Genomic DNA, 57,671 nt, shown 5'->3' with positions numbered 1-57,671 from the left:
CGGCGACCGGTACTCTCTACTGTATTGACACTGATTATCCTGCTCTTCGGTTTCATCGGATACAACTACCTCGGTGTACGCGAGTATCCATCGGTGGACAATCCCATTATTTCCGTATCGTGCTCTTATCCCGGAGCAAACGCCGACGTTATTGAAAACCAGATTACAGAACCGCTGGAACAGAATATCAACGGTATCCCGGGCATTCGTTCTCTTTCCAGTGTCAGCCAACAAGGCTCATCACGCATTACGGTGGAGTTCGAACTTTCCGTCGATTTGGAAACGGCCGCTAATGACGTACGCGACAAAGTTTCACGTGCCCAGCGTTATTTACCTCGCGACTGTGACCCGCCAACCGTATCCAAAGCAGACGCCGATGCCACACCCATCCTCATGGTTGCCCTGCAAAGTGACAAACGTTCCCTATTGGAGCTGAGTGAAATAGCCGACCTTACTGTAAAAGAACAACTTCAAACAATCTCCGATGTAAGTAGCGTAAGTATCTGGGGAGAGAAACGTTACTCCATGCGCTTGTGGCTCGACCCTATCAAAATGTCCGGTTATGGCATTACCCCTATCGACGTAAAGAACGCTGTAGACAGCGAAAATGTGGAACTTCCATCGGGTAGTATCGAAGGAAATACCATTGAGCTCACCATCCGCACGCTCGGATTGATGCATACGGCAGAAGAGTTCAACAACCTCATTCTGAAAGAGGACGGCAACCGTATTGTCCGATTCAGTGACATAGGCCGCGCCGAACTTGGTCCGGCAGACATCAAAAGTTATATGAAGATGAACGGCGTCCCTATGGTGGGTATTGTAGTAATCCCTCAGCCGGGTGCCAACCACATTCAGATTGCCGATGCCGTATACGAGCGTATGGAGAAAATGAAGAAAGACCTGCCGGAGGACGTACACTATTCCTATGGGTTTGATAACACCAAATTTATCCGTGCTTCTATCAACGAAGTAAAACAAACCGTGTACGAAGCTTTCATCCTCGTAATTATCATCATCTTCCTGTTCCTCCGCGATTGGCGTGTCACGCTGGTTCCTTGCATCGTAATCCCTGTTTCGCTCATCGGGGCCTTCTTCGTTATGTATCTGGCGGGATTCTCCATCAACGTACTTTCCATGCTTGCCATTGTGCTTGCCGTAGGACTTGTGGTTGACGATGCCATTGTAATGACGGAGAATATTTATGTTCGTATCGAAAAAGGGATGCCTCCGAAGGAGGCGGGTATCGAGGGAGCGAAGGAGATATTCTTTGCTGTAATCTCTACTACCATCACACTGGTAGCAGTATTCTTCCCCATCGTTTTTATGGATGGTACGACAGGTCGCTTATTCCGCGAATTCAGTATCGTGGTATCCGGTTCTGTTATTATCTCCTCCTTTGCCGCACTGACTTTTACTCCGATGCTGGCTACCAAATTACTGATAAAAAGAGAAAAGCAAAGTTGGTTCTATCGCAAGACCGAACCTTTCTTTGAAGGGATGAACAACTTATACAGCCGCTCTTTAGCGGTTTTCCTGCACAAACGCTGGATTGCGCTGCCTTTCACGGTGGCAACCATTATCATTATCGGATTTCTTTGGAACTATATCCCCGCAGAAATGTCACCATTGGAGGACCGTTCGCAAATCAGCATCAACACACGTGGTGCCGAAGGCGTCACCTACGAATATATCCGTGACTATACAGAGGACATCAACCAACTTGTCGACTCCATCACGCCCGATGCTGAAGCGGTAACCGCCCGTGTATCCAGCGGTAGCGGTAACGTGCGTATCACCCTGAAAGATATGAAGGAGCGTGACTACACACAAATGGAAGTAGCGGAAAAGTTGTCGAAAGCGGTGCAAAGAAAAACAATGGCGCGTTCTTTCGTACAACAATCCTCTTCGTTCGGCGGGCGGCGTGGCGGTATGCCCGTACAATATGTGCTGCAAGCCACTAATATCGAGAAGCTGCAGGAAGTATTGCCTAAGTTCATGGCAAAAGTATATGAGAACCCCATATTCCAAATGGCTGACGTAGACTTGAAATTCAGTAAGCCGGAAGCACGCATCAACATCAACCGCGACAAGGCAAGTATCATGGGAGTCAGTACCCGCAACATCGCCCAAACCCTGCAATACGGGCTGAGCGGCCAGCGTATGGGTTACTTCTACATGAACGGAAAACAGTACGAGATATTAGGAGAAATCAACCGCCAGCAACGTAATAAGCCTGCCGACCTGAAAGGTATCTATATTCGTAGCGATAAAGGGGACATGGTACAGCTTGACAACCTGATAGAGCTGACTAACGGCATTGCACCGCCCAAACTATATCGATACAACCGATTCGTATCCGCCACTGTCTCTGCCGGACTTGCCGATGGCAAGACTATCGGCCAAGGCTTGGACGAAATGGACAAGATAGCCAAAGAGACATTAGACGACACTTTCCGTACTGCCCTCACCGGAGACTCAAAGGAATACCGCGAAAGTTCTTCCAGTCTGATGTTCGCTTTCATCTTGGCAATCCTGCTTATCTACCTGATTCTTGCCGCACAGTTCGAGAGCTTCAAAGACCCGTTGATTATCATGCTGACAGTACCCCTCGCCATTGCCGGTGCACTCGTATTCATGTATTTCGGAGACATCACGATGAATATCTTCAGCCAAATCGGTATCATCATGCTAATTGGTCTGGTGGCAAAGAACGGTATTCTGATTGTAGAATTTGCCAATCAGAAGCAGGAAACCGGCGAGGACAAGATACAAGCTATTAAGGATGCCGCCCTACAACGCCTGCGCCCTATCCTGATGACAAGCGCCTCTACCATACTGGGCTTGATACCGTTGGCATTCGCTACTGGCGAAGGTTGCAACCAGCGTATCGCCATGGGTACGGCCGTAGTAGGCGGCATGCTCGTATCTACCTTACTCACGATGTATATCGTCCCCGCCATTTATAGTTATGTATCTACCAACCGAAGTAAACTAAAGAACGAATGAGACGTACGATTTTATTTTTCTTAATCATTCTGTGCACTATACCCGCCATTCAGGCACAGCCTGCACCTATCTATACTCTGAAATCTTGTTTGGAACAGGGACTACTAAATAACTATTCCCTACGCATCACACGCAACGAACAGCAAATAAGCAAAAACAACGCTACCGTTGCCAATGCCGGTTATCTGCCTACCCTCGACCTGTCCGCAGGCTACAGGGGTACGTTGGATAATACCGAAACAAAGCTGCGTGCCACTGGCGAAACGACCAAAGAGAACAGAATATTCGACCAAACCGTTGACGCAGGCATCAATCTGAGCTGGACTATATTCGACGGCTTCAACATCACCGCCAACTACCAAAAGTTGAAGGAACTGGAACGGCAAGGTGAAACCAACACCCGCATCGCCATCGAAGACCTGATAGCCAACATCGCCGCTGAATACTACAACTATGTGCAACACAAGATACGTTTGAAAAATTTCCGCTATGCTGTATCGCTCTCCAAAGAGCGTCTGCGTATCGTAGAGGAGCGTTATCACATCGGAAACTTCTCCCGTCTGGACTACCAGCAGGCCAAAGTAGACTTCAATGCCGACAGTGCACAGTACATGAAGCAGCAAGAATTGCTGCACACCTCACGCATCCAACTGAACGAACTAATGGCTAACGAAGATGTAGACTGCCCCTTCATCATCCAAGACAGCCTCATCAACGTCAGTGCCAAATTGAACTTTGAAGAACTTTGGAACGCCACTCTGGAAGCCAACTCTTCCTTACTGAAAGCGGAACAGAACAATACCCTCGCACGTTTGGACTACAAGAAAGTCAGTTCCCGCGACTACCCATACGTAAAAATGAATGGAGGTTACGGCTATACTCTCAACAAATATGATATTTCCGCCAACAGCCGTCGCAGCAATCTCGGGCTGAACGTAGGGGTCACCGTAGGCTTCAACCTTTTCGATGGCAATCGCCGCCGTGAACGACGCAATGCCCGCATCGCGGTGCAAAACACCCGCTTGGAACGCGAGCAGCTTGAACAAGCCCTACGTGCTGACCTGAGCAACCTGTGGCAGGCCTATCAAAACAATCTCCAAATGTTGAACTTGGAACGTCAAAACCTCGTTGCAGCCAAAGAGAACCATGAGATTGCCATGGAACGCTATATGCTCGGTAACCTTTCCGGTATCGAAATGCGTGAAGCGCAAAAAAGTTTGTTGGATGCTGAAGAACGCATTCTGTCGGCAGAATACGACACTAAACTGTGCGAAATATCCTTGCTACAAATTAGCGGAAAAGTAGAACAATACTTGGAATAGGTACATCCATATATATCACAATATTTACCCCCTTAAAAACAAATATTACCATCCTTTCTTTAGAGTTTTCTCTACTTTTGTTCGCAAATAAACTAAAAGCAGTAATATTATGAAACGAACAATCCTTTTCTGTGCATTGCTCACCCTTACCATTGGAGCCAATGCACAGGAAGCAACCCACTACAAAGAGAAGCATCCCTATAAGGAATGGGTCAAAATGGCTCCCAAATTGGATGACGCTTTCTTCACCACTCCTGAAGCTATCCGTATTGCCGACAACGTACTGCTCTATCAGCAAACCACCGGCGGCTGGCCTAAAAACATCTATATGCCCGCCGAACTGACAACCGATGAATTCCAGAAGGTTCTCGCCGCCAAAGGTAACGTCAACGAAAGCACTATTGATAACAGTGCCACAAGTACGGAAATCCGCTATCTCTCCCGTATCTACTTAGCCACCAACATAGAAAAATATAAGAATGCCGCCTTAGAAGGCATATGCTACATCCTGAAAGCACAATATCCCAATGGCGGTTGGCCCCAGTTTTGGCCGCGCCCCAAAGGCTATTACACCCATATCACCTACAATGACAATGCAATGGTAAACGTCATGAACCTGCTACGTGACGTATACACCAAGAAAGCCCCATATACTTACGTACCGGATAGTATTTGCCAACGCGCACGTACCGCCTTCGATAAAGGTGTAGAGTGCATCCTCAACACCCAAGTAAAGCAAAACGGAAAACTGACCGTATGGTGCGCCCAGCATGATGAGTACACCCTTGCCCCCGCCAAAGCCCGTGCTTACGAACTTCCCTCACTCAGCGGCGCCGAATCGGACAACATTGTCCTGTTGCTAATGTCCATTCCCGATCCCTCACCTGAGATTATCGCCTCTGTAGAAGCTGCCATCGCATGGTTCAAAGCAAGTAAAATTACAGGCATCACCCGTGAGGAATTCACCAACAGCGAAGGTAAGAAAGATTTCCGGATGATTCCCTGCCCGCAGGACGATTATCCCTGTCCCACGCTTTGGGCCCGTTTCTACACCCTCGAAGATAACCGTCCCTTCTTCTGCGACCGCGACGGAGTGAAGAAGTATAATATTTCCGACATAGGCTATGAACGCCGCAACGGCTATAGCTGGTACAACAATACAGGCCTAAAAGTATTGAAGAAGTACGAACAATGGAAGAAAAAACTAAGTAAATAAGAACGAGATAGTTGCAATGCAGTGCAAACATCACAAAAAAGACCGCTTGGAAAATATCATCCACAAGCGGTCTTTTTCTTTATTACGTGATTAGCTGCTCTTACTTACTACAGTTCCAAGGCTTTAATTGTTTGAAGAAGTCATTACCTTTGTCATCTACCAAAATGAATGCAGGGAAGTCTTCCACCTCAATTTTCCAAATAGCTTCCATACCGAGTTCGGGATATTCCACACACTCGATGCTCTTAATATTGTTCTGTGCCAAAATAGCTGCAGGGCCACCGATAGAGCCGAGATAGAAACCACCGTATTTCTTGCAAGCATCCGTAACTTGCTGGCTACGGTTACCTTTAGCAAGCATAATCATGCTTCCGCCGTGACTTTGGAAGAGAGCAACATACGGATCCATACGTCCGGCAGTTGTCGGTCCCATCGAACCGCAAGCCATACCCTGCGGAGTCTTGGCAGGACCGGCATAATAAATAGGATGGTCTTTGATATATTGCGGCAGATCTTCACCACGGTCCAAACGTTCTTTCAATTTGGCATGGGCAATGTCACGACCCACAATGATAGTACCGTTCAGAGATAAGCGGGTGGAAACCGGATACTTGGTCAACTCTTTCAGGATATTCTCCATCGGTTGGTTCAAATCAATCTTCACAACATCGCCTTCACCGGCTTTACGAAGTTCGGCAGGGATAAGTTCACCCGGATTGCTGTCGAGCTTCTCAATCCAAATACCCTCCTTATTGATTTTACATTTGATGTTACGGTCGGCCGAGCAGGAAACTCCCAAACCGACAGGACAAGAAGCGCCATGACGCGGCAAACGAATAATGCGTACATCGTGGGCCAAATACTTGCCGCCGAACTGTGCACCAAGACCTATTTTATGAGCTTCCGCCAATACTTGTTTCTCCAGTTCCACGTCACGGAAAGCACGACCAAATTCGTTACCGGTAGTAGGCAGGTTGTCGTAAAAGTGAGTGGAAGCCAGCTTCACTGTCAGCAGGTTCTTCTCGGCAGAAGTACCGCCGATAACGAATGCGATGTGATAGGGAGGACAAGCAGCAGTACCCAGTGTCTTTATCTTTTCAATGAGGAACGGAACCAATGTTTCGGGATTCAAGATAGCTTTTGTCTCCTGATAGAGATAAGTCTTGTTGGCAGAACCACCGCCCTTAGTAACACAAAGAAATTCATACTCCATGCCTTCGGTAGCTTCGATGTCAATCTGCGCCGGAAGATTACACTTCGTATTCACTTCATCGTACATATTGAGAGGAGCATTCTGGGAATAACGCAAGTTCTCTTCCGTATATGTCTTGTAAACACCGAGTGAAAGAGCCTCTTCATCGCAGTAGCCCGTCCACACTTGCTGTCCTTTTTCACCGTGGATAATGGCCGTACCCGTATCCTGGCAGAAAGGCAATACGCCCTTAGAGGCAACTTCGGCATTGCGCAGGAAAGTCAAAGCCACGTACTTGTCGTTATCACTTGCTTCAGGGTCACTCAAAATCTTAGCAACTTGTTCGTTATGCGAACGACGCAACATAAAGGAGACGTCACGGAAAGCCGCATTAGCCATTGCGGTCAGACCTTCTTTCTCAATCTTCAGGATAGGTTTTCCTTCAAACTCGCTTACGGACACGTAGTCCTTTGTAAGCAGATAATACTCAGTTGTATCCTTACCCTTCTCAAACATGGGCTGATACTTGAACGGAGGTGTTGTTGCCATAATTACTTGTTCATTTAATGTTTAAAAATGATTCGTGACACAAAGGTAGCAACTATTATTGAAATATTTCTTTAATTAGGGTGAAAACTTACAGGCAGATGCAGTACTACTCACCGTATGCATTGCATACGTCCTATCAGTTCATCACCCAGCGCCGTCTTCACCTCAATGTGCTTCAGTACGGCGGTTACAAACGGATTGCTTTCAAAGTCACCACGCACCTGCTCGAAGTCGAGTTCCTTCTCAAGACGAGAACCATCGGCACCAAAGCCGGTCATGGAAGCCAAGGAGAACTCTTTCTTGGCATCTTCATAAACCATGCGGTCCAAACCGACAACAGCCTCTTTCCACTTTTCAACAATATGGATAATGTCTTCCGCAGTAATGTTTTCGGGATTGATTCCATAAAACTCTTCCAGTTTGTCATATGCCCATGTCCACTCGTAAGTATAATAGTTCCGGTGCATCCGCTCAAACTCGGCATTAATATACTTCAGACGGTTCACCGCACCGGATTCAATCCCGTCTATCAAAGTATCAATCTCACTCTTCGGAGCTATCAGTCCGGAAATATCCACCCACTCACCACTGCCAATAGAAATATCAGGCTTCAGACGAGCACGTATTTCTTCATTGCTCCGGAAATTGATGCCTTCCAGACGTTTGATTACAGAGTTGCCAAGAAACTTGTGGATAGCGATTTCATAGAAACCGATACCCTTTACCAACGCTGAATTACGAATCTTGGCGCTATGGAAAGAATAGATATCGGACAGTTCACCCGAAGCATAACGCAAGTTTTTCAACGTATCCCGTCCCTTAAACATCTTCTGTACAGTATAGGGACTGAGAAGATTGTAGTTAATGAAATCCAGCTTATTGGTATCGGTACGTTGGTCGCGCTTGGGCCATTTCTGAGCATCGCGGATAGTACCCACACTGCGCAAGTTGACGCCCGGTACGAGGTAAGTTGTATTATTCTGCTCTATCAAGTAGGAGAACGGCAGATTGGAAGTATCTGAGTGATTGACATGACGCCCCATAACAAGGGAGAATGCCCCTACCCTTGCAGGCCATAGGATATAAGAATCGGAGGTAGTCTTGGCACCACGTTCCAACGTACCCTGATGAATAGGACCGAGCTTATACATATGGTTACTCTGATTGGAACCGGAACCGGCATTCATAAAGGAAAACATACCGGCTATAAGCAAGGTAGATTTATGATGTGTCACCGTATAAGGTCCGGCAAAGATAGCACACGCTTCACCATTCTCTCCCTGGCAGTTACTGAAAAACAAGGAGTCCGAAGCGGAGTAGTTATGCCCTAGTTTACAAGCCTGCCCCACAAAGCATCGAGTAAGCATGGCCCCATCGTCCACGTGCGAACCGGATGATATGATAAAATTGTCGCAAATAACACCGTGACCGATGTGTACAGGCGCCAGTTCATTACTGTTTATGCTTCCGTTATACAAACGGCACGTACCACATATGTGACAATAATCACCTATACGCACATTCTTGATAGAACCGGTATTGAGTATCATTACATGGCTACCAATAAAACCTACCGCTGAGGCATGTTTATTGGAATAGAAATCTGTGATTTCCTTCATTCGTGCAATCAACTCCGGACGATGACGGTAAAGTGCCATAATATAGGCCTGATGGGCGGAGAGTTTGTCACTGATAAGTACCTCACGCCCGCCCGTTTCATTCAGGACAGATACCTCTACGCCGTTACCGAACTTGGACAGCCCGTCTACAAGAATGATGTCTACATTCTCGATAAAAGTATCATGTCCTATTTCATAATTTGCAATATAGTTCTGGATATTCTCAATGCAGCAGTCATCGCCCACCGTCACATTATGAAGCGTCACGTGTCGCAAACCGGAGTGTTTCTTTATTCCGCCCGGCAAGGTAAACTCCGAGTGGAATATACCCAAACGCACTTCACCCGAGAAACGGGTATGATGTACAAATTCCGTTGAAAAGCCCTCTGCAACGGTCACTTTCCCCCAATCATCCGCCAGACACGACTGGCTTTTCAACCGAAGTACTTCGTCTTCGGTCAAGTTTCTGTAAGTCATAACACTTAAATTAAGAATGAAGAATGAAGAATGAAGAATGAAGAAACTGACTGCACCGTATCATGCAAACAATATACCGCACGGCAATTCTTCATTCTTCGCTCTTAATTCTTCATTAAATTAAACTTCCTCTTCTTCGTAGGTCTGATAAAGAAAATCATTATAGGGGTACTTCTGCACGTGCAGTTCTTTCACACGCCGGTAAACCACACTCTTCAGTTCCTCTACATTGATTCGTTCGCGGGCGGAGATAAAGAGACAATTGTCTTCCATCTTTGCCATCCACGTCTTCATCAGTTCCTCAAGTGTTAAGTTTTCTTTAGTCCTGGGGGTAAGGTCGTCTTCCGCTTTCTCCACATAGGTGTAAGCGTCTATTTTATTAAATACAAGTATCATGGGCTTACCGGAAGCTCCAATGTCCGCCAATGTCTTGTTTACCACTTCTATCTGTTCTTCAAAATCGGGATGAGAAATATCCACGATATGCAACAGCAAGTCGGCTTCGCGCACTTCGTCCAAAGTAGATTTGAAAGAATCTACCAAATCGGTGGGTAACTTACGGATAAAGCCAACCGTATCGGATAAAAGGAACGGCAGGTTCTCAATAATAACTTTACGTACCGTAGTATCCAATGTAGCGAACAGCTTATTTTCCGCAAAGACTTCACTCTTGGACAGCAATGTCATCAAAGTGGACTTTCCAACATTGGTGTATCCGACCAGTGCCACACGTATAAGACGACCGCGATTCTTACGCTGAGTAGCCTTTTGCTTGTCAATCTCTGCCAAACGTTCTTTCAACAACGCCATACGATTCAGGATGATACGGCGGTCCATTTCCAACTGCGTTTCACCCGGACCACGCAAACCTACAGAACCTTTACCGCCACCGGCTCCTGAGCCACCGCCCTGACGCTCCAAGTGAGTCCACAAACGCTGCAAGCGGGGAAGCATATATTTATATTGCGCCAATTCCACTTGGGTCTTTGCATTAGCAGTCTGTGCACGCATGGCAAAGATGTCGAGAATAAGTGAGGTACGGTCCAGTATCTTGATTTTCAACTCACCCTCAATGTTACGTATCTGTTTTGCCGAGAGTTCGTCATCAAAGATTACCATACCGATTTCACGCTCGGCTTCCTCTTCATTACGGATATATTCTTTTATTTCCTCCAGCTTACCCTTGCCAACATACGTCACAGAGTTTGCCGCATCCAACTTCTGAGTAAATCTTTTCACGACTTCCGCCCCGGCTGTCTCAGCCAAGAATGCCAGTTCATCAAGGTATTCGTTCGTCTTACGCTCATCCTGAGTTTTTGTGATAAGACCTACCAATACCGCCGTTTCAACCTGTGCTTCGGAAATTACAAATTCTTTCATTCTATTTTATACCTTATTATATATAATATACCTTTATGGTATACGGCAGCAAATATAACGATTTTCACAAGAATCTTCATCTATATAATACAGATTATTAAAAACTAGAGTAGCGATAAAGAAAAAGAGTGGTCACCTTTTCAGGTAACCACTCCTAAATCTATATAGATCTAAGGTCTATTAATATTCATCGTCAGTCCAGCCTGTCCGCTTATGTCCCTCCACTTTATAAACTAACTGTTCAGAGTCATCAGAGAACTTGACTTTAAAACAAATACTATCTGTTACAATACCTGTCTTTGACTTAGCCACATTAAACATTACCTTTCCTTCGGTAATCACCACATTACAATCCTCATAACTCAAATTAGGCAATTCTGCATCAGATCCAAAACTTAATGCACCTGGATTAGCAAAAGCCTTTACCTTAAAGTCCCAAAACTCCCCTAGATCATCTACAAACAATTCATCAGCTTTGTTTGCTGCAGAGTTGTAAGTATATAAAGGCAAATTCTTATAATCACCGATAACTTCCCATTTATCCGGAGCTGTTTCTTGATAGTAAGTAACCCACCATTCACCAGCCAAAATGCCAGGCGCTGTATAGTCTATCTTGTCATCATCGTTGCATGAGCAAAACACAAACAACGCACAAATAAATAAGTATATTAATTTACGATTCATCATATTCTTTATTTTTTAGATTGTTACTCCTTAACCCATTTTGTACTAAAAGTAACGCCAGCATTTACACCACCAGTAAACGTTGCGTCAAATTGAATAGTCTTAGTTACCGCATCTATTGTTCCTACTACTGATATAGGACCGTATGCACAACTGTTAGTAAGAACCAATAGTTCCGTCCCTCCCATATCCAAGAAGTACAAAGGAATAGCAGTTGTCTGCCACCAACAGTCACTTGCTTTATAATATCCCAACTCACCGGTAACCAAATCAACTGAAATTTGCTTCTTTCTAGTAGCATGCACCAAAGTATAAGTACCAGAATAATCATTCTGTACTAACTCCGGAGTAACAAGCACCATACGACTCGTAGTCACAGGAAAACCTTCTTTGGACACAGTTTCATAATTCAAGGTATACAAGCCTTTTTCCTGAATATTAACGGAGCCCGTAACTTTCACAGGATACTCTTCATCACCGACAAAAGCCTTTACCCCCGGATCTGTAAATGTACCGGTAGGATCCAATTTTACATTCATAAAAGCAGCACCTTCCATTTGGAATTCCGGGAAAGCAGTCAATTTAGATATCCCCTCAGTTTCCTTATCGCATGAAACTAAAGTAATGCTACACAGAGCTATAATGATTGATATTATTTTCTTCATATTTTTCGTTCTTTATTAATTAATCATTTAACAGCCCACCACAGAGGTACATCTGGTTCTACACGCTGAGGAACATTTTCCTTATTAGAGGTTAACTCATATTCCGGAAATACCAGTCTCTGTATAAAAGCTGTCTTATCTACTAAAATTGAGTTCTTAGATACGGTAAAATGATCTGGATAACCAGTACGATTAAACTCAAAGAACGCCTCAAGTCCTTGAGACAAGAACATTGATAACCATTTCTGAGTAATAATACTTTTTAACGGATTAGCTGAATCATATTCATAGGCAGCACCCGTTTGTAATAAAGCATCAGCTTCAGATGCAATTCCATAACGATTAAAAGCAGCACGTACCCCTTCTTCATACTTATCTTGGGCACCTGCCCCACCTTTACATTTCACTAACGCTTCTGCTTGCAGAAAAGCACTTTCTGCTGCAGAGAGAAAAATGACAGGATCAGAAGCCGAGATTTTACCTTTTGATAACGAGCCAGTAGGTTGCTCAGCAGCAGGTTTAGAATAATCACCTTGATCCAGACCTTCATATTCTCCTCTATTACCTTTCTCATACATATAAGATAAACGAGGGTCATTGTTAGCCCGTACAAAGTTTAAAGTTGTATTGGAAGCTTTCAAATTAGCATTACCCAAACCATAAACTTCTGAATCATAAAAAGGATTATAATTACCCGGAGCATCTTTGTACCCATTAATAGAAGCATCTACCGAAAGAAACTTAACGCCAGAATTAAGCATAGAGTTAATTATCTGCTCCGACTCACTCTGTTTTGCCTTATATTGGCGAATGGCAAGTTTTAATTTCAATGTATTGGCAAACTCTTTCCAATGTTCTATATTGCCACCAAATATTAAATCGGCATTCCCCGGATCTGTGCATGTGGTAGCTTTAAAGTCCTTACTCAAAGCATCATCTAGTCTAGCAAATAAATCAGAGTAGATTTCTTCACCGGAATCAAACTTTGGTGTGGTAACTCCCTCATCAGCTTTACATGCTTCAAAATAAGGAACAGTTCCATACAAATCGACCAATACTTGAAAAACATAAGCTTCCATTACAGTACCAATCAAATAATTATTCCAATCTTCAACTTCTGCCGAACGTTTAATTGCCTTTTTAAAGTCTGTTAATGAATACGCATATAATTTCAAATACTCGGAATTCATCACGCTGGAAGTTACATTATAAGAGTCCCAAGCTTTATACTGATTAGCTGTGTTATCTTGGGTAAAATGCTGGGCCCAAAGTGCTCCCAATATTGCATACTGTCCACCAATTACAGTAGCTGCAGATCCCATACCCGAAGTAATTGGCATTGCTGTAGGTATTTCAGACGGATAGTTGGGATCCGTATTTATATCCAACCATTGATCGCAAGAGCTAAATGTTACAGCCGCGATAGCAACTAGAAATATTTTAAGTCTATTCATAATTTACTTGTTTAAGAATTAAAATGATGCTTTGATACTAAATCCAAAACTCTTAATGGAAGGTGATGCACTAAACTCACCAAACTCACTTTCCAAGTCCAAGCCCATATTAGAGACAGTAGGATCAACAAAATTATTAGAGCTTGGAGTCCACACCCATAAATTATGAGCATAAGCGCTCAAAACCAAACTATTGAGATAAGCCTTTGCAATCCATTGTTTCGGGAAAGAGTATGATAAATGAATATCTTTCAGCTTCACATACGTCTTGTCAATCAAGTCACCTCTGTCAAACTCTCCACCATTATTATTCCAATAACTATCATAATAGCTATGGTTAATAGGAGTCGTATTTTCTACATAAGAAATATTGTTTGCCGCATCTTTTACTTCAATCACAGATCCTGGAACAATGAACGGTTGGCGGTCGTTGAATAATGTTTGAGGAGAGTTTCCTACAAAGTAAGTAGTACCTTTGGTTCTTGAATACATCAAACCGCCAACACGTATATCAAAATTGAACCCAAGAGTAAAGCTCTTATAGGACAATTCACTGCCAACACCCATCATGTACTTATACTCTGAAGAACCAAAAATCTCACGAGTCGACGACTGCTTCGGAAGACCGGTTTGACTATCTACCACAATATTACCATTTTCATCCTTCTGCGTACCATAGCCAACAAATACTCCCAAAGGCTCTCCCGGCATTGCTAATAAACTTACACCGTTTGTGAAACCAAAAATATTAAATTCTTCCAAGCCATTGCCTAAGCGCACAACTTTACTTCTATTCAAAGTCCAGTTTACATTTACATTCCATTCAAAATCTTTAGTGCGAACAGGTACAACATTAGCCATCAATTCAATACCTCTATTACGAATACATCCCAAGTTCATATATTGAGTTGTATAACCACTTGACGGACTAATCGTAACCGGCATAATTTGATCTGTTGTTTCACGATTATAGAACGTTACATCTAACCCCAATCTGTTCTGCAAGAAACGCAAGTCCAAACCAACTTCATATTCTTTTGTCATTTCCGGCTTCAGGTTAGGATTACCAATGATGTTACCATATGAATATGCATTTACACCCGAAAATGGATATTTCAAGCCATCACCAAAAGGATTACTTACAGTTCCTTCCGAATAATAACCATTAATCATATAAGGTTCCACATCATTACCTGTCTGACCATAGCTAACACGTACCTTACCATAGGTCATAAAATTCTTCAGCACTTCAAAAGCATCAGTAAATATAAAGCTCAAACCTACTGTTGGATAGAAGAAAGAATTATTATTTTTAGGTAATGTAGATGACCAGTCATTTCTAGCCCCCACATTCAAGTACAAATAATTTTTAAAGCCTAAATCCGCTTGCCCATAAACACCCATCAAACGACGTAAAGAGGAAGCAGACGATTTCACTGCAGGATTAGGGCTATTGGATATATTATAAAAGTTTTCCAAATCCAGGCCTTGAACTGAAACATTTAATGTCTTTTTATATCTTTCATTCACATTATATCCCAACAGTACATTCAAATGGAAATCTTCCGATATCTGCTTGTTGAAATTTGCAAATACATCACTATTCAATTCCCTTCTTTGCCCTGTACGTTCACCTACATAACCAGTTTCTACACTTTCTGTATCATTTGCTCCTTCAGGAATCATAATAGCACGCCAACTTTTACTGCGATAGTTACTCAAGTCGCCACCAACGCGCCAAGTAAGAGTCAAAAAATCAAAGAGTTTAGCACTCAATTCCAAACTACCATAAATACGATCCTCAATATATTTATTGCCATCCTCATTTAAATTGAAATAAGGGTTAATGACACCATACGGAGTATACCAGTTGTCCGGACTATAAAATTTATTCTTATAATCTTTCATATCCACGATACTAAAATCTCTCGGTATCTGAATTAGATTATTAAACACGGAATATCCCTGACCGGAAGAAGCCGTACTTACATTTCTATTAATATAGTTAAGGCTTGCAGATGAAGTTAACCATTTTCCTTCGTAAGATCCCTTCAAAGAAACAGCGTTTCGTCTGTAACGGTCCGAATTACCAGGTAAAATACCATTATCTGTTATATTAGAGTAAGACATATAATACGTAGTTTTCCCTTTACCACCACTGATTGCCAATGAGTTATCAGTTTGAACACCTGTCTCATAAAAATCTTTCATATTATTTTTCTGAGCCGAATATGGTTTATAAAGTTGTTCTCCGTCTACAATATGTCCCCACAAGCGTTCCACGCCATCAAGTTTAGGTCCCCAACTACCATTTTCCAATAATGAATTGGCAAATCCCCATCCTTGTCCATACCTGTTTTGGAACTCAGGCAGTACACCTGCTCTAGAGAAAGTGGTATTACTAACAAAGTCAATTTTCATCTTGTCATTACTCTTTCCCTTTTTAGTGGTAATCATTATAGCACCATTGGCAGCACGCGATCCGTAAAGTGCAGCAGCAGAAGCACCCTTCAGTACAGTCATTGATTCTATATCATTAGGATTAATATCATTAATACCATTACCAAAGTCTGTATTATTAGCTAATTGATTATCACTTGAATTCTGTAGTGTTTCATTATTTACGGGAACGCCATCTATTACAAATAAGGGTTGATTACTTCCATTCAAAGAAGAAAAGCCTCTCAATAAAACTCGCGTAGAAGCACCGGCCGCACCAGAAGAACTAGATATACTAACACCGGCAATCTTGCCAGACAAAGCATCAAGCATACTTCTATCACCAGTTTGCGTAATTTGCTCACTCTTTACTTGACTAGCACTATAAGCCAATGATTTCTCAGCTCTTTTTATACCAACAGCCGTCACTACGACCTCATCAAGCACTTCTGTATCAGACTTTAACACCACCCTCAAATTAGGTTTTATCGCAACTTCCTGTGCCTGCATACCCACGAACGAAACCTGCAAAGTCTTCGCAGGACTACAGGTTTTATAAGTGGTTGAAAATAAGACTCTTGTAATTCTTTTAAAAGTCTGGAACTCACATAAAATCTCACTACAAGATACTCTGACATATATTGACAATATAACTAAACTACCTATATGTTACCTATGTTTTATGGCAAACATCTGGTATTTAGTATTTTAAATATAGTGATATACTTCTTGCTATCGCAAATTAGAATGTACTCATAGTTTTATTGCACTATTCTTGTAAATAAAAAGATATATATGTTAGTAGAAAAACACACAGTTTAAATATTGTATAAAAAGTAGGAGATATAATTTCAATGTTAAAATAAAACACAATTTCCTATAAGAGAAGATTACAAATAAAGGATAAGGTTTTTTATTCCTAAGTAATTAAGAAAAGTAGTAACAAGTAAGCGAAGAAAAGGGCAAACGATGTATCAATACGTTACTAAAGGACAAATCCCATAGCTAATATATGAACCTATCACATTATAGAGACTCATACGGGTAGAAATAGTAAAGGCTGCCTTCAAAAGCAAGGCAGCCCAAAACAATACTGTATATAATTCTATAAATTACCCTTTAGGTATTGCTACTATTTCATTATTATCTTCCGGAGTTATACCTTTATTATTATTAATCTCATCTTCTGGTATGATCCACAAAAGTATTTGAGATTCGGCTGGAATATTGAATGCACAGCCGGCTGCAAAGTTAGCTCCGGTTCTATCCAACGGTTTCTTTAATCTCATCATATCGAAGAATGAGAAACCTTCACCCCATAGTTCAATACGACGTTGAAACCAAACATCATCAACTGTTACGGAAGATTTATTCCAAGATTCGTCACGATTCTTCATCAAATCTTTTAACGCTATGGCTGCATCTCCTCCCAAACCTTGTTGAGCCAAAGCTTCAGCCTTAATTAAAATCATTTCCTCTACACGCATTAACGGGAAATCACATGCATTAGTAGCATTGTTGTAAATATTTTGATAAGGACCGAATTTAATATTCAAGTAAGGAGCCTGCCAACCTAACCATTCAGCAATATTATAATCATTACCACGATAGTTTATTTTCCAGTTCCAATCTACTTGAGGAGCTGTCTCTGTGAAATCATATCCCCAAAATTCCTTAGGATTTTCCGGGTTATAAACAGCTTCACCAAGCACCCACCAAAGTTTACGAACATCGTTTTCCGGTATTTCATTATATAATTTACTGTTAATATAGCGTCCTGCATAACCCGGAGCATAGCCATTACCAGTAAAAGAACACATATGTGACGGGAAATTCAAAATGCCACTTTGTACAACATCACTAGTTTCACCGATAATATTTGCCCACATCCAAGATTGAACATCAGCACTGTTGAAAGAAGGCTTGGACACTTGTTCACGTGTATAAGGTACAAATCCTTTCATAGCCTCTGTTGCATCCTTAGCCGCATCTTCCCAATTTTGCATCAACAAGTTGGCACGGGCGCGAAGACCGTAAGCTACATTTATATTAATTTGGCTTTTGTCCTGGCGTTCTGTTGTCAGTAGAGAGATGGCTTCGTCTAAATCCGTCATTATGGTTTCATATACTTTCGCTACAGTGGCACGAGGATTATTGGCAGCCTCTTCTTGGGTCATGAATTCTGTTTGAATAGGTACACCGGGTGCATCTTCATGACCTTTGTAAGTGAATTGATAAATTTGTATCAAGTTCAAATATGCCCATGCACGGAATCCAAGTGCTTGCCCGCGGTATTTTTTCATTGTAGGATCTTCTGCATCAGCTTTTGCCACTTTCAAGATATCGTTAGCCATCTTGATTTCATTATAGAACAAGTTCCAAAAGAAATAAGTATTTTCACCTGTATCCGTACGGTCAGTCAGTCGTAACCCATCCCTGTACCAGTTATATCCTGTATCTTCGGAAGGCATATCCATACCACTAGCATCTAGCATCATGCAAGCAGAAGCAAAACCATAGTCAAAATGCAATGTACCACCTGCCCATTCAGAAATTGCTTCCAATTTAATCAGTGCCGATGCCAATCCCACTACATCCGCATTCAGCTTGGCCGGATCACTCAACTGTATTTGGTCTTTTTGTTCAGTCGTTATTGTGCCGCCTTCAGGCAATTGGTCCAATTCGCATGAGGTGTTGCAACACAACAACGCCATTGCGGGCACAAGATAGAAATATTTATATTTTTTCATATTTGTCTTATGTTTTTAGTTTAAAAAGTGAGTTTAATACCACCGGAAATTGTACGTACCGGAGAATATCTCATGGCATCTACACTGCTACTGGACTGACGCGGATCAAGTCCTTTGCGTTTTGTCAATAAGGCAACATTGTCTGCTGCAAAGAACACACGTAAGTTGGCAATATTCAACTGGGCAAGCCAAGCTTTAGGTACTGTATAACCAAGTGTAATATTAGTAAGATCCAAATAGTTAGAACTGATAAGGAAGCGATCTGAAGATGCATTAGTGTACTTATCAGCACTGTTTACGCGAGGTACATTAGTATTGGTATTGGCAGTACTCCAAGAGCTGAGAATATCCTTATGCCAGTTCTGACCGGCACGAGATGCTGTACCACCATGCATTAATGAAGCATAACCGCTATCATATACACGACCGCCAAGCTGATAAGCACAAGAAATAGAGAAGTCAAAACCGTAGGCAGTAAGAGTGGTACCAAAACCTCCGTATACCGTAGGTAGCATATCGCCAGTTTCGTACTTAGTGGCTAAATTCCAATTTGTCGTAGTTTCCTGTGTAACATTGCCTTTCTCGTCTTTTGTCTCCATATAATAAAGAGCCTCACCCTCATCGTTTACTCCGGCGTATTTGCGCAGATAGTATTGGTACATTGATTTTCCCTCTTTATAAATAGTAGCACCGGAAATCAGTTCTCCATTAAGTTCAGGTGCCAGTTCCAATATTTTATTTTTCACGAAAGTGGCGTTGGCAAACACATTCCATTGGATATTTCTATTGTTGATAATGTCTGAGTTCAAATCTATTTCGACACCATTATTCCGTATAGAACCTATGTTTTTAGGATATACTGAATAACCATTTGAAGGAGATACCGGCATATAGTATAACATGTCAGTTGTCTTGCGGCTGAAATACTCAATGCTACCATTCAGCTTATTTCCAAACAGGTTGAAGTCAAAGCCTGCATTGAAAGAATAAGACGTTTCCCAAGTAATGTCTTCGTTTCCTTTATAAGACATGCTTACAGCAAAATCTCCATTATTTTCCAACACATTGAATTGATCCTGATACGGGTAGTAGTTCTTTGTACCGTATACATCATTATACAGCAAGTCATCATTACCTTGAATACCATAACTCATCTTGAATTTCAGAAAGTCAATCCATTTCTGGTTAGCAAGAAAATCTTCCTTACTTATAACCCAAGCAGCACCTACAGAACCAAAATTACCCCAGCGATGATTTTTAGCAAAGCGTGAAGAGGCATCACGACGATACGATGCGCTAGCTATGTATTTGCCGTCATAATCGTACTGTGCACGTGCCAACCAGCCTTCTGTTGCATAGTTATCTGTGTACGAACTGATAGACGGATTTTTGATTGCATTGTCTATCTCTACGATACCGGGATTGAAAAGTTTTTCTTTACTGCCATTCAAATATTGATACTTGTAATCATAATTTTCATGTCCAACAAGCAAATCAATACTATGATCTCCAAATTGTTTCGTATATGACAGCAATTCTTGCTGGTTGACACTCATTGTACGGGTAGAACCGGCATATACGATACCACCTACTTTTGAATACTGACCGTAATATGCATTATACAAACGACTGTAACGAGTGTTGTCTACATCCACACCTATATTATAAGTGAACTTCAGCCCATCCCAAATATTGACGGTTGCATACCATCTTCCGCTAAACACATCAGCTATATATTGGCGTTTGTCCAAAGCTACCATTGCGGCAGGATTGGAACCACTCATCCAAGTTCTTTTAGAAGCACCCGTTCCGCTTGTTCCATCACCGAAGTCGTATACAGTAAAGCCATTGCTATCTATCATAATTGATTTATCAGCATTGCGGGTATACATGGGGTAGATAGGTGCAATGTAGTTAGCTATATAGAATAAGTTGGCAGAAGAAGTACCTGCATAGCTATCCTGCCCAGCGGGAGATTGCATATCATAATTAGTATATGCCATATTAGCACCTACTTTTAACCATTCCTTTGCTTGATAATCCGCTTTGGCACGAGCCGAATAACGGGTAAAACCGGAACCTGCAATAATACCGGAATCATCTAAATAACCAGCAGACATATAATAGTTCAGTTTATCAGTCGCTCCTGATATATTTATATTATATTCTTGGCGTAAATTCCCCTTCCCAAATAATTCATCGTACCAATCATCAGGTTGATAATAATAAGTCCCATCAGAATATCCTAAAGTTGCATTGGGATTTAACTTACCATCAGTACCTATTAAAGCTTCCCCCTGTGGCACGGTATATATTTGATATCCAACACCGCCAGACTTGTTTGTACTAAGTAAGCTGTTAGCGCCAGCATGCGCCAGTTCGGGAGTTGAGTAATCAAAATCATCTCCCTTAGTGCCCAACACACCGTTGTAGATAGCTTCATAAGCTTTTTCCAGATAAGTACCCGGATTCTTTAATACATCATAATTGGGTACTGCACGTGAATTAGTACCCCATTTAGCATCCACATTTACCGTAGCTTTTCCCACAATACCTTTCTTTGTGGTAATCAAGACAACTCCATTTGCTCCACGAGCACCATAAAGCGCGTTAGAAGCGGCATCCTTTAAAACAGTGGTAGATTCAATATCAGCTGTATTGATGGAAGATAAATCACCATCATAAGGTACGCCATCTACTACATATAAAGGGGTATTGCCGGCTGCCATAGAACCAGTACCGCGTACTCTGATTTTTGCGGTAGAACCAGGTTGACCACCATTGGCACTACTCATTACTTGTACACCTGCCACTGTTCCTGAAAGTGCATTGGTGATATTGGATACTTGTCTTTTTTCAATCTTCTTGCTGTCCACCACAGCGGCAGATCCTGTAAAAGATGATTTTTTTGCAGTACCATAAGCCACTACCATAACTTCATCAAGTACATGTGCATCTGTTTTTAGAATTACTCTTAAGTTAGGTTTAATAGCTACTTCTTGCGTTTGCATACCAACAAACGAAACCTGCAAAGTTTTCGCAGAACTATAAGATGTATAAGTGCTTTTAAATAAGCCGCTTGCAAATAATGATGTTTTTTTAGTATCCAACTATTATTTTGATAGAATGTACTTTACCGCATATCAACAATCTTGTAAAGTTACCCATATGCTACCTATGCCACAAGTAATATTCTAATTATCAATGTGCTACGCATAAATCCATAACTCGCTATATAACTGATAAATATACCTTGAGTTTCCATTGAACTACTTTTGTAAATAAAAAGTAATATGAATAGTCGCTGCTAATGAAAAGAGAAGCATACTATGAGGAAAATCGGGAAATTAATATTATATGTAAGAATAAATACGCTGTCTCCCCAATATATACTCCAATGATGTATGCCGAAACAATATAAACTTATATTCACAAGAAGTGCCTTTTTTAATGAATGTTCTCAATAAAAAAACAATGCACAAAGATAATTATGATAAAATTATAATTATCTTTGTGTAAAAGATATGATTTATGACAAAAAGTAATCCGTTTATAACGAGTGGGTATGTTTCAGCAGAGTACTTTTGTGATCGTATAGCCGAAACAGCTACCTTGACACGCTACATAACCAATGGGAATAATGTAGCTCTGATATCCCCTCGCCGTTTAGGCAAAACAGGTCTGATAGAACATTGTTTTCATCAGAAACAAATAAAGGAAGAATATCACACGTTCCTAATCGATATATATGCAACAAAGAACTTGCAGGAATTTGTGTTCGAATTTGGGAAAGGTATTCTGAACGGACTAAAACCTCGTGGAAGAAAGGCATGGGAGTTATTTCTCAAATGTCTGTCTTCTCTTCGTACCAGTATTTCTTTTGACTTTAGCGGTAATCCCAGCTGGAACTTGGAAATGGGGGATATAAAGAGCCCTACTATAACTCTTGATGAAATATTTTATTACTTGGAACAAGCTGATAAACCTTGTTTAATCTCCATTGATGAATTCCAAGTTATTGCAAAATATCCAGAGAGTGATGTTGAGGCTACGCTACGGACACATATCCAACACTGCTCTAATGCAAGATTCATTTATGCTGGTTCGCAGCGTCATATGATGGGGGAAATATTTACGAGCCCGTCACGCCCGTTTTATCAGAGTACGGCTATTATGGAGTTGTCTTCTATTGCCATAGATATTTATACGAAATTTATTAAAAGGCATTTTACGGAAAATAAAAAAGAAATTACAGAAGAAACAGTCCAAGAGGTTTATAAGTGTTTTGAAGGAATAACTTGGTATATTCAATTTATGGCAAACTCACTTTATGCAATGACTACTGAGGGTGAAGAATGTACGATTGATAAAGTGCATATCGCGATTGAGAATATTTTATCGCAATTGAATTTTACCTATTCTTCCCTTCTATTTCAGCTCCCACCCAAGCAAAAAGAGGTTCTCATTGCGATTTGCAAAGAAGGAAAGGCTCGGGAAATCACTTCTTCCAGGTTTCTGAAAACTTATAAGCTGACCGCCAGTTCTGTACAAGGAGCGATAAAAGGTCTATTGGATAAAGATTTTGTGACTAATGAATTAGGGGTATATAGCGTATATGATAAATTCTTTGATATTTGGTTAAAGAAACAAGTAAGTTAAGATGTTTATAATTCCTATAAATAAAAAATAAAGCCAAACGATGAATTTAAATCATTTGGCTTTATTTTATGAAAAAAGGGTTCTACGAGTTATTTAGTTCTTAATTACCCAATTAGCATTGCTATCGTATGTACCTTGATCAACCCCTACAGTTCCGGAAAATGTAATTATTCCATTACATGCATCCACTGTACCTGAGCCAACCACATAGAAGTTAGTATAGCTTCCAAACGTCGGATATAAGATTTGTTTTTCTACAGTTACAGTATGGAGAGTAGGATCAATGGTCAGCCGTAATTTAGAATCTTCAAAGAAGCCATCAAGTTCTATTTCCGTATCAGATATTTTAGTTCCTTGTACCTGATAACTTGCGCCTTTATAAAATACAGTGTTGTCAGTTACCATTAAGTTACCCGTAAAGTCGTCCAATGCCAATGGGCATACAACGGCATATCTTACGTTATAAGAATATGCTCTGCCATCAACTTCCCAACCTGTAAACACTTTGTTGTTAAATCCGGAATATTCATTCCAGCCATATACAACATAGCCATCTTTTAGTACTGCATTAGCTGTAAAATATACAGTTTCTCCTAAAGAAGGTGCAGATAAATTAAATTGCTTATATACTTCTGCAAAATCAACTGTGATTTCTTTGGGGAATTCCTTGATATTATCAACTACAACTTTAGATGTTGTTTTGCCGGAAGCGTCAGTAAATACGCACAGCAATTGTGCGTAATCCAACATAGAATAATCACCTTGTTGTTTTGGAATTGTCAATTTGATTTTATAATTCCCTTCTACCATTCCTGCTGAAAGAACCCCGTCTGTCCCTTCTACTCGTGCGACATCGATAACGACACCATTCTTTACATCATCCAATGGATAAGGAAGATCCTGATCACAGCTAACGGTCAGCAATGCCATAAGGACAGTTGCCATGAATAATTGTATATATTTCATATTTCTGCTAAGTTTCATAATTCAACAATTTATTTATCCCAAAAAATAATAGGAGTACTTAAGTTTCTTCCGCTATTAGTGATATTAGGATTGCGAGTAACTTCACTTGTCGGATACCACATAGCTCTTGGATATGCATTGATACCCTTTAATGGGATATCTATCGGACCAAGCTCCGGCGTCTTACTATTCTTATAAGGTGATTGTGCATAATCAGTGCTCGAATCTAATAAAGTAGGATACCCGGTACGACGGATATCATTATAAGCTTCTACAGGATTGAAGAAGTTCGCAATCCATTTCTGAGTCATCACAATACGAAGTTTCTCTTCGTTATTTGCTGCAGCATCATATTTTGCAAGAATTCTTCCAATGAATGCAGTAGTTGCATCTTCTGTAATCGTAGGAACTGTAACACCTTCAGCTTTTGCATTCTGAGAAACAGTATTTACGTGTGTTATAGAACGCTTAATTCCATTTTCCAAAGCAGCTTTTGCATCTCCGGCGACCTCACCTGTCAAATAAAGTTCAGCCAATAAGAAAGGAACTGAATAAGCTTGTAGCATTTTTTCTGGTGCAACACCAGTACCTACATTTTTGTCACATTTTCCACCTTGTCCGTTATCATATTTTCCACCGCATGGATAAATACCAATAAAAGAAGATGTTGAGCGCTGGTCATTTCCAGCTGAGGATGAATTGGATGCAAAGAATATAGAAACAAATGCACCATGACGATAGTCTGTAGTATTTTGTGCATCTTCATCCGCTTTTATTTGATTTACCCAATAATAAGGAATACGAGGGTCGGTAATTCCTACAAAAGGATTGTTTTTTACGTTAAGGTCAAGTCCTGACATAGTTTCGTAAATCCATGGACTAATGTAATATGTACTTTGTCCTCCAAGATATTCATCCACATATGCAGGATGTCTTTCATCCGGGTTATCCTTCTTTGTATGCTTAAACTCAAAATCTTCACCAACTTTCATGAAATTATTTTCTGTAAGTAATGCTGCTAATTTCTCATTCCAACCGGTAATTTCTCCTTTAGCTTTGCGAGACTGTACCAGTAATTTCAATTTTAACGTATTTCCCATTCTAATCCATTTAGCTTTATCGCCATTATAAATAAGGTCATCAGCTGCCGGTCTTAACAGGTTAGCTGCTTCTTCATTATTTAAGTTTCCAATGGCTTCATCAATTAGAGCAAATAGTGAGTTATAAATATCCTGGCTCTTATCCGCAATAGGGGCATAATTACCTTCAATATTAAATTCGCTAAACGGAACATCTCCCCAAAGGTCTACTATACAGGCAAAAGCATAAGCCTTCAATAATTTGCCAATACCTGCATATATTAAATTATCTCCTTCTTCTGCTGCGGTTATTACAGCATCTGTATTTTTCAATCCATATGTATAACTTTGAAGCCAAGAATTCCCAAGAGATGCGGTAGAGGCTGTAATACCAAAGTTGTCAACCTCGCGAGAAGTTAAATGAAATACATATGAAGGTAACGAAGAGCCAATATAGTTACCCGAAGCAAAAGACATTGCTATATCATATTCCGCTCCGGTCAATACTTTACTGAGTTCAGCGGTAGTTGGTTTATTAGGATCATCATTGATATCAAGATAATCAGAACAACCAGTGTTGACAAATAGCGCTGATACCAATATAATTATAAAACTTTTAATTTTCATACGTTTGGTTTTTAGAATGTAAGTTTAAGATTGAATCCATAACGTCTGGTGTTTGGTGCTGAGGTGTAGTCAATACCTTGAACATTACCTCCGCCATAACTACTTGCTGTTGGATCATAATTAGTATGTTTAGGTACATTTGGCGCCCAGAACCATAAGTTACGAGCTACAAAAGAGACACTGGCTGAACCAATGAATGTTTTTGCCAACCAAGATTTTGGTAATTGATAACCAAGGGTCAACTCACGCAGACGGAAAGTTGTTGCATCATATACCGCAGCTTCACTCACCCCGTTGATAGCGAAAGAAGACACGCTTGAACTACCAGTAAACCATAGGTCATTCTCGCGTAATTGAACATTATTAGGAATTTTATTGCCATTGCTATCCAATAACGGCTGTTTTGTCGAAGGATCTGCTAAGTAACCTGGCATAATACGAGAACCATAGCGGTTTTCTGTGTCTTTTGTTACACCACGTCCAAGCAAATCCGTAATATATGATGTCCAAACACATCCGCCAATTTGAGCGTCCAATAAGAAAGAAAGTGAAAATCCTTTATAAGTAAAGGTATTATTTAAACTAAGTTTGCAATCAGGAGCTGGATTACCCAAGTATCCTTCTTCATCTGCCACTAAATAGAAACCTGAATTTGGATCTACCAGTAAATTTCCCTCTTCATCACGTGCAAACACAGTTCCAACTAATGTACCATACGGTTTCCCTACTTCTAAAACAGCTCCCGGAGTAGTAAAACCGGTATTCAAAGATACTCGTTCAACTCCCTCTGCCAATTCTTTTACTTCACTGTCATTTTGTGTATATGTAAAATACATATCCCATTTGAAATTGTTGTTCAATACAGGCACCAAGTTTAAGCCTATCTCAATACCACGATTGTTCATCTTTCCAAAGTTTGTATAGTAACTACCATATCCGGTGGAGTAAGGGAGACTCAATGGTGCAATTTGATTGGTAGAATTACGATTATACCAAGTAAAATCTAAATTAACTCTACTTTTAAGGAACTGTAACTCTGCTCCGAATTCAACCTCTGAAGTAAATTCCGGTTTCAACTCAGGGTCAAACATAGAGCTAGGCAACGATAGGATAGGTTGACCGTTATATGGTTGACCTAATAAGAATGTTCCGTTTTTGTAATAAGCACTGGCATCATTACCAACTTTGGCCCAGCTCAAACGTATTTTACCGAATTTAATAATATCTTCGTCAATGTGGAAAGCATCAGTAAACACAAATGATCCTGCAACAGAAGGATAGAAGAAACTACGGTTGTTTTTAGGCAAAGTAGAAGAGAAGTCGTTACGTCCTGTTATATTCAAGAAAGCAAAGTTCTTATAATCAAGAGTTACATCTCCAAATAGCGCCCATAAACGAGTTCTCGTATAATATTCTGCAGAGGTCTGTGATTCTGTATTATCAATATTATAAACACCCGGTGACATGATGTTAAGGCCGGTAGTTTGTGTGTTGTTAGATGTAAACTGATTCACATTATGACCTACAGTTGCTTTCAGTCCCCAGTCATTGTGAATAGGAACATCAAAACGAAGTAATAAAGTTGATTCTATTTCTTGTGTATCGTATGATTCCACACGAATACGACCTTTACCTCCTACAGCTCTAGAACCGATATTTAAGACTTCTTTACGATCCATTTTGAAGTCATTAATACCTACTCTATAATCTACAGAGAACCATTTAGTGAAATCATACCCAACATTAAAATTGGCTACAGTTCTATCCATGGTAGTTTTAATTTTATTGTATTTCCAAGACCATAGAGGGTTGTCAGCTTGATCTCCAACAAAGAATAGAGATTTGTGATCCGGTGTTTCATAAGGAAGTGACATATCCCAGTTACGGCCTAAGATTAAAGCACGAGCAAATGAAGAAGCACCAATATTGCTAGACTGATTATTACCAAACATTGGACCATTTTGCTGTGTTCTTGAGTAAGAAACATTTCCACCGACACGCACACCATTGGCTAAAGTCTGATTTCCACCAACACTCATCGAATAACGTCCAAAATCAGCGTAAGGTATATAACTGTCTTGGTTCATACGTGAGAGCGTTGCCGTAAAATTCCCACTTTCTGTATAGCGGTTGATATTCAAAGATAAATCATAAATTCCGCCAAGTTCAAAGAGATCTTTTACGTTATTTTTATAAGCTTTATAAGGAATCATCTCTGGCAAATCAGGATAGGCATTCCCATAAATATTAGCAGAAAACATACTTAAGGGAACCTCTGTTAAGTCATCAAAAGATGCCCCCCATGAACCGTTCACACCTTGGGCGATGAAATTATCACCTGTACCAAACTTGTTTTGATAATCAGGCAAACCTGCAATCTGCTCAATAGTATATGAAGCATTAAGTGTTATTTCGGTACCCTTACCGGCCTTTTTACTATTTTTTGAACCACTTTTTGTAGTAATCAGAACCACACCATTTGCAGCTCGTGAACCATACAATGCTGCAGCAGCTGCTCCTTTTAATACATTCATTGATTCAATGTCATTCGGGTCAAGAGTTGAAATACCACTACCATAGGCCCCCCCAGCTTCGGTAGCCTGGTTAGACGAAGCCACTTCCGGATTGCTGTAAGGCACACCGTCTACAACATAAAGTGGTTGATTATTTCCAAGAAATGACGAATTACCACGAATTGTCATACGCGTCGCAGATCCAGCTGCACCTGAGGGCGAATTTATCGTCACTCCTGGAATCTTTCCATCTAAAGAACGAATTAAATCTGGTTCAGCTTTTTGAATGGTCTCATCTGCATCAACTTTTGAAACAGAGTAACCTAAAGAACGCTCTGCACGTTGAATACCGACAGCTGTCACCACTACTTCATCCAATAATTTAGAATCAGACTTCATTATCACTCTAATATTGGGCCTGATAGCAACTTCTTGGGTTTGCATACCAATATACGAAACCTGCAAAGTTTTCGCAGAACTTGGTACGTTCAGTAATGTAAAATCACCATCTACATTGGTAATAGCACCAATTTGTGTACCTTTTACCAATACAGAGGCTCCAATAACTGGCTGCCCGTCTTCTTCAGAAATCACAACACCTGTGACCTTCTGTGTTTGGGCAGTTACTAAGCCTATTCCTACAAAAAGGCAGGCTAATAACAGCATTAATTTTCTTTTCATAAATTCTCTCTTAAAGTTTAACTTTACATTAATTGTTTCTTTACTCTAACAAAATGCAAATATATTAATAAATATGAAACGGACAACTATTTTATTGAAAAAACCTTGTAAATCTATCAATCTGTTATTGAATACTGCCGTTTTATGCTGGATAGCAGTTTTTTTACAATTAAAGAACCTCAAAAAAGCTACATTAACTAACACTATGATTTAATCATTTTGGCTGATTATTAATCCAGATACATATATTTTAAAACAAAATGGTTAAAAAAGTTCTCGTGTAGATGTGATTTTACTGGATTATAAGAAACTTTTTGTGTCGTTTTTAAGCTTCATAGTAATAAACTATAAAGAAATAGAAGCGACTTTTTTGCAGATATTAAATCTTATTCAAACCTTGTTTTGCACAGAATATCGTCTTATTTGTTATAGTATTAATCTAAATGAATTGAGATGAATAAAATTATTTACAACCTTGTGTACAATAGGAAGAAGTGCCTAAATAAAAAAGGAATGGCATTAGTGCAAGTAGAGGCTTATTTGGGAAGAAAGAAAAAGTACTTTTCGACCAAAGTTTATTTGAAACCGGAACAGTGGGACGCAAAAAAACTAGTTGTGAAGAACCACCCTAATGCGGATGCTCTAAATCGGCTACTTTATGAATTTATCTCAGTAATAGAAAAAAAAGAACTGGAACTGTGGCAACAAGGTAAATGTATATCCTTGGAACTATTAAAGAAAGCATTGATTACCCAAGAGAATAATGCTTCATTTATATCTTTCTTTAAACAAGAAGTAATGAATTCCTCTTTGAAAGGTAGCACCAAACGTAATCACCTTTCTACCCTCATATTACTGCAAGAGTTTAAAAAGGATATAACATTCTCAGATTTGACATTTGAGTTTGTCTCTTCTTTCGAATATTTTCTACAGTCTAAAGGGTATCACACGAATACTATCGCAAAACACATGAAGCACCTGAAACGACACGTAAATATAGCTATTAATAAAGAATATATTGAAATACAGAAATATGCTTTCAGGAAATATAAAATAAAAACGGTAGAGAACAAACATACTCATTTAGTGCCGGAAGAATTGGAGAAACTGGAAAACCTGAGTTTATCAGGTAGGTATATAAAACTACAAAAAACTTTAGATGCCTTCCTGTTCTGTTGTTATGCAGGAATGCGATATTCTGATTTTATTAATTTATCCTCAGAGAATATTGTAGATATTAATCAGCAAACATGGCTAATATATAAATCTGTAAAAACAGGAACGGAAGTACGTTTACCTCTATACTTGCTTTTTTCAGGAAAAGGGATTGTGATTCTTAATAAATATCAAGATAATATAGGAGAGTTTTTCCACCTGAGAGATAACTCAAATGTCAATAAAGATTTGATGATTATTACAAAATTAGCCGGATTATCAAAGAGGATTTCTTTCCACTGCGCCCGTCATACTAATGCAACTTTACTCATATATAACGGAGTAAATATCACTACTGTGCAAAAACTGCTTGGACATAAAAGCGTAAAGACCACGCAAGTATATACAAATGTAATGGATATGACCATTATTCATGATTTAGAGAAAATGAAACAGGCAATACCGTAAATAAACATCTTCCAAACACCTTTCTACAATGGGTAGTCTCAGTCGTATACTTAGGTAGTCTCAGTATACGACTGAGATACCCTCGATATATAGCGGAAGTAACATTATAAATGAAAAAACTTTGTAGAAGAAACTTATGTTATCCTTTTTTTGTCATAAAAAATAGTTGTTAGAGTATGCTTTATTTACAGAATCTCTTTTCAAAAGGTAACGAGTATATTTACAATATGATTAGTTTATACCTTTTATTGATATAATATCCTGATAATCATAGAGCAATTATAGACTACAGGTAGCATCTTAGTAACCTGATAATGATATTGGTATATGCCAGAACGATGCCTATCAATATTTCAAGGTTACATAGCGAAGTTTCTGATAACTGTAAATCTCTTATTTTAAAACGTTTACAAAATAGATAGTTCTGCGAAGACTTTGCAGGTTTCGTTTGTTGGTATGCAAACGCAAGAAGTAGCTATCAAACCGGTTATAAAAGTAATAATGAAGCCTGATACTGAAATACTTGAAGAGGTTGTTGTTACAGCTTATGGTACTTCCACCAAAGGTTCTTTTACAGGTTCTGCAGCTGTAATGAAAGCAGATAAAATAGAAAAAAGACAAGTAGCTAATATATCTAATGCTTTAGCAGGTGCAGTAGCCGGTGTGCAGATTTTGAGTGATAATGGTCAACCGGGTGTGTCAGCAAAAGTACGTATTCGTGGTGTCGGTTCTATCAATGCAGGTACAGACCCGTTGTATGTTGTAGATGGTGTACCATTTGACGGTGATTTATCTACTATCAACACATCAGATATCGAGTCTATGACAGTTTTGAAAGATGCCGCTTCAACGGCCCTGTATGGTGCCCGTGGTGCCAATGGTATCATTATGATTACAACGAAGAAAGGAACCGGCGGTAAGGCTCGCATAAACTTTGATGCAAAATGGGGTGTTAACTCTCGTGCTATTAAGAACTATGATGTGATGACCAGTCCTAAGAATTATATTGAAACAGCTTACCAAGCTATTTACAATTCTCAGATTTCTCAAGGACTTTCTCCCGAAGCAGCCAATATCAAAGCTAATTCCATTTTGCCAACCAAAGCTTCCGGCGGTTTAGGATACAATATTTATACTACACCGGCCGGTGAACTTCTAATCGGCTCAAATGGAAGACTGAATCCGAACGCAACTTTAGGTTATAGTGACGGAAGCTATTACTATACTCCGGACAATTGGGCAGATGAAACATTCCAGAACAACTTACGTCAGGAATATAATATAAACGCTTCCGGCGGTAATGAAAAAGCTACATATTATTTGGCTTTCGGCTATTTGGATGACCAAGGAGTAATTTCCGGTTCCGGTCTTACACGCTATAACGGACGCTTTAAAGGCGATTACAAACTGACACAATGGTTGAAGGTGGGTGCTAACTTCAGCTATATCAATTCACAGAGCCGCTACCCAGCAGAACAAGATGCGAATGCAACAGCTTCCTCAGGTAATGCATTCTTCATTGCAAATAACATTGCTCCGCTATATCCTATGTATGTTCGTGACACAGATAAAAATATAATGTTGAACAACGGTCGCAAAGTATACGATTATGGAGACGGGCAGAGCACTAAGAACTCACGTTCTTTCATGTCAATTGCTAACCCGGCCGGTGACTTGACCTATAATAAAACAGAATATTTAATGGATGTAATCAATGTAAACTGGTTTGCAGAGATTAATCCGATAAAAGGTCTGAATGTATCAGCTCGTTTCGGTCTGAATGTAGACAACACCCGTTACAATGATTTGGGTAATGCCTATATGGGACAGAGTGCCTCTTATGGCGGTACAGCTTATCAGGCTGCAATGCGCAAATACGGTTTCGACCAACAATATGTAGCCAACTACCAATTCGCACTTAAAGACATCCATCATTTTGATATTACCGCGGGTTACGACGGATATACTTATGAATACACCGAATTATACGGTAACGCACAAAATCTGTATAATCCGGAAAGCTTCTACCTGAGCAATGCCATTGACAATTTCTCTGCAGGCGGTAAAAAAGACACTTATTCTACAAAAGGTTTCTTCGGACGTGTGAACTATTCATATAATGATACCTACTTCGGTAACATTTCTTATCGTCGTGATGCTTCATCACGTTTCTCTCCCGATAACCGCTGGGGTAATTTCTGGGCCGCAAGTGCCGCATGGATGATCAGCCGGGAAGATTTTATGCAAGATATTGCATGGATTAATATGTTGAAGCTGAAAGCATCTTTCGGACAGCAAGGTAATGATGACATATTATACCCCGGAGTTGATCTTGACAAGAACTATTATCCATGGATGGACCAATACAAAATGACGGGTGCCAATGGTATCTTTGCCGACGGAACTTTGTCTTATAAAGGTAATCCGGATCTGACTTGGGAAACTTCTACATCTTACAACATCGGTGTTGATTTTGCTCTGTTCGACAATACATTGAATGGTACTATTGAGTATTTCGGACGTAAATCGGATGATATGCTTTACAACAGACCGACAGCGGGTAGCTTAGGTTATACGGCAATTCCGATGAATGTAGGTTCTATGACAAACTCCGGTGTTGAAATCGATTTGAACTACCAGATTCTAAACAATTCCAAATTTAACTGGAATGTAAATATGAATGCAACTTTCGTTCAAAACAAAATCAACAAGTTGCATCCTGACTTAAATGGTAAGATGATTGACGACACTCGTATCTACGAAGAGGGAGAATCGATGTACCGTATGTATCTGGTTGATTATGCCGGTGTTGATCCTGAAACCGGCGAAGCGCTATATTGGGCGGAGGATGGTGACGGCAACCGCATCAAGACTCCCAACTATACTGCTGCCGAAGGTTATAAAGTAGCAACAGGCGATATGATGCCTACTGTATATGGTGGTTTGGGCACTACATTCGAGGCTTATGGCTTCGATGCCTCTATCCAGTTATCTTATCAGTTAGGTGGTAAAATTTATGATTCCGGTTACAGACGTATGATGCATGGCGGTTCATCCAGCTTTGCCGGACAAAACTGGCATAAAGATATCTACAACGCATGGACACCGGAAAACACCAATACCAATATTCCGCGTTTAAATGCAAGAGATCAATATACAAACTCCACTTCTACACGCTGGTTGACAAACTCAAATTATCTCAGCATCAATAATATTACGGTAGGTTATACGCTGCCTAAGACTTTAGTTCAAAAGATAATGCTCGAGAAAGTACGTGTATACTTTACAGCCGACAATGTGGGTTTGATTTCTGCACGTAAAGGCCTTGACCCTCGTCAGAGTTATATTTCTGCCACTACAGCACTTTATACTCCGATACGTACAATTTCCGGTGGCATCAGTCTTACATTTTAATTGATTAACAAATAGGAATTTGAATATGAAAACAAAATATATTTTCGCTTCCCTCTTGGTCGCATCTCTTACCTTTGCCGGTTGCGAGGACATGGATACACTTCCGGAAGGCAGCACTGTAACCTCTTCACAAAAAGAAGAAATTGCCCAACAGGACCCTACAAAGATTGGGGCTCGTGTAAACGCCATTTTTGCGCAATTCAACCAATATATGCCGAACGAAGGTGCATTGGGGGCGAGCCGACATAATGATATAGGCTATCCAAGCGTCATGCTTTTTACTGATACTAACGGTAATGATGTTGTAAGTGATAATAACGGTTATAACTGGACCGGAAATGATTTGGATTATATGGATCGTTCACAAACTTCATTAGAGTGTCAGATGGTATGGAACGATATGTACTCTATCGTTTATGCCTCTAATAATGTCATCAGTGGTATCGACCCTAAAGTAGAAGATCCGACAGAACAATATTATCTAGCTCAAGGATTAGGTGCACGCGCTTTTGCATATTGGGTTATGGCCCAACTTTATCAGTTCAATTATAAAGGCAATGAAACAAAACCGTGCGTACCGTTAATTACTGAGAAGAACATGGAAGAGGCCGCTACAAAGGGATGCCCCCGTGCTACCGTTCAGGATATTTATACACAAATCACTACTGATTTGACTTCAGCTATTGACTTGTTGACTAAGTCTAAAGTGAAACGTACAGACAAACGTTATATCAGCTTAGCTGTTGCATATGGTTTAAGTGCCCGCGTTAATTTGACTATGCACGAATATGGAGCTGCGGCAACAGCTGCAGACAATGCCATCAAGGCAGCTACAGCTGAAGGACTGGTTCCCAGTAGTTATGCTGAAGCCAGCAAACCTAACTTTTGGAGTTCGGATGAACAAAACTGGATGTGGGGAATCATTGTTAGCGAAACAGACCGTGTTGTAACTTCAGGTATCGTAAACTGGCCTTCACATATGGGTTCCATGAATTATGGGTATGCCAATTATTCCGGTGGACGACAGATTAACAAAGAACTTTATGATGCAATTCCTAACAGCGATGCCAGAAAAGGCTGGTGGTTAGGTGCCGACTTGAAATCCAACAACCTTACAGAAGACCAACAGGCCATGATGACTAATTATGGATACGGAGCTTACACACAGGTTAAGTTTGCACCTTATAAGAATGAGCTGGAAACATCTGTAAACGCCAATGACATACCTTTGATGCGTATCGAAGAAATGTATCTGATAAAAGCAGAAGGGGAAGCGATGTCCGGACAAGACGGTAGAACGACATTAATCAACTTTGTTAAAAAGTATCGTGATCCGAGCTATAGCCCTGCTGGTACAGATATACAGGAAGAAGTATTCAAACAACGTCGTATCGAACTTTGGGGTGAAGGTTTAAACTGGTTTGACTTGATGCGTCTGAACAAAGGCGTTGACCGTCGTGGAGCCGGATATCCCAACAGTGAAATGATATTTAAAATCGAACCTACCGACAATGTACTGTTATGGCCTATCCCTGAAGTAGAGCTTCAATCCAACCAAGCTCTGAGTGAAGCAGACCAAAACACTCCGGGAAATACCCCCAAACCCGTTGCAGATAACAAATAATAGTATTATATCTAACAATCGAATCATATGAAACTAAATAAATACATATTAGGCTTATTGATAGCTCCCGCCTTTGCCCTTGCAGGTTGCAGCGATTATGAAGATACCGAAATCGCAAGCCCGCAAGCTGATGAAAATGCAATAGGCGCCAACTTTTCAGCGGCTTCAACTCCCGTTGTAATGCACCCGGATAAAACGTCTTTCACGCTTACTTTAAATCGTGTGAACACCAAAGGAGCAGTTTCCGTTCCGGTCACTGTTGCCTCATGCGACGAAGTATCCACCGGAACGAAATTCTGTGACCAACCAACTGCATTTTTATTTGCCGACGGTGAAGCGACAGCCAAAATAACACTTAATGTCAACGCAGCTTGTTTATTCCAGAAAACTTATAAGATGGCATTGACCATTGGTGAAAAGAAAGACCATCTCTATGCCCAAGGTACAACCTCTACCATCGTTTCATTTACCAAAGATTACACATGGAAAACACTTGGACAACCGGTGATTTTGGAAGATGAAAAAGGCTGGGTAGGCAAGGGTGCCGGTATTCTCGCTCCGGTGGAATGGGCTTCCGACTACAAGAATGACAACGGGAATATGTTATTCAGAATTAAAGCTCTGTATGCCTATGCCGGCAAAGGAAGTAATACTACTACCGGTCACCTGCAATTCTTCCTTGATGAAAATTATGCTCCGGTAACAGAACGGTTCTCAACAAATGGTTACGATCCTGCAAATATTGACACCGGCATCCAACAGAATAAACCAGCAGACCCTAAAGAAGAACAAGAAGAAGCAGATAAAATCTACTATAAGCTTGACTTCACAGGTGTAACCGGCGGAACATATACCGAGAAGACAGAAGACGGTGAAACAATTAAAGTTCTTACTACTCCTTATGAATTCTCTTACAGAGTATTCTACACCCCCGGAGAAGAGGTTACCTCTGTAAAGGCAACACTTGACTTTGATATTTTGAACACTATGGAAGCCATCAAAGCAAAGCTGAAGTAATAAGCCTCAAAGACCGGCTGTAAAAAAGGTTGCAAGAAAGAAGATAGTCTTCTACTTGCAACCTTTTTCAATATCCTAAATTCCCAAGTTTCTTATTTCATCATCCCCAAGTACCCTTCTTTAATTATATCCACCAATATCGGCTTCATTCCGCTGACAAAGCATTCCACAGCAATCACCATCAAGATAAGTCCCATCAGACGCATCATCACATTATTGCCTGTTTCCCCCAGCAGATTAACCAGACGGGTGGAAGCTCTCAATATCAAGAAAGTCAGAAAATAAATAAGGGCAATAGTACCTATAAGCACCCCTTTCATTTCAAAGGAATGTGCATCTTGCATCAGTACGATTGCATTAGCGATAGCACCCGGTCCACACAACATCGGAATACCCAAAGGGGTAATAGAAATATCATCAGCATAGGTCTTGATTTCTTCATCTTTTAACTTCATAGGCGTATAACGTGCCTGCAACATATCGAAACCTATCTTAAAAATAATAACACCACCGGCTATTCGGAAACCATTTGTTGATATACCAAAAAACTTGAAAAGAAACTGTCCTGCAAAAACAAAGACCATTAAAGTTATAAAGGATACTAACGTTGCGCGGCTAACGATAGAACGACGTTCCTTATCCGTCATTCCCTGCGTCATTGTCAAAAAGACAGGCATCGTACCCAAAGGATTAGTCAACGTAAAGAAAGAAGTGAAACACAACAATGCAAAAGGAATGAGAGTTTCCATAACGGTAGTTTTATACGTTTATCATTAAATACAAAAGTACAACTAATCTATCAATGTCACAATAAATCTAACAACTCTTTCAAATCAGAAATTTGGTAAGTAGGTGTAAAAGGCAAATCCACACGCCCGGACAGGTTATAAAACACCTGATGCATTCCTACTCCGGCAGCTCCGACTATATCATTTTCCCAGCTATCTCCAATCATCAACGATTCATTCAGTTGGGACTGGGTTGCAGAAAGAGCAAAATGAAAAATCTCCGGCCAAGGTTTTAATATTCCAATATCATCGGAAAGAACCACTTTCTTGAAATAATTATCAATGCCCGACGAACGCATTTTATGAACCTGAAGTTCTTTAAACCCATTTGAAAGGATATACAAATTATATTTTGGTGAAAGATATTCCAGCACTTCATGTACATGAGGCATTAATCTGCTCTTAGTAGGAATGACGGAGAGAGAATCTTTCTCATAGGCTTTTGCCAGAACGGAATCACCTGCTCCTACGGCTTCCAAAGGATAAAGATATCGCTGACGATTTAATTCATCTTTGGTCACTTTGCCATCGGCATACTCTGTCCACAGTTCCAAATTATGGCTTTGATAAAGCGAGTAATAATGTTCAAAAGAATCGAAAAAGCGGTCATACCTATACTTTTGGTACATCTCCTCATATGTATCACGGGCATTGAGAGAGAATGCCCAAAGCGTATCATCTAAATCAAAAAAAAGGTTCTTATAAGGCATAAAGAGAATACTAAAAAGGCTGTTTCAAAAGCAAACTAACAAATACACTTTTGAAACAGCCCTATCAATTATCAATCAAGTAACTATTTCACTTGAATCACCAAGTATTTGGAAACACTCCAAAACTCTTTCGGGCTGGTAATCTTCAAAGTCAGCAGACCTTTATCATCTTTCTCCAAGGCATAAGACCCCGTAGGATGAGTAGTCAAGATATCAGCATCCTTGGAGTACAATTTGATTTCTTTGGTAGTACGAATATCAACTTGCGTAAAATAATCCTTGTTGATATCACTATCTTTCAATACAGAACCTTTTTTAAATAAACCGGAACCGCTCAATATTTTCTGATCTTTCAGTTCTTTCTTAGTTCCAAATACAAACCATGCAGTATTAAGCGCTTTGTCCTGCTCTGCCACAGTTTTAGCTTTTGCCTCATTTTCAGCGGTCAGTTCACTCTTGGCAGCATTCAAATCCGTTACTGCAGCGTCCAATTCCTGAATACGAATATTCTTAGAGGCCAGTTCTGCCTGCAATTCTTCGATACGCTGGGTCTTTGCATTCAACTCCTGCGTCAAAGATTCAACGGCTCTTTTCAATTGAGTAGAATTGTTTTTACTGCTTTTCAGCATAGACTGCAACTTAGCAATCTGTTCTTTGTTTTCTTCCATCTGCTTACGGATAAACTCAATATCAGAAGCTATCTGCTGTTTCGCATTTAGAGACCCCTCTGCCACTGCACCACGTTGCAGATCCACACGGCTCTCTGCCGCATTAATTTGGCGAAATCCCTCCGAAATATCATTGAAAGTACCCATCATCTCATCCAGTTCAGCATTACGCTGCGTCAGTTCCATCAAAAGAGAATCATTTTCAGCCTTCAGCTGGTCTTTACTACCACCGGAGAAGCTGTCACATGAAGCCATAACGGCTGCACATACAATTAAAACTGCTAACTTTTTCATACGCTTTTGTTTTACGTTTTTGTTAATGAAGTTATTTAGTCGTCTATTCCTGCTACTACAATTACTATTTCACCACGTGGCTCATTGGCAGTGAAATGCTCTATTAATTCTGTAAGAGTGCCCCGTACCGTTTCTTCATGTATCTTGGATATTTCACGAGAGACAGACGCCTGCCTTTCTACACCAAAATATTCTGCAAATTGAGTCAACGCTTTTACCAAACGGTGGGGAGATTCATAGAAAACCATTGTCCGGCTTTCTTCGGCCAACCCTTTCAGACGCGTCATTCTACCTTTCTTTTGAGGTAAAAAGCCCTCAAAGCAAAACTTCTCATTAGGCAATCCGGAAGCCACCAATGCCGGAACGAAAGCCGTAGCTCCCGGCAGGCATTGCACCTCTATACCGTTACGGACACATTCACGAACCACCAGAAAGCCCGGATCTGAAATACCCGGAGTACCGGCATCCGATATTAACGCAACAGTGTCTCCGCCTTTTATTCTATTTACAACACTTTCTACCGTTTTATGTTCATTAAATTTATGATGAGACTGCATCGCATTCTTTATCTCAAAATGCTTCAGTAGTATGCCGGAAGTACGTGTATCTTCAGCTAAAACTAAATCCGCCTCTTTCAGAATACGAATAGCACGAAAAGTCATATCTTCCAAATTCCCTACAGGCGTAGGCACTACATAAAGTTTTCCCATATCTGCTATTTTTTTAACTGAAATATTTCCTCAGAAGCTCTACAAAGTCAGCCGCCGCCTCATTCTCTTCATCCGGTTGTACTGTTGATATAAAAATGGACATAGCCTCGTCCAAAGAAGAAGCCTCCCCCAATTGACGTACTATCTCATTCATACACGCAGCGTCTCCATTGAATAATTCACGGGTAAAACGGAACGAATCATTCAAGCTGATAGCATGACGTAAATCCGTAGCCGGTTTTATGCGTTCAGCCAAAATCTGCGAAGCAGAAGCAACTTCCGACTCTAAATCCGTCTTAACGGCAACAGGAGCATTCTGTTCAGCCGGAATAGTCACAAAAGTTTCATCCAACAATTTAGTCAATGCATCCAACCGCTCCTGCATCTGACGAATGTTCCTTTTGGCAACTATCTTCAAAACAGGGTTGGCATCAGTGGATATTGACTGTATCAAACATTTCAATTCCTGAACATCCAGCTCTATATCATTCAATAATGCTTGCATATCCTTTCCCGTCTGTATTAATGGCACAAATGTAGAAATAAATAATGAAAAAACACCTGGAAGCAAACAAAATGATTATTTTTGCGACTGAATATAACACTTAAAAACATGGTATTATTCTCGGAAGATCACATACAAGAAACTAAACGCAGAGGAAGAATCGAAGTCATATGCGGCTCTATGTTCTCCGGCAAGACAGAGGAACTGATACGCCGCTTGAAACGTGCTAAATTTGCCAAGCAGCGTGTAGAGATATATAAACCGGCAATAGATACACGCTATTCGGAAGCAGATGTTGTTTCACATGACAGCCATACCATATCTTCCACTCCGATAGACTCTTCGGCAAGTATCCTGTTATTCACTTCCGAGATAGACGTGGTGGGCATTGATGAAGCCCAGTTCTTTGACGAAGGTCTGATTGATGTATGCAATCAACTTGCCAACAATGGCATACGTGTAATCGTGGCCGGACTGGACATGGACTTCCGCGGAAAGCCTTTTGGTCCCATGCCGGGACTATGCGCCATCGCAGACGAAGTGTCCAAAGTACACGCCATATGTGTAAAATGTGGCCAACTCGCTTCATTCTCGCACCGTACCGTGAAAAATGACAAACAAGTATTGTTAGGGGAAACAGCCGAATATGAACCTTTGTGTCGGGAGTGTTATTTACAAGCCATAAAGGAAGACCGACAGGCAAATAAGTAATTAGTAAATTAAAAACATGATTCTATGGAACGTAAAAAGATTACATTCGACAGCTTTATCCGCGGTGTCATTTTAGGAATCATCCTAATCGGTCTGTTGATGCTTTTAAAGCGTTTAAGCAGCGTTCTATTACCTTTTTTTATTGCTTGGCTTATTGCCTATTTGATATACCCGTTAGTCACTTTTTTCCAATACAAGCTAAAGCTGAAAAATAGAGTTGTTTCCATCTTTTGCGCCTTACTCACCTTGCTGATTATAGGTGCCGGAGCTTTCTACCTGTTAGTCCCCCCCATGATACAAGAGTGCGGTAGGGTGCAAACCTTACTAATCCAATACTTTTCTCATGGAACCTACAACAGTAATGTACCAACCTCTCTCTCCGAGTTCTTACGGGACAATATTGACGTAAAATTCCTAACCGAACTATTCAATAAAGAGAATTTATTGGATGCGCTAAAAGAAGCTGTTCCCCGGTTATGGTCTTTATTATCAGACTCTATCGATTTGCTATTCAGCGTATTTACCCTATTTCTTATCTTACTATATATTATTTTCATTTTACTGGATTATGAAAGCATTGCTGAAGGCTGGACGCACCTCGTACCCGTAAAATATCGTTCTTTTGCAGTAGGAATACTAAATGACATAAAAGTAGGCATGAACAGATATTTCCGCGGACAAGCATTTGTTGCATTGTGTGTCGGCATTTTATTCAGTATAGGTTTTCTCATCATAGATTTCCCGTTAGCCATAGGTCTCGGCTTATTCATCGGCGCTTTGAATATGGTTCCCTATCTTCAAATCATAGGCTTTGTCCCTACTATTATACTGGCAATTCTCAAAGCATCCGATACAGGCGGTAATTTTTGGCTAATCATAGCCTCAGCCATGGCAGTATTTATCATTGTACAAGCTATCCAAGACGGCTTTATCGTACCACGCGTCATGGGAAAAATTACCGGATTAAATCCTGCTATTATTCTTTTGTCACTCTCCATATGGGGTTCATTAATGGGAATGTTGGGAATGATTATCGCACTCCCGCTTACTACGCTAATGCTCTCTTATTATCAACGTTTCATTATAAACAGAGAAAATATTCATAAGTCAGAATGCATTGATAATCAAACAAAAGAAGAAAAATCGCAGGAATAACACAAACTTTTTTCATCACAATCCTTGCATATTCAATAAAAGTACCTATCTTTGCACCCGCTTAACAGCAATAAAGGATTGATTCGCTAGCTCAGCAGGTAGAGCACAACACTTTTAATGTTGGGGTCTTGGGTTCGAGCCCCAAGCGGATCACCCAGAAACTGGAAAAACCAGATGAAGAAAAAACTCCTACAATACCTTGATATTGTAGGAGTTTTTTTCTTTATCTAAAATCCGTAACCGGAGATTTACTAAAACGTGACCAACGATTTACTAAAACGTGGCCGGAGATTTACTAAATCGTTGGTCACGTTTTAGTAAATTTCCGGTAGTACGCTAGCAAGTCGTTTCCGAAACATATCCGAATACCATCTTTGTTATGTGCAGAATAAGAAAGGAATCAACCTATCCTCCATAATTATATTCCTTTCTTTATAACCGGAAGTCCAAGTCCACCCTGAGCCAAAGACAGAACCTTCGTTTTGTCTTTTCGAGCTTTCTGATAGACAGCGCGAGAAACATGCAGTGTTTCTACCGTACCATTATCAAAAGCAACTTTCAGATAATACTCGTAGCGCATACCGTCGGACACATAACGATGTTTGCCTACTTTACGCCGTTTTTCATGCTGTTCCATAAATTTGTCGAGTACAGTGACGGTTACATCATACACGGAATTATCATCCGCAGACAAATAGTTGCCCGCAAGGAACAACACATAGCCAACAGTCCCGACACACACCAAATGGCACGAGATATTCACTATTTTGTTTTCCATTGTCGTTAGCCATAGCCATTTCCGGTAAAAGGGAAGTGTCAACAAGCCAATTGCCAGCGCCACCCCTATAGGTATCCACCAAGCCACCAATGTTTTCTCAGAAATCATATACCCTATAGTGCATGAAAACAAGACAGTCACAACTATCAGAATACGTAATATTTTGATAAACAGAGTTCGCATCATCTAATTTGTATTTTCCGCAAATATAAAAGTAAAAGTGACATAACAAATTCCACACCCCCATCCATATGAACTAACTTACCTGACAGAACGTTATAACTATACTAACATAAAGAAGCAACCATCATGGAAAAGAACTTAATTCATAGTAATGAATTGCATTTCATTGACAAGAAACGCATTCACCGGGCAGTAGAGCAATTGGTTGAATCATTGGAACTGGCAGCAGGCTCCACAACCGGGTTCAACCTGTATGCGGTAGTAGAAAGTTATTTCACCGACTTGGACAAACGAAAAGCAATCAACCGCCTGCTCAATCTGGAGCAAAGCATCTGCGAAGAAGTGGTGCAAACACCTTATCAGTCCTTTGCTTGATGCACTGTCAACTGTGGGAACGGGAAACCGATTCCCTCATTGTTGAATACAGAGTAAATGGTCTTGTTCATATCAAAATAAACTCCCCAATAATCGCTGCTCTTCACCCAGACACGGATAACAACATTCACACTGCTGGCGTCCAAGGCATGAAGGGCCACGAAAGGTTCCGGAGCATTCAGGATACGGCTGTCGGCAGCAAGTATACGGCGTACGGTAGTTTCTACCTTATCATAATTCTCGCCATACTCCACACCGATAACCCACTCCACACGACGGGTATCTTCACGGCTGTAGTTAGTTACCGTGCCACTGCTCAAAGCGCCGTTAGGAATATAAATCACCTTATTATCGGCCGTAGTAAGGATGGTATGAAATATCTGAATCTCACGTACCGTACCGGATACGCCCTGACTCTCAATCCAGTCACCCACCTTGAAGGGACGGAATAGCAAGACGATGAGCCCTCCGGCAAAGTTCTGCAGGTTTCCGGACAGTGCCATACCTATTGCCACACCGGCCGATGCCAGCAAAGCCGCAAACGAAGTGGTTTCAACCCCTAACTTACCGATAACGGCAATAATCAGCAGGATTGTCAGCAAGATATTCACCAGACTCTTGACGAAACTCTGGATGCTTGCGTCAATATGCCGCTTTACAAGAAGTTTGGATACAAGCTTCTTAATGAAAGAGATTAGAAAGCGTCCTACTACAAAAATGATAATTGCACCTATGATACGACCTCCGGCTCCCACTCCCCAGTCTATCAATTGCTGCATGAAAATCTGAAGTTTGCTGAAACCTTCCTCAGAAGCTTGGGCGGCAAACGCCGCCATTAATAAAGATGATAACATGACTAATTGTAAATTATAAATGATTAATTATGAATTATAAAGGACAAATTTAACAAAAAAATCATTTCCCGGTCACTTTATTTGTACCTTTCAGTCAAAAGAGATACTTTTGCAGCCGATTTCAACTAAGGGGGTGCCCTAATATGACGGGCTGAGACCATACCCATTGACCTGATTCGGGTAGTGCCGACGTAGGGAAAAGAAGAAAAGTTCCCCTTTTCTGTATTAATTTTTAATCATTAAAATTGCAAATGAAGAAGTATGCAATGGCAGCATGCCTGTTTATGGCAGCGCTGAATGTCTGTGCACAGACAAAGGAAAAGGACAGCTTGCGGGTAATAGACCTGCAAGAAGTAGAGATTATTTCCACACGTGCCACAGGAACTACTCCGGTGGCATTTACCAACATCAACAAAGAACAGCTTAAAAAGCAGAACTTCGGCCAAGACTTGCCGTATCTGTTGAGCATGACTCCCTCTGCCATTACCACCAGTGATGCAGGAGCGGGTATCGGCTATACTACATTGAGAGTACGAGGCACGGACGGAACGCGCATCAACGTCACCGCCAACGGTATTCCTATCAACGACGCCGAAAGCCACACCGTATTCTGGGTGAATCTGCCCGACTTTGCATCTTCTGTCAAAGATATGCAGATACAACGCGGTGCAGGAACTTCTACCAATGGTGCAGGAGCATTCGGAGCCAGTATTAATATGCAGACCGGAGATTTCTCCCTGAAGCCTTATGCCGAGTTGAACGCTTCGTACGGCTCATTCAACACGCACAAGGAGACTGTCAAAGCAGGTACGGGGCTCATCAACGAGCATTGGTCTTTCGATGCCCGCCTGTCCAATATCAGTTCGGACGGTTACATCGACCGTGCATCGGTAGGGCTGAACTCTTACTACTTGCAAGGTGGATATTATGATGACAACACTTCCGTCAAACTGATAACTTTCGGAGGAAAAGAGCGCACCTACCATGCCTGGAACTATGCCAGCAAAGAAGAATTGGAAAAGTACGGCCGACGCTACAACTCCTGCGGATATATGTACACCGACGACAACGGTGCAGACCACTTCTATGAAGACCAGACGGACAACTATGTACAAAAGAACTATCAGCTGCTTTTCAACCATAACTTCACCTCTGCTTGGAATGTAAACGTAGGCCTGCACTATACCAAAGGAGACGGCTACTATCAAGAGTACAAAAACGGACGCAAGTTGGTGGAATACGGTCTGCTCCCGTACGAACACGACGGTGAAACCGTCAAAAAGAGCGATCTTATCCGCAAAAAAGCAATGGACAACTGGTTTGGCGGCGGCATCTTCTCCGTCAATTATAAAGGCAACCGCCTTCACGCATCCCTCGGCGGCGGACTGAACCGCTATGACGGCGACCACTTCGGCAAAGTGCTGTGGGTAAAGAACTACGTCGGCAACCTTGACCCCGACAAAGACTACTACCGCAACAATGCCACAAAAAATGACGGAAACCTCTACTTGAAAGCCGACTATGAGCTGTGCGACGGACTCAATGCCTATGCCGATTTGCAATACCGCCACATTTCCTATAAGATGTACGGGCAGAATGACAAATGGAACAGCGTCACCGACGACGGCCTGCAGCAACTTGCCATTCACGAGAAATTCGACTTCTTCAATCCCAAAGCCGGATTGTCATGGCAAATCAACCGCAACAACCGGGTGTACGGTTCGTTCAGCGTGGCCCACAAAGAACCGACACGCAACAACTATACGGACGGAAAGTTTACCGAACATCCCAAAGCGGAACGTTTGTTTGACTACGAACTGGGTTACACCTTTGCCAACTCATGGTTGACACTCGGCGCCAACCTCTATTATATGGACTACAAAGACCAGTTGGTGCTGACCGGCGAACTGAACGAAATCGGTGAAGCCGTAGCTGCCAACGTACCCGACAGCTACCGTATGGGCATTGAACTAATGGCCGGTCTGAAACTGGCTTGCGGTTTCCAATGGGACATCAATGCCACGTTGAGCCGTAACCGTGTAGAGAATTTCACCGAAACCCTCTACGAGAACGAAGACCCGGCAGGCGAAAAGTGGAACACTTATCTGGGTGACACTCACATCGCTTTCTCTCCCGACTTCCTGCTGAACAACCGTTTCGGCTATACTTACAAAGGATTTGAAGCATCTTTGCAATCGCAATACGTCAGCAAGCAATACATGAGTAATCTGGATTGCAAAGACCATATTCTGGATGCTTACTTCGTCAGCAACCTGAACTTGTCGTACACATTTGCGTTACCCAAAATAAAGTCGGTAACCGTAGGCTGTACCATCTATAACCTCTTCAACGAAGAGTACGAGAACAATGGCTATGCAGGCAGCGGTTTCTATTATGAAGACGGGCAGAAAGTACGCTACAACTATGCCGGATATGCCGCACAGGCCGGTACCAATGTATTAGGACATATTTCTTTGCGCTTCTGAAGCTGATTATGGAGCATACACTCGAAATTATCGGAACACTTGTCGGACTTCTCTACCTTTGGTTGGAATACCGGGCAAGCATCTATCTTTGGATAGCGGGCATCATTATGCCTGCTATCTATATCTTCGTCTACTACAACGCAGGTTTGTATGCAGATTTCGGTATCAATATCTATTACCTCGGAGCCGCCATATACGGATGGACAATGTGGAAGTACGGCGCATTCCTGCGGCGGACAATCCTGAAAAGAAAAACTCCGGATACAGAAAACCGGCAACAGGAACTACCGATAACCGGTATGCCGCTGCGGTATCTGCTGCCGCTCATTGCGGTATTTGCCGTTACGCTTGTGGGCATTGCCTGGATACTTATCAACTTTACAGACAGCAACGTCCCGTGGCTGGACTCCTTCACCACAGCACTCAGCATTGTCGGCATGTGGATGTTGGCACGTAAATACGTGGAACAATGGTGGGCATGGATAGGTGTAGATGCTGTGAGTACGGGACTTTACATCTATAAAGGACTCGATTTTACCGCCGCACTATACGGCCTTTACACAATAATCGCTATCTTTGGCTACTTCAAATGGAAGAAGATGATGAAGCAAGAGACCGATTTATGATTTTAATCCCTGATTTATCAATTATCAAACTATGAAAGCGGAAGCAGTTGTTTTAGCGAACGGAGAATATCCTACCGCTCCTCTACCCTTGGAGATATTAGCGGGTACGCCTTATGTAGTCTGTTGTGACGGCGGTGCGGACGAATATATCCGACAGGGGCATATACCTAACCTCATTATAGGTGACGGTGACTCCATCAGCGAGGAGAACCGCAAGAAGTACGGGCATCTGCTTCACCGCATTTCCGAACAAGAAACAAACGACCAGACGAAAGCCGTCAACTACCTGTTGTCGCAAGGCAAACGCCGGATAGCCATTGTCGGCGCCACCGGCAAACGCGAAGACCATACTTTAGGAAACATCAGCTTACTCATGGACTATATGCGCGCCGGAGCTGATGTGCGTACCTACACGGATTATGGCATTTTTATCCCTTGCCGAGATATATGTACCTTCACCTGCCGGCCGGGACAACAAGTCTCCATCATCAACTTTAATGCCCGCAAACTGCATGGGCTCGGACTGGTATACCCTCTCAGCGACTTTACCAACTGGTGGCAGGGCACTCTCAACGAATGTACCGGAACCGAATTTACGATTGAAGCGGAAGGGGAATACTTGGTCTTTTTGAATTACCCTCAGCCACTGCCGTAAACACGTATCGTATGGTAACAGCGGCTAAAGTTCCCGGACTATCCCTAAACAATTCATAACTTTACAACGTTTTAAGGGAAAAGGAGACTGAAATATGAAAGATACCGAACCGGAACAAACATCACAACCCACCAAGCAAGTACTCATATTCTCCAACCGCTTACGCCAAGACATTCAAACTGCCTGCCGGCAACTGGAAAACGGAGAAGGACAAGAGGATATAACAATCAACAAGGAGGCAGAGTCATGGTTAAACAAATAATCTGGTCGCCACTTGCCAAAGAAGGACTGAGGAGTATTCTACTGTCTTCACAGCAAAAACACGGAGACAAGAATCAAAGCAAGATTCTATACTCACTCCTCCAGAATGCGCTCCACCGCATTACTCTAAATCCCTTCATCGGACAAGCCACGGAAGTGGATAATATACGATATATCACCCCTCATCCCGACTATACGCTATTCTACCGCCACAGCCTCCTGAAGATAGAAGTGCTTGTGCTATGGGACAACAGCCATAAGGCCGGAAAGATAAAGAATGAGTAATTAGATACTCATCAAATAATGCTTGAAGTCCGCAAAGTCTTTCGACATGGGAAGGCTCTTCTTTTCGCCACGCATAAAGGCCTGTAGCTTCTCCGGTATCTGCACCGCTTCACCGATAATGCTCTCTACCGTGTCTTTGAACTTGGCAGGGTGAGCCGTCTCTAAGAAGACCCCTGTTTCGCCCGGCTGCAAGCCCTCCTGCAATGCACGGAAACCGCATGCGCCATGAGGGTCAAGCAAGTAATGCTCATCTTTCCAAACATTCTTCATGGTTTCGGCAATCTGTCCGTCCGTATAAGTAGCTCCGCTTATCTCGGCAGAGATAGCTGCATGGCTACCGCCATAGAGGTCGAGAACACGTGCAAAGTTACTCGGGTCGCCCACATCCATGGCATTGGCAATCGTGGCGATACTGGGGCGCGGCGTATAAACACCCGTCTGCAGATATTGATAGAATATGTCGTTACGGTTATTGGATGCAATGAAACGCTTTACCGGCAGTCCCATACGTTTGCCGAACAAGCCTGCCGTTATATTACCGAAGTTACCGCTTGGCACACAAATTACGGCATCAGCGGCTTTTCCCGCCCGCTTCAACTGCGCATAGGCATAGAAATAATAGAAAGCCTGCGGCAGGAAACGCGCCACATTAATGGAGTTGGCGCTGGTCAGCTGCAAATGGCTGTTAAGTTCCTTGTCCATGAAAGCCGCTTTCACCAATGCCTGACAGTCGTCGAACGTACCGTCCACTTCAAGGGCCGTGATATTCTGCCCCAGTGTAGTGAACTGCTTTTCCTGAATCTCACTGACCTTGCCTTTCGGATAAAGCACATAGACATGAATACCTTCCACACCGAGGAAACCATTGGCTACGGCGCTGCCCGTATCGCCCGAGGTGGCAACCAGTACATTTACCTGCTTCTTGCCCTCTTTCCTGATGAAATAGCCCAGCAGACGCGCCATAAAACGACCGCCTACATCCTTAAAGGCAAGTGTGGGGCCATGGAACAATTCGAGGGAATAAATGTCTTCCGTCACCTTCACCAGAGGAACATCGAAACTCAATGTATCATATACAATCTGCTTCAATGTATCTGCCGGAACATCTTCGCCAAAGAAAGCATCCGCTACCCGATAGGCTATCTCCTGAAAACCGAGCGTATCGATGCTGTCGTAGAACTCCTGCGGCAACGGTTTGATGGTAAAGGGCATAAAAAGCCCTTTGTCTGCGGCAAGCCCTTTCACTACGGCTTCTTCGAGGGTAACGTCAGGGGTTTGTTTGTTGGTACTGTAGTATTTCATAATTCTTTCATAAATTCGTTTATAAACTCATCTTCTTTCATCAGGCCGTAGCTGCCGTTGCAAGCGGCAACCTCATCGAAAGTCTGCACTTCGTCCGGCTCGATGCCCGGATACCAAATAAAGAAAGGTATCGGTTCGTCGGTGTGCGTGCGCAACTCGCAAGGAGTGGGATGGTCGGGTAAAACAGCAATAGCGACAGGCTCTTCCCAATCTTTCACAGCTTCATAAACAGGACCTACGGCACGGCTGTCCAAGTTCTCAATGGTCAGCATCTTCAAAGGGACATCGCCTTCGTGCCCTGCCTCATCGCTGGCTTCGATATGCAGATAGACGAAATCATCCGTTTTCAAGGCGTCAAGGGCGGCAGCTACTTTATTCTCGTAATTGGTATCGTACAGTCCGGTAGCACCTTCTACCGTCAGACGGCGCAGTCCGGCATAGTAGCCGATACCGTTAATCAAGTCTACGGCCGAGATAACAGCGCCTTTCTTCACTTGAGGAAACTTATCCGAGAGTTTCTCCATCTGCGGACGATAACCCGGACTCCACGGCCAAATGCTGTTAGCTGGGTCTTTGCCTTCGGCTGCACGTTTCTTGTTAACGGGATGTTCTTTCAACAATTCCTGCGAACGCATGATTAAGTCGTTAATCAGGTCGGCGGTTTGTTGAGGGGTCAGTTCGGCTTGTCCTTCGGGGACTGTGATACCCTCCGTACCGGGCATGGGCTTCACCAGCAAGGGTCGATAGGGTTTTAAAGGAACATCATGCGGGGGAGTGCAGTCTATACGCTTGTCTCCGCCTTTTATTACCAGCAAATGCCGGTATTGCACCCCTGTATGGAAGCGTACGCGCTCATTGCCCAAATGTTCCTGCAGATATTTCACCAGTACATCGGCTTCTTCGGTCGTGATGTGTCCCGCCGAATGGTTCTTTATATTATCTCCTTCAATGCAGATAATATTACAGCGCATCGCCATTTCGCCCGGCTTCAGGTCTACACCGATACTTGCCGCTTCCAACGGACCGCGTCCCTCATATACCTTCGGAAGGTCGTAGCCCAAAACGGACATATTGGCAACCTCGCTACCCGGATGAAAACCGTCGGTAACAGTCTTCAACCTGCCTACACGTCCCATCCGTGCGAGCCTATCCATATAGGGCGTTTTGGCAGCCTGCAACAAGGTCTTGTCTCCCAAAGACTTTACAGGCCAGTCGGCCATACCGTCACCCAATATAATAATGTGTTTCATCTTTGTAAATGAAGAATGAAGAATGAAGAATTAAACGTTCGCAATACTCATAATATCCGCAAATACTCCCGCAGCCGTTACACCTGCACCGGCTCCGTAGCCTTGTATCATCATAGGATATTCCTTATAACGCTCTGTGGTCAGCAAGATAATGTTGTTGCTGCCTTCCAGACCGTAGAACGGATGGTTGACGCCTACCTCCTGCAATCCTACGGACGCCTTTCCGTTCTCCAGCTTGGCAACGAAACGCCAATGCTTGTTTTCCGCTTCCAATACCTTGCGGCGTGCTTCAAAGTCGGCGTCAAGGCTCGGCACTTTCTTCCAGAAGTCATCCAAAGAGCCTTCGAAGAAGTCATCGGGAACAAAGAGGTTCTTTTCCACATCGCTTTGCTCGAGGCGATAACCGGCTTCACGCGCAAGGATTACCAGTTTGCGGATTACATCCTTGCCGCTAAGGTCGATACGCGGGTCCGGTTCGGAATAACGTTCCTCCTGAGCCATCTTAATGGTCTTGCTGAAAGGAATATCCGCGCTTATCTTGTTGAAGATATAATTCAGCGTGCCGCTCAGCACGGCTTCAATCTTCAGTATCTTGTCACCGCTATGGATAAGGTCGTTAATGGTATTGATGATGGGCAGACCTGCACCGACGTTTGTCTCAAACAAATATTTCACACCGCGCTGGCGGGCTATCTGCTTCAGTTCACGATAGTTTTCGTATTCCGAAGAAGCGGCAATCTTATTGGCGGCAACTACCGATACGTTGTGCATCAGAAGGTCTTTATACAGGGAAGCCACTCCCGCACTCGCCGTACAATCCACGAATACGGAGTTAAAGATGTTCATGCCGATAATCTCGTCACGGAGCGTATCCAAAGAGCTGTCCTTGCCTTTCTCCGCCAACTCTTCGCGGAAACGTTCCAAGTCAAAGCCTTCACGACTGAACATGGCTTTGGAGGCATCGGCAATACCTACCACATTCAGTTGCAAACCGTTCTCCTGCATCAACCTCTGGCGCTGGCTGTGAATCTGTTCTATCAAACTGCCGCCTACCGTGCCTACACCGCATATAAAGAGGTTCAACACCTGATATTCCGACAGGAAGAAAGAATCATGGATAACATTCAGGGACTTGCGCAGCGACTTGCTGTCCACCACAAACGAAATATTCGTTTCCGAAGCGCCCTGTGCACAAGCTATCACATTGATACCGTTACGTCCCAGCGTACCGAACAGCTTACCGGCAATGCCCGGTGTGTGCTTCATGTTCTCGCCAACGATAGCCACCGTAGCCAAATCCTTTTCCGCCTGTATGGGCGAAATCTCTCCCATTTCAATCTCTTTGGCAAACTCCTCGTTCAGCACTTCGCAAGCCAGGTCGGCGTCCGCATTACGCACACCGATTGAAGTAGAGTTCTCCGAAGATGCCTGTGATACGAGGAACACGCTGATGCCATTCTTAGCCAAAGCCTTAAAGATGCGGTAGTTCACACCAATCACACCCACCATACCGAGTCCCTGAACCGTTATCAGGCTTGTATCGTTGATGGACGAAATACCCTTTATGGCTTTGCTCTGCGGATTGGAAACCTCTTGTTTGATAACGGTTCCCGCTCCTTCGGGATTGAAAGTATTCTTTATTATAATAGGTATGTTCTTATGGCACACCGGATAAATGGTAGGCGGGTACACCACTTTAGCTCCGAAATTGCAAAGCTCCGTGGCCTCTACATAGCTCAGTTCATTAATGGTATAGGCAGTGGAAATCACACGCGGGTCGGCAGTCATGAAGCCGTCCACATCCGTCCAGATTTCCAGCGCATCGGCATCCAATGCCGCAGCTATAATGGCAGCCGTATAGTCGGAGCCGCCGCGACCGAGGTTAGTGACCTCGCCCGTAATCTTGTCCGTAGAGATAAATCCCGGAACCAATACGCGTTTAGGCATATCCCTGAATGTCTCACGTACCAAAGAGGTAGTGAGTTCCGCATCCAGCACATGCTTGGAATGCTTCTTCTCCGTTTTGATGAACCGGCGCGAATCAAACCATTCAGCACCCGTCAGTTGCGCGGCAATAATGGATGAAAGGCGTTCGCCGTAACTCACAATCGTGTCGGATGTCTTTTGCGAAAGGTCTTTTATCAGATAAATTCCCTGGAAGATGTCCTTCAGTTCGTTAAGCAACTCTCCCACCTGGCGTTGCAGTGATACTTGCGCTTCGCCTGCCGGAATTACTTCCTTTATCATTTCCACATGACGATAGACAATCTCACGAAACTCGTTTTCATAAGAGGAGTCACCGGCCGCCGCCATTTTCGAAGTATTAATCAGCTTATCCGTAATACCACCCAAAGCGGATACTACCACTATTAAAGGTTCGTTTATGGCTTCTACAATTCTCTTAACGCTTAAAATACTGTTCGCAGAACCTACGGATGTTCCGCCGAATTTTATTACTTTCATTTCTTTTACTGGATTGAAATGGTTGATACAATGTGTCAAAAACAAGCTGCCATAGCCCGTATAGACTTTAACTAAATAAGAAAAACTGCTAAAAATTGGTGTAACACGTAGAAACACAAAATACTATCCCCAACCCCTAAGGGTCATGGTACACATGGATGTGACTGTATGTTGATAGTACTTGTTCATTGTCTCTTATTGCTATCGTTCATGATAAGTGTTGCAAAAGTAACAATAAAAATATTCAAACTATCACGTTTTACGACTTTTTTGCGATAAAAACACATTTTCATCTCATAAAGGACAGAAATATGTATATATCGTTACTAACATATTCACACTTTTCACAGTGAAAAGAGGTGAGCGCAGCCATAGTTTTATATCATTTTGACATTATTATGAAGATATATTACTATCTTTGCATAGTAATCATGTAAGAATTGAGCGTATGCACCCAGATAATACTTCCGTTTTGTTAATTTACACCGGTGGAACTATCGGAATGATAGAGAATATGGAAACCGGAGCTTTGGAGAACTTCAACTTCGAGCATTTACAGAAACATGTGCCCGAACTTCAAAATTTTACGTTCAGCATCGATACCTATCAGTTCGATCCGCCTATGGACTCTTCAGATATGGACCCGGATGCCTGGCGTAAACTCGTACGCATCATCAGCGATAACTACAATCAATACACAGGCTTTGTCATCCTTCATGGTACGGACACTATGGCTTACACAGCGTCCGCCCTCAGCTTCATGCTCGAAGGTCTCAACAAGCCCGTCATTCTCACCGGTTCACAACTTCCCATCGGCGTACTTCGCACCGACGGCAAAGAAAACCTGCTGACAAGTATCGAAATAGCCACCGCCCGACATTCCGGCGGACGGCCTATCGTACCCGAAGTGTGCATCTTCTTTGAAAACCACCTGATGCGCGGCAACCGCACTACCAAGATAAATGCTGAGAACTTCAACGCTTTCCGCTCGTACAATTATCCTGTGCTTGCTTCTGCCGGCATACATATTAAATATAATAATGTACAGATACATACGGAAAACACACAAGAACAGTTACAGCCGCATTATCTGCTTGATACCAATATTGCCATACTGAAACTTTTTCCCGGCATTCAAGAAAGTGTGGTAGATGCCATTCTTGCCATAAAAGGTCTGAAAGCCGTAGTTCTGGAAACATACGGCTCAGGAAACGCCCCCCGGAAGGAATGGTTCCTTCATCGCCTTCACGATGCTTGCAAACAGGGTATTGTCATTGTAAACGTTACTCAATGCAGTGCCGGTACAGTAGAAATGGAACGTTATGAGACAGGCTACCAGCTAATGCAGGCAGGCGTAGTATGTGGATACGACAGCACAACAGAATCTGCTGTGACCAAACTAATGTTTTTGTTAGGACACAACTACTCTCCCGCAGAGGTACGCGAACTGATGAACCGCCCCATTGCAGGTGAAATCACCACTTAACAAGCAACTGCCTGTCCCACACAACAAGCAGCTTTTACCAAAAAGCATACGAACCGAAAAGTTGATTCCAGCCCAAAAACTCTACATGACACTATTATTTCTGCTGCAAAATATCGTACCTTTGGGCAATTATTCTAAAGGAAGTTCTTTTTATGGCAAAAGAAAAAACGGTATATGTATGTAGCAACTGCGGACAGGAATCGCCCAAATGGGTGGGTAAATGTCCGTCGTGCGGAGAGTGGAACACCTATGTAGAAGAGATTGTACGCAAGGAAGTTGTAAACAAGCGTCCGGTATCGGGCATAGAAACAGCTAAAGCAAAACCCGTAACATTAAATGAGATTGCCGCTGACGACGAACCCCGCATCGACTTGCATGATGCGGAACTGAACCGTGTACTGGGCGGCGGACTGGTGCAAGGCTCGCTCGTACTGATAGGCGGCGAACCGGGCATCGGAAAATCCACCCTGGTACTGCAAACCATACTCCGTATACCGGAAAAACGTATTCTTTACATATCCGGCGAAGAAAGCGCCCGGCAATTGAAGCTGCGTGCCGACCGACTGTCAAGTACTTCCTGCGATTGTTTGATTGTCTGTGAAACCTCGTTGGAACAAATTTATGTACATATCAAGAATACACATCCCGATTTAGTCATAATAGACTCTATACAGACTATTTCCACAGAGACGCTTGAATCCTCTCCGGGCAGCATAGCCCAAGTCAGAGAGTGCTCCGCCTCTATTCTGCGCTTTGCCAAGGAGACGCATACAGCAGTTATCCTCATCGGACATATCAACAAAGAAGGAAGCATTGCCGGACCTAAAGTACTGGAACATATCGTAGACACCGTACTTCAATTTGAAGGTGACCAGCACTACATGTACCGCATCTTGCGCAGCATCAAAAACCGCTTCGGGAGCACTGCCGAGCTGGGCATCTATGAAATGCGGCAGGACGGGCTGCGGCAGGTAAGCAATCCATCGGAACTGCTTCTCAGCCAAGACCATGAAGGGATGAGCGGCATAGCCATCGCCTCAGCCATAGAAGGCATACGACCGTTTCTGATAGAAACTCAAGCATTAGTCAGTAGCGCCGTATACGGAAATCCGCAACGCTCCGCCACCGGTTTCGATATACGGAGAATGAATATGTTACTGGCTGTATTGGAGAAACGTGTCGGCTTCAAGCTTGCCCAAAAAGACGTTTTTCTCAATATTGCCGGCGGACTGAAAGTTAATGACCCCGCTATCGACCTGGCCGTTATCAGCGCCATTCTGTCCAGCAACATGGATACCGCCATCGAACCCGAAATCTGTATGGCGGGAGAAATAGGGCTGTCCGGTGAAATCCGCCCTGTAAACCGAATTGAACAACGCATCGGCGAAGCGGAAAAACTCGGCTTCAAACGGTTTATACTGCCAAAATACAATTTGCAGGGACTGAATACCTCAAAACTAAAGATAGAACTGATTCCGGTAAGAAAGGTAGAAGAAGCATTCCGGGCATTGTTCGGCTAAATCTGCCAAAGGATGATTTTGCCACAGAACATACCGGATATACGGATTAATACATACTATATAAATGATATACATATTATATAAATGATATACATACTATATAAGTGAATACACATAATTAGCTTATACTATCTGTCATTCAGAGCGTAGCGAAGAATCTACTCTCTTGATGTATACACAGAGAAGAGATTCTTCGCTACGCTCTGAATGACAGATACTCTTGATATAAATTAAATTTCAACACTTACTTATAGAAAGAAACCAAATGATACAAGAATACCAATTACGCGTATTGCCTGAAATTGCAGCCAACGAACAACGCCTAAAAGAATACCTCATACAAGAGAAAGGACTGAACGCACACGATATTACGGCTACGCGAATTCTGAAACGCAGTATTGACGCACGCCAACGGACCATCTTCGTAAACCTGACTGTACGCACCTATCTCAATGAGATGCCGAAAGAAAAGGAGTATCAGGAAACCATCTATAATAATGTATCGGACAAGCCGCAAGTTATTGTTGTAGGAGCCGGTCCCGGCGGGTTGTTCGCCGCCTTGCGCCTGATAGAGCTTGGATTGCGCCCCGTCATAGTGGAACGCGGAAAGAATGTGCGCGACCGCAAGAAAGACCTTGCCCTGATAG

41 protein-coding genes, 1 tRNA gene and 1 riboswitch (2 of these 43 cut by a window edge) are annotated in these 57,671 nt (G+C 42.1%); of the genes, 20 read left to right on the top strand and 22 right to left on the bottom strand.

The window, feature by feature from the left end; all coding sequences use genetic code 11:
- The 3 genes from KG118_RS11190 to pelA form a co-directional block, all read left to right on the top strand.
- On the top strand, positions 1-3,009 hold the 3' portion of the coding sequence (locus KG118_RS11190) for an efflux RND transporter permease subunit (protein WP_117710983.1). The gene continues 24 nt to the left of window position 1, outside the view; the window shows 3,009 of its 3,033 coding nt (coding positions 25-3,033); the start codon falls outside the window, past its left edge; it ends in the stop codon at positions 3,007-3,009.
- The gene (locus tag KG118_RS11185; protein ID WP_117710982.1) at positions 3,006-4,331 is read left to right on the top strand and encodes a TolC family protein; all 1,326 of its coding nucleotides are present in this window, start codon (positions 3,006-3,008) and stop codon (positions 4,329-4,331) included. Before KG118_RS11190 ends, KG118_RS11185 begins: the two co-directional genes overlap by 4 nt.
- A 109-nt stretch (positions 4,332-4,440) precedes the next feature.
- Positions 4,441-5,547 carry a pectate lyase gene (gene pelA, locus KG118_RS11180; RefSeq protein ID WP_117710981.1) on the top strand — a complete coding sequence of 369 codons (1,107 nt, stop codon included), beginning with the start codon at positions 4,441-4,443 and terminating at the stop codon, positions 5,545-5,547.
- 100 nt (positions 5,548-5,647) lie between these two features.
- On the opposite strand, the gene KG118_RS11175 is transcribed toward pelA, so the two are convergent.
- From KG118_RS11175 to KG118_RS11135, 9 genes are all read right to left on the bottom strand, one after another.
- Positions 5,648-7,288 (bottom strand): fumarate hydratase, encoded by a 1,641-nt coding sequence (locus tag KG118_RS11175; RefSeq protein WP_117710980.1) that lies wholly within the window; start codon positions 7,286-7,288, stop codon positions 5,648-5,650.
- Positions 7,289-7,398: 110 nt separating this feature from the next.
- Positions 7,399-9,384 carry a DUF4954 family protein gene (locus tag KG118_RS11170; RefSeq protein WP_117710979.1) on the bottom strand — a complete coding sequence of 662 codons (1,986 nt, stop codon included), beginning with the start codon at positions 9,382-9,384 and terminating at the stop codon, positions 7,399-7,401.
- Positions 9,385-9,504: 120 nt separating this feature from the next.
- Positions 9,505-10,764: a GTPase HflX gene (gene hflX / locus KG118_RS11165; protein ID WP_117710978.1), complete on the bottom strand. Its 1,260-nt coding sequence runs from the start codon at positions 10,762-10,764 to the stop codon at positions 9,505-9,507.
- 180 nt (positions 10,765-10,944) lie between these two features.
- On the bottom strand, positions 10,945-11,451 hold the full coding sequence (locus KG118_RS11160) for a lipid-binding protein (RefSeq protein WP_117710977.1): 507 nt from the start codon (positions 11,449-11,451) through the stop codon (positions 10,945-10,947).
- Between the two features lie 20 nt (positions 11,452-11,471).
- Positions 11,472-12,113, bottom strand: coding sequence for an immunoglobulin-like domain-containing protein (locus KG118_RS11155; RefSeq protein ID WP_117710976.1), 642 nt, complete (start codon positions 12,111-12,113; stop codon positions 11,472-11,474).
- Between the two features lie 23 nt (positions 12,114-12,136).
- A complete protein-coding gene (locus KG118_RS11150; RefSeq protein WP_117710975.1) occupies positions 12,137-13,567 on the bottom strand; it encodes a SusD/RagB family nutrient-binding outer membrane lipoprotein in 1,431 nt (476 codons plus the stop codon).
- A gap of 18 nt (positions 13,568-13,585) precedes the next feature.
- Positions 13,586-16,654 (bottom strand): SusC/RagA family TonB-linked outer membrane protein, encoded by a 3,069-nt coding sequence (locus KG118_RS11145; protein ID WP_262898365.1) that lies wholly within the window; start codon positions 16,652-16,654, stop codon positions 13,586-13,588.
- A 464-nt stretch (positions 16,655-17,118) separates the two neighbouring features.
- On the bottom strand, positions 17,119-18,756 hold the full coding sequence (locus tag KG118_RS11140) for a RagB/SusD family nutrient uptake outer membrane protein (RefSeq protein WP_118324046.1): 1,638 nt from the start codon (positions 18,754-18,756) through the stop codon (positions 17,119-17,121).
- 20 nt (positions 18,757-18,776) lie between these two features.
- Positions 18,777-21,866, bottom strand: a complete 3,090-nt coding sequence (locus KG118_RS11135; RefSeq protein ID WP_262898364.1) for a SusC/RagA family TonB-linked outer membrane protein — start codon at positions 21,864-21,866, stop codon at positions 18,777-18,779.
- 421 nt (positions 21,867-22,287) lie between these two features.
- On the opposite strand from KG118_RS11135, the gene KG118_RS11130 reads away from it, so the two are divergent.
- Entirely contained in the window at positions 22,288-23,415 is a 1,128-nt protein-coding gene (locus KG118_RS11130) for an AAA family ATPase (protein WP_117712994.1), read from the top strand.
- A gap of 93 nt (positions 23,416-23,508) precedes the next feature.
- Here the strand turns inward: KG118_RS11130 and KG118_RS11125 are convergent, their stop codons facing one another.
- The 3 genes from KG118_RS11125 to KG118_RS11115 are packed head-to-tail and all read right to left on the bottom strand — an operon-like array spanning position 23,509 to position 29,281.
- Positions 23,509-24,399 (bottom strand): hypothetical protein, encoded by an 891-nt coding sequence (locus KG118_RS11125; protein WP_249671484.1) that lies wholly within the window; start codon positions 24,397-24,399, stop codon positions 23,509-23,511.
- Positions 24,400-24,410: 11 nt separating this feature from the next.
- Positions 24,411-26,087: a SusD/RagB family nutrient-binding outer membrane lipoprotein gene (locus KG118_RS11120; protein WP_117712996.1), complete on the bottom strand. Its 1,677-nt coding sequence runs from the start codon at positions 26,085-26,087 to the stop codon at positions 24,411-24,413.
- A gap of 11 nt (positions 26,088-26,098) precedes the next feature.
- Positions 26,099-29,281 (bottom strand): SusC/RagA family TonB-linked outer membrane protein, encoded by a 3,183-nt coding sequence (locus tag KG118_RS11115; RefSeq protein WP_213388451.1) that lies wholly within the window; start codon positions 29,279-29,281, stop codon positions 26,099-26,101.
- A gap of 453 nt (positions 29,282-29,734) precedes the next feature.
- On the opposite strand from KG118_RS11115, the gene KG118_RS11110 reads away from it, so the two are divergent.
- The 4 genes from KG118_RS11110 to KG118_RS11095 all read left to right on the top strand — a co-directional run bounded on the left by KG118_RS11110 (position 29,735) and on the right by KG118_RS11095 (position 36,959).
- Positions 29,735-30,904: a site-specific integrase gene (locus tag KG118_RS11110; protein ID WP_213388449.1), complete on the top strand. Its 1,170-nt coding sequence runs from the start codon at positions 29,735-29,737 to the stop codon at positions 30,902-30,904.
- Positions 30,905-31,318: 414 nt separating this feature from the next.
- Positions 31,319-34,318 carry a SusC/RagA family TonB-linked outer membrane protein gene (locus KG118_RS11105; RefSeq protein WP_213388459.1) on the top strand — a complete coding sequence of 1,000 codons (3,000 nt, stop codon included), beginning with the start codon at positions 31,319-31,321 and terminating at the stop codon, positions 34,316-34,318.
- A gap of 25 nt (positions 34,319-34,343) precedes the next feature.
- Positions 34,344-35,942: a RagB/SusD family nutrient uptake outer membrane protein gene (locus tag KG118_RS11100; RefSeq protein WP_117712992.1), complete on the top strand. Its 1,599-nt coding sequence runs from the start codon at positions 34,344-34,346 to the stop codon at positions 35,940-35,942.
- 27 nt (positions 35,943-35,969) lie between these two features.
- Positions 35,970-36,959: a hypothetical protein gene (locus tag KG118_RS11095; protein ID WP_117712991.1), complete on the top strand. Its 990-nt coding sequence runs from the start codon at positions 35,970-35,972 to the stop codon at positions 36,957-36,959.
- 92 nt (positions 36,960-37,051) lie between these two features.
- Here the strand turns inward: KG118_RS11095 and KG118_RS11090 are convergent, their stop codons facing one another.
- The 5 genes from KG118_RS11090 to KG118_RS11070 form a co-directional block, all read right to left on the bottom strand.
- The gene (locus KG118_RS11090; protein ID WP_117712990.1) at positions 37,052-37,708 is read right to left on the bottom strand and encodes a MarC family protein; all 657 of its coding nucleotides are present in this window, start codon (positions 37,706-37,708) and stop codon (positions 37,052-37,054) included.
- A 56-nt stretch (positions 37,709-37,764) separates the two neighbouring features.
- On the bottom strand, positions 37,765-38,457 hold the full coding sequence (locus KG118_RS11085; protein ID WP_117712989.1) for a YjjG family noncanonical pyrimidine nucleotidase: 693 nt from the start codon (positions 38,455-38,457) through the stop codon (positions 37,765-37,767).
- Positions 38,458-38,540: 83 nt separating this feature from the next.
- Positions 38,541-39,419, bottom strand: a complete 879-nt coding sequence (locus KG118_RS11080) for a Cbp1 family collagen-binding glycoprotein adhesin (RefSeq protein ID WP_117712988.1) — start codon at positions 39,417-39,419, stop codon at positions 38,541-38,543.
- A 35-nt stretch (positions 39,420-39,454) separates the two neighbouring features.
- On the bottom strand, positions 39,455-40,129 hold the full coding sequence (gene rsmI, locus KG118_RS11075) for a 16S rRNA (cytidine(1402)-2'-O)-methyltransferase (protein ID WP_117712987.1): 675 nt from the start codon (positions 40,127-40,129) through the stop codon (positions 39,455-39,457).
- A 13-nt stretch (positions 40,130-40,142) separates the two neighbouring features.
- Positions 40,143-40,634 (bottom strand): hypothetical protein, encoded by a 492-nt coding sequence (locus tag KG118_RS11070; RefSeq protein WP_117712986.1) that lies wholly within the window; start codon positions 40,632-40,634, stop codon positions 40,143-40,145.
- A gap of 108 nt (positions 40,635-40,742) precedes the next feature.
- Here KG118_RS11070 and KG118_RS11065 point away from each other — a divergent pair, with 108 nt between their 5' ends.
- The 3 genes from KG118_RS11065 (at position 40,743) to KG118_RS11055 (ending at position 42,657) form a co-directional block, all read left to right on the top strand.
- Positions 40,743-41,345, top strand: coding sequence for a thymidine kinase (locus tag KG118_RS11065; RefSeq protein ID WP_117712985.1), 603 nt, complete (start codon positions 40,743-40,745; stop codon positions 41,343-41,345).
- Positions 41,346-41,369: 24 nt separating this feature from the next.
- Positions 41,370-42,500: an AI-2E family transporter gene (locus KG118_RS11060; protein ID WP_117712984.1), complete on the top strand. Its 1,131-nt coding sequence runs from the start codon at positions 41,370-41,372 to the stop codon at positions 42,498-42,500.
- A gap of 79 nt (positions 42,501-42,579) precedes the next feature.
- Positions 42,580-42,657: transfer RNA gene (locus tag KG118_RS11055), tRNA-Lys, on the top strand.
- 261 nt (positions 42,658-42,918) lie between these two features.
- Here the strand turns inward: KG118_RS11055 and KG118_RS11050 are convergent.
- Entirely contained in the window at positions 42,919-43,461 is a 543-nt protein-coding gene (locus tag KG118_RS11050; RefSeq protein WP_117713004.1) for a hypothetical protein, read from the bottom strand.
- Between the two features lie 126 nt (positions 43,462-43,587).
- On the opposite strand from KG118_RS11050, the gene KG118_RS11045 reads away from it, so the two are divergent.
- Entirely contained in the window at positions 43,588-43,836 is a 249-nt protein-coding gene (locus KG118_RS11045) for a hypothetical protein (protein WP_117712983.1), read from the top strand.
- Here KG118_RS11045 and KG118_RS11040 read toward each other — a convergent pair.
- On the bottom strand, positions 43,821-44,672 hold the full coding sequence (locus KG118_RS11040) for a mechanosensitive ion channel family protein (RefSeq protein WP_117712982.1): 852 nt from the start codon (positions 44,670-44,672) through the stop codon (positions 43,821-43,823). The two genes, KG118_RS11045 and KG118_RS11040, sit on opposite strands and share 16 nt — an antisense overlap.
- Before the next feature lie 137 nt (positions 44,673-44,809).
- A riboswitch (TPP riboswitch) is annotated at positions 44,810-44,905 on the top strand.
- 36 nt (positions 44,906-44,941) lie between these two features.
- Here KG118_RS11040 and KG118_RS11035 point away from each other — a divergent pair.
- The 5 genes from KG118_RS11035 (at position 44,942) to KG118_RS11015 (ending at position 49,003) form a co-directional block, all read left to right on the top strand.
- Positions 44,942-47,176, top strand: a complete 2,235-nt coding sequence (locus KG118_RS11035; RefSeq protein ID WP_117712981.1) for a TonB-dependent receptor — start codon at positions 44,942-44,944, stop codon at positions 47,174-47,176.
- A gap of 8 nt (positions 47,177-47,184) precedes the next feature.
- The gene (gene pnuC, locus KG118_RS11030) at positions 47,185-47,802 is read left to right on the top strand and encodes a nicotinamide riboside transporter PnuC (protein WP_117712980.1); all 618 of its coding nucleotides are present in this window, start codon (positions 47,185-47,187) and stop codon (positions 47,800-47,802) included.
- Positions 47,803-47,833: 31 nt separating this feature from the next.
- Entirely contained in the window at positions 47,834-48,457 is a 624-nt protein-coding gene (locus KG118_RS11025; protein ID WP_117712979.1) for a thiamine diphosphokinase, read from the top strand.
- Positions 48,458-48,551: 94 nt separating this feature from the next.
- A complete protein-coding gene (locus KG118_RS11020) occupies positions 48,552-48,719 on the top strand; it encodes a hypothetical protein (protein WP_199598839.1) in 168 nt (55 codons plus the stop codon).
- A complete protein-coding gene (locus KG118_RS11015; protein ID WP_117712978.1) occupies positions 48,704-49,003 on the top strand; it encodes a type II toxin-antitoxin system RelE/ParE family toxin in 300 nt (99 codons plus the stop codon). The genes KG118_RS11020 and KG118_RS11015 overlap by 16 nt, the downstream gene beginning before the upstream one ends.
- On the opposite strand, the gene thrC is transcribed toward KG118_RS11015, so the two are convergent.
- Genes thrC through thrA form a run of 3 tightly spaced genes read right to left on the bottom strand, consistent with a single transcriptional unit; the run spans position 49,004 to position 54,018 of the window.
- Positions 49,004-50,305 (bottom strand): threonine synthase, encoded by a 1,302-nt coding sequence (gene thrC / locus KG118_RS11010; RefSeq protein ID WP_117712977.1) that lies wholly within the window; start codon positions 50,303-50,305, stop codon positions 49,004-49,006. It abuts the gene before it with no gap.
- A complete protein-coding gene (locus KG118_RS11005; RefSeq protein WP_117712976.1) occupies positions 50,302-51,555 on the bottom strand; it encodes a cofactor-independent phosphoglycerate mutase in 1,254 nt (417 codons plus the stop codon). The genes thrC and KG118_RS11005 overlap by 4 nt, the downstream gene beginning before the upstream one ends.
- A 30-nt stretch (positions 51,556-51,585) precedes the next feature.
- Positions 51,586-54,018, bottom strand: a complete 2,433-nt coding sequence (gene thrA / locus KG118_RS11000) for a bifunctional aspartate kinase/homoserine dehydrogenase I (RefSeq protein ID WP_117712975.1) — start codon at positions 54,016-54,018, stop codon at positions 51,586-51,588.
- A 448-nt stretch (positions 54,019-54,466) separates the two neighbouring features.
- On the opposite strand from thrA, the gene KG118_RS10995 reads away from it, so the two are divergent.
- The 3 genes from KG118_RS10995 to KG118_RS10985 all read left to right on the top strand — a co-directional run.
- Positions 54,467-55,504 (top strand): asparaginase, encoded by a 1,038-nt coding sequence (locus KG118_RS10995; RefSeq protein WP_117712974.1) that lies wholly within the window; start codon positions 54,467-54,469, stop codon positions 55,502-55,504.
- Between the two features lie 152 nt (positions 55,505-55,656).
- A complete protein-coding gene (gene radA / locus KG118_RS10990; protein WP_117712973.1) occupies positions 55,657-57,024 on the top strand; it encodes a DNA repair protein RadA in 1,368 nt (455 codons plus the stop codon).
- Positions 57,025-57,289: 265 nt separating this feature from the next.
- Positions 57,290-57,671 carry the beginning of an NAD(P)/FAD-dependent oxidoreductase gene (locus tag KG118_RS10985; RefSeq protein ID WP_117712972.1) on the top strand. Its footprint extends 1,274 nt past the window's final position, so the window shows 382 of its 1,656 coding nt (coding positions 1-382); it begins with the start codon at positions 57,290-57,292; the stop codon falls past the right edge of the window.

The organism is Bacteroides propionicigenes, assembly GCF_018390535.1.
GTDB classification, from domain to species: Bacteria; Bacteroidota; Bacteroidia; order Bacteroidales; family Bacteroidaceae; genus Bacteroides; species Bacteroides propionicigenes.
This window is presented reverse-complemented; position numbering and strand designations above follow the sequence as displayed.

Bases quoted from the DNA above. Each gene is read 5' to 3' on its own strand.
- KG118_RS11185 (WP_117710982.1), top strand. From the start codon at position 3,006: ATGAGACGTACGATTTTATTTTTCTTAATCATTCTGTGCACTATACCC.
- pelA (WP_117710981.1), top strand. From the start codon at position 4,441: ATGAAACGAACAATCCTTTTCTGTGCATTGCTCACCCTTACCATTGGA.
- KG118_RS11175 (WP_117710980.1), bottom strand. From the start codon at position 7,288: ATGGCAACAACACCTCCGTTCAAGTATCAGCCCATGTTTGAGAAGGGT.
- KG118_RS11170 (WP_117710979.1), bottom strand. From the start codon at position 9,384: ATGACTTACAGAAACTTGACCGAAGACGAAGTACTTCGGTTGAAAAGC.
- hflX (WP_117710978.1), bottom strand. From the start codon at position 10,764: ATGAAAGAATTTGTAATTTCCGAAGCACAGGTTGAAACGGCGGTATTG.
- KG118_RS11160 (WP_117710977.1), bottom strand. From the start codon at position 11,451: ATGATGAATCGTAAATTAATATACTTATTTATTTGTGCGTTGTTTGTG.
- KG118_RS11155 (WP_117710976.1), bottom strand. From the start codon at position 12,113: ATGAAGAAAATAATATCAATCATTATAGCTCTGTGTAGCATTACTTTA.
- KG118_RS11150 (WP_117710975.1), bottom strand. From the start codon at position 13,567: ATGAATAGACTTAAAATATTTCTAGTTGCTATCGCGGCTGTAACATTT.
- KG118_RS11140 (WP_118324046.1), bottom strand. From the start codon at position 18,756: ATGAAAAAATATAAATATTTCTATCTTGTGCCCGCAATGGCGTTGTTG.
- KG118_RS11130 (WP_117712994.1), top strand. From the start codon at position 22,288: ATGACAAAAAGTAATCCGTTTATAACGAGTGGGTATGTTTCAGCAGAG.
- KG118_RS11125 (WP_249671484.1), bottom strand. From the start codon at position 24,399: ATGAAACTTAGCAGAAATATGAAATATATACAATTATTCATGGCAACT.
- KG118_RS11120 (WP_117712996.1), bottom strand. From the start codon at position 26,087: ATGAAAATTAAAAGTTTTATAATTATATTGGTATCAGCGCTATTTGTC.
- KG118_RS11115 (WP_213388451.1), bottom strand. From the start codon at position 29,281: ATGAAAAGAAAATTAATGCTGTTATTAGCCTGCCTTTTTGTAGGAATA.
- KG118_RS11110 (WP_213388449.1), top strand. From the start codon at position 29,735: ATGAATAAAATTATTTACAACCTTGTGTACAATAGGAAGAAGTGCCTA.
- KG118_RS11100 (WP_117712992.1), top strand. From the start codon at position 34,344: ATGAAAACAAAATATATTTTCGCTTCCCTCTTGGTCGCATCTCTTACC.
- KG118_RS11095 (WP_117712991.1), top strand. From the start codon at position 35,970: ATGAAACTAAATAAATACATATTAGGCTTATTGATAGCTCCCGCCTTT.
- KG118_RS11090 (WP_117712990.1), bottom strand. From the start codon at position 37,708: ATGGAAACTCTCATTCCTTTTGCATTGTTGTGTTTCACTTCTTTCTTT.
- KG118_RS11085 (WP_117712989.1), bottom strand. From the start codon at position 38,457: ATGCCTTATAAGAACCTTTTTTTTGATTTAGATGATACGCTTTGGGCA.
- KG118_RS11080 (WP_117712988.1), bottom strand. From the start codon at position 39,419: ATGAAAAAGTTAGCAGTTTTAATTGTATGTGCAGCCGTTATGGCTTCA.
- rsmI (WP_117712987.1), bottom strand. From the start codon at position 40,129: ATGGGAAAACTTTATGTAGTGCCTACGCCTGTAGGGAATTTGGAAGAT.
- KG118_RS11070 (WP_117712986.1), bottom strand. From the start codon at position 40,634: ATGCAAGCATTATTGAATGATATAGAGCTGGATGTTCAGGAATTGAAA.
- KG118_RS11065 (WP_117712985.1), top strand. From the start codon at position 40,743: ATGGTATTATTCTCGGAAGATCACATACAAGAAACTAAACGCAGAGGA.
- KG118_RS11060 (WP_117712984.1), top strand. From the start codon at position 41,370: ATGGAACGTAAAAAGATTACATTCGACAGCTTTATCCGCGGTGTCATT.
- KG118_RS11050 (WP_117713004.1), bottom strand. From the start codon at position 43,461: ATGCGAACTCTGTTTATCAAAATATTACGTATTCTGATAGTTGTGACT.
- KG118_RS11045 (WP_117712983.1), top strand. From the start codon at position 43,588: ATGGAAAAGAACTTAATTCATAGTAATGAATTGCATTTCATTGACAAG.
- KG118_RS11040 (WP_117712982.1), bottom strand. From the start codon at position 44,672: ATGGCGGCGTTTGCCGCCCAAGCTTCTGAGGAAGGTTTCAGCAAACTT.
- KG118_RS11035 (WP_117712981.1), top strand. From the start codon at position 44,942: ATGAAGAAGTATGCAATGGCAGCATGCCTGTTTATGGCAGCGCTGAAT.
- pnuC (WP_117712980.1), top strand. From the start codon at position 47,185: ATGGAGCATACACTCGAAATTATCGGAACACTTGTCGGACTTCTCTAC.
- KG118_RS11025 (WP_117712979.1), top strand. From the start codon at position 47,834: ATGAAAGCGGAAGCAGTTGTTTTAGCGAACGGAGAATATCCTACCGCT.
- KG118_RS11020 (WP_199598839.1), top strand. From the start codon at position 48,552: ATGAAAGATACCGAACCGGAACAAACATCACAACCCACCAAGCAAGTA.
- KG118_RS11015 (WP_117712978.1), top strand. From the start codon at position 48,704: ATGGTTAAACAAATAATCTGGTCGCCACTTGCCAAAGAAGGACTGAGG.
- thrC (WP_117712977.1), bottom strand. From the start codon at position 50,305: ATGAAATACTACAGTACCAACAAACAAACCCCTGACGTTACCCTCGAA.
- KG118_RS11005 (WP_117712976.1), bottom strand. From the start codon at position 51,555: ATGAAACACATTATTATATTGGGTGACGGTATGGCCGACTGGCCTGTA.
- thrA (WP_117712975.1), bottom strand. From the start codon at position 54,018: ATGAAAGTAATAAAATTCGGCGGAACATCCGTAGGTTCTGCGAACAGT.
- KG118_RS10995 (WP_117712974.1), top strand. From the start codon at position 54,467: ATGCACCCAGATAATACTTCCGTTTTGTTAATTTACACCGGTGGAACT.
- radA (WP_117712973.1), top strand. From the start codon at position 55,657: ATGGCAAAAGAAAAAACGGTATATGTATGTAGCAACTGCGGACAGGAA.